Source organism: Ruminococcus sp. D54t1_190329_F1, assembly GCF_015551645.1.
Taxonomy (GTDB): Bacteria; Bacillota; Clostridia; order Lachnospirales; family Lachnospiraceae; genus Blautia_A; species Blautia_A faecis.
This window is the reverse complement of record NZ_JADNDC010000025.1, coordinates 1-57,671: the sequence shown is the minus strand read 5'-3', so window position 1 is coordinate 57,671 and position 57,671 is coordinate 1. Positions and strand designations below refer to the sequence as shown.

The 57,671-nt window shown below is 41.2% G+C and carries 64 protein-coding genes and 3 pseudogenes (1 of these 67 running past the window's edge); 5 read left to right on the top strand and 62 right to left on the bottom strand.

Annotation, left to right across the window (positions count from 1 at the left end; genetic code table 11):
- The 47 genes and pseudogenes from I2D69_RS12705 to I2D69_RS12480 form a co-directional block, all read right to left on the bottom strand.
- Positions 1-84, bottom strand: partial view of a hypothetical protein gene (locus tag I2D69_RS12705; protein ID WP_195379985.1) — the start only. The gene continues 378 nt to the left of window position 1, outside the view; the window shows 84 of its 462 coding nt (coding positions 1-84); the start codon lies at positions 82-84; the stop codon falls past the left edge of the window.
- A 63-nt stretch (positions 85-147) separates the two neighbouring features.
- Positions 148-1,053, bottom strand: coding sequence for a phosphoadenosine phosphosulfate reductase family protein (locus I2D69_RS12700; protein WP_330421669.1), 906 nt, complete (start codon positions 1,051-1,053; stop codon positions 148-150).
- Positions 1,054-1,112: 59 nt separating this feature from the next.
- The gene (locus I2D69_RS20190; RefSeq protein ID WP_117467690.1) at positions 1,113-2,453 is read right to left on the bottom strand and encodes an LPD25 domain-containing protein; all 1,341 of its coding nucleotides are present in this window, start codon (positions 2,451-2,453) and stop codon (positions 1,113-1,115) included.
- Positions 2,454-2,536: 83 nt separating this feature from the next.
- On the bottom strand, positions 2,537-2,902 hold the full coding sequence (locus I2D69_RS12690) for a type II toxin-antitoxin system RnlB family antitoxin (protein WP_021650936.1): 366 nt from the start codon (positions 2,900-2,902) through the stop codon (positions 2,537-2,539).
- Positions 2,903-2,927: 25 nt separating this feature from the next.
- On the bottom strand, positions 2,928-4,367 hold the full coding sequence (locus I2D69_RS12685; RefSeq protein ID WP_021650937.1) for a viroplasmin family protein: 1,440 nt from the start codon (positions 4,365-4,367) through the stop codon (positions 2,928-2,930).
- A gap of 168 nt (positions 4,368-4,535) precedes the next feature.
- Positions 4,536-5,057, bottom strand: coding sequence for a JAB domain-containing protein (locus tag I2D69_RS12680; protein ID WP_055173282.1), 522 nt, complete (start codon positions 5,055-5,057; stop codon positions 4,536-4,538).
- Positions 5,041-5,163: a hypothetical protein gene (locus I2D69_RS20500; protein WP_255610470.1), complete on the bottom strand. Its 123-nt coding sequence runs from the start codon at positions 5,161-5,163 to the stop codon at positions 5,041-5,043. Before I2D69_RS20500 ends, I2D69_RS12680 begins: the two co-directional genes overlap by 17 nt.
- A 173-nt stretch (positions 5,164-5,336) precedes the next feature.
- Positions 5,337-7,703: a VirB4-like conjugal transfer ATPase, CD1110 family gene (locus I2D69_RS12675; RefSeq protein WP_055173279.1), complete on the bottom strand. Its 2,367-nt coding sequence runs from the start codon at positions 7,701-7,703 to the stop codon at positions 5,337-5,339.
- A gap of 130 nt (positions 7,704-7,833) precedes the next feature.
- On the bottom strand, positions 7,834-8,334 hold the full coding sequence (locus tag I2D69_RS12670) for a PrgI family protein (RefSeq protein WP_055056111.1): 501 nt from the start codon (positions 8,332-8,334) through the stop codon (positions 7,834-7,836).
- A 23-nt stretch (positions 8,335-8,357) separates the two neighbouring features.
- Entirely contained in the window at positions 8,358-9,170 is an 813-nt protein-coding gene (locus tag I2D69_RS12665; RefSeq protein ID WP_195379984.1) for a DUF4313 domain-containing protein, read from the bottom strand.
- Between the two features lie 17 nt (positions 9,171-9,187).
- On the bottom strand, positions 9,188-10,132 hold the full coding sequence (locus I2D69_RS12660; RefSeq protein ID WP_233435077.1) for a site-specific DNA-methyltransferase: 945 nt from the start codon (positions 10,130-10,132) through the stop codon (positions 9,188-9,190).
- Between the two features lie 12 nt (positions 10,133-10,144).
- Complete coding sequence (locus I2D69_RS12655; protein WP_025577460.1) at positions 10,145-10,981, bottom strand: hypothetical protein; 837 nt, start codon at positions 10,979-10,981, stop codon at positions 10,145-10,147.
- A 47-nt stretch (positions 10,982-11,028) separates the two neighbouring features.
- Entirely contained in the window at positions 11,029-11,367 is a 339-nt protein-coding gene (locus tag I2D69_RS12650; protein ID WP_021651237.1) for a hypothetical protein, read from the bottom strand.
- 111 nt (positions 11,368-11,478) lie between these two features.
- Positions 11,479-13,509, bottom strand: coding sequence for a VirD4-like conjugal transfer protein, CD1115 family (locus I2D69_RS12645; protein WP_242999530.1), 2,031 nt, complete (start codon positions 13,507-13,509; stop codon positions 11,479-11,481).
- Positions 13,510-13,602: 93 nt separating this feature from the next.
- A complete protein-coding gene (locus tag I2D69_RS12640; RefSeq protein ID WP_117689844.1) occupies positions 13,603-14,766 on the bottom strand; it encodes a PcfB family protein in 1,164 nt (387 codons plus the stop codon).
- Positions 14,767-14,776: 10 nt separating this feature from the next.
- Complete coding sequence (locus tag I2D69_RS12635; protein ID WP_117854510.1) at positions 14,777-15,196, bottom strand: hypothetical protein; 420 nt, start codon at positions 15,194-15,196, stop codon at positions 14,777-14,779.
- Positions 15,197-16,150 (bottom strand): hypothetical protein, encoded by a 954-nt coding sequence (locus I2D69_RS12630; RefSeq protein WP_116441969.1) that lies wholly within the window; start codon positions 16,148-16,150, stop codon positions 15,197-15,199.
- A complete protein-coding gene (locus I2D69_RS12625) occupies positions 16,151-17,566 on the bottom strand; it encodes a relaxase/mobilization nuclease domain-containing protein (protein ID WP_195379983.1) in 1,416 nt (471 codons plus the stop codon).
- A gap of 3 nt (positions 17,567-17,569) precedes the next feature.
- Positions 17,570-17,893: a plasmid mobilization relaxosome protein MobC gene (gene mobC / locus I2D69_RS12620; protein WP_072448023.1), complete on the bottom strand. Its 324-nt coding sequence runs from the start codon at positions 17,891-17,893 to the stop codon at positions 17,570-17,572.
- A gap of 511 nt (positions 17,894-18,404) precedes the next feature.
- Positions 18,405-19,928 (bottom strand): DNA (cytosine-5-)-methyltransferase, encoded by a 1,524-nt coding sequence (dcm, locus tag I2D69_RS12615; protein ID WP_117688064.1) that lies wholly within the window; start codon positions 19,926-19,928, stop codon positions 18,405-18,407.
- Positions 19,929-20,177: 249 nt separating this feature from the next.
- Entirely contained in the window at positions 20,178-20,402 is a 225-nt protein-coding gene (locus tag I2D69_RS12610) for a hypothetical protein (RefSeq protein WP_025577443.1), read from the bottom strand.
- A 12-nt stretch (positions 20,403-20,414) separates the two neighbouring features.
- Positions 20,415-21,476 (bottom strand): DUF3991 domain-containing protein, encoded by a 1,062-nt coding sequence (locus I2D69_RS12605; protein ID WP_195379982.1) that lies wholly within the window; start codon positions 21,474-21,476, stop codon positions 20,415-20,417.
- On the bottom strand, positions 21,457-22,581 hold the full coding sequence (locus I2D69_RS12600; RefSeq protein WP_117854498.1) for a hypothetical protein: 1,125 nt from the start codon (positions 22,579-22,581) through the stop codon (positions 21,457-21,459). Before I2D69_RS12600 ends, I2D69_RS12605 begins: the two co-directional genes overlap by 20 nt.
- Complete coding sequence (locus I2D69_RS12595; protein ID WP_116441961.1) at positions 22,578-22,886, bottom strand: hypothetical protein; 309 nt, start codon at positions 22,884-22,886, stop codon at positions 22,578-22,580. The genes I2D69_RS12600 and I2D69_RS12595 overlap by 4 nt, the downstream gene beginning before the upstream one ends.
- Positions 22,887-22,962: 76 nt before the next feature.
- The gene (locus I2D69_RS12590; RefSeq protein ID WP_195379981.1) at positions 22,963-28,401 is read right to left on the bottom strand and encodes a SpaA isopeptide-forming pilin-related protein; all 5,439 of its coding nucleotides are present in this window, start codon (positions 28,399-28,401) and stop codon (positions 22,963-22,965) included.
- A 130-nt stretch (positions 28,402-28,531) separates the two neighbouring features.
- Positions 28,532-28,684: a hypothetical protein gene (locus tag I2D69_RS12585; RefSeq protein ID WP_155512673.1), complete on the bottom strand. Its 153-nt coding sequence runs from the start codon at positions 28,682-28,684 to the stop codon at positions 28,532-28,534.
- A 13-nt stretch (positions 28,685-28,697) separates the two neighbouring features.
- Positions 28,698-29,114 carry a hypothetical protein gene (locus I2D69_RS12580; RefSeq protein WP_117688060.1) on the bottom strand — a complete coding sequence of 139 codons (417 nt, stop codon included), beginning with the start codon at positions 29,112-29,114 and terminating at the stop codon, positions 28,698-28,700.
- A 16-nt stretch (positions 29,115-29,130) separates the two neighbouring features.
- Positions 29,131-30,057 (bottom strand): ParM/StbA family protein, encoded by a 927-nt coding sequence (locus I2D69_RS12575; protein ID WP_117688059.1) that lies wholly within the window; start codon positions 30,055-30,057, stop codon positions 29,131-29,133.
- Between the two features lie 33 nt (positions 30,058-30,090).
- On the bottom strand, positions 30,091-30,633 hold the full coding sequence (locus I2D69_RS12570; RefSeq protein ID WP_117689839.1) for a hypothetical protein: 543 nt from the start codon (positions 30,631-30,633) through the stop codon (positions 30,091-30,093).
- Positions 30,630-30,806 (bottom strand): annotated as a pseudogene (locus I2D69_RS12565) (helix-turn-helix transcriptional regulator); the annotation flags it as partial. The pseudogene I2D69_RS12565 and the gene I2D69_RS12570, both read right to left, overlap by 4 nt.
- A gap of 33 nt (positions 30,807-30,839) precedes the next feature.
- Positions 30,840-31,955, bottom strand: a complete 1,116-nt coding sequence (locus tag I2D69_RS12560) for a DUF6017 domain-containing protein (RefSeq protein ID WP_055056112.1) — start codon at positions 31,953-31,955, stop codon at positions 30,840-30,842.
- Between the two features lie 4 nt (positions 31,956-31,959).
- Entirely contained in the window at positions 31,960-32,097 is a 138-nt protein-coding gene (locus tag I2D69_RS12555) for a hypothetical protein (RefSeq protein ID WP_155512674.1), read from the bottom strand.
- Between the two features lie 326 nt (positions 32,098-32,423).
- Positions 32,424-32,558 (bottom strand): annotated as a pseudogene (locus I2D69_RS12550) (ABC transporter ATP-binding protein); the annotation flags it as partial.
- Positions 32,559-32,701: 143 nt separating this feature from the next.
- Entirely contained in the window at positions 32,702-33,736 is a 1,035-nt protein-coding gene (locus I2D69_RS12545; protein WP_173719088.1) for a HAMP domain-containing sensor histidine kinase, read from the bottom strand.
- Positions 33,733-34,416, bottom strand: a complete 684-nt coding sequence (locus tag I2D69_RS12540; protein ID WP_173719089.1) for a response regulator transcription factor — start codon at positions 34,414-34,416, stop codon at positions 33,733-33,735. Before I2D69_RS12540 ends, I2D69_RS12545 begins: the two co-directional genes overlap by 4 nt.
- A gap of 60 nt (positions 34,417-34,476) precedes the next feature.
- Positions 34,477-34,653, bottom strand: a complete 177-nt coding sequence (locus I2D69_RS12535) for a helix-turn-helix domain-containing protein (RefSeq protein WP_117854488.1) — start codon at positions 34,651-34,653, stop codon at positions 34,477-34,479.
- A gap of 156 nt (positions 34,654-34,809) precedes the next feature.
- Entirely contained in the window at positions 34,810-35,190 is a 381-nt protein-coding gene (locus tag I2D69_RS12530; RefSeq protein ID WP_117854485.1) for a DUF4825 domain-containing protein, read from the bottom strand.
- A gap of 20 nt (positions 35,191-35,210) precedes the next feature.
- Positions 35,211-35,402 (bottom strand): DUF6019 family protein, encoded by a 192-nt coding sequence (locus tag I2D69_RS12525; protein ID WP_173719090.1) that lies wholly within the window; start codon positions 35,400-35,402, stop codon positions 35,211-35,213.
- Positions 35,403-35,465: 63 nt separating this feature from the next.
- A complete protein-coding gene (locus tag I2D69_RS12520) occupies positions 35,466-35,852 on the bottom strand; it encodes a hypothetical protein (RefSeq protein WP_227199062.1) in 387 nt (128 codons plus the stop codon).
- A gap of 44 nt (positions 35,853-35,896) precedes the next feature.
- Positions 35,897-36,229, bottom strand: a complete 333-nt coding sequence (locus tag I2D69_RS12515; RefSeq protein ID WP_117854480.1) for a DUF3784 domain-containing protein — start codon at positions 36,227-36,229, stop codon at positions 35,897-35,899.
- 76 nt (positions 36,230-36,305) lie between these two features.
- Positions 36,306-36,740, bottom strand: coding sequence for a transposon-encoded TnpW family protein (locus I2D69_RS20185; RefSeq protein ID WP_227199063.1), 435 nt, complete (start codon positions 36,738-36,740; stop codon positions 36,306-36,308).
- Between the two features lie 154 nt (positions 36,741-36,894).
- Complete coding sequence (locus tag I2D69_RS12505; protein ID WP_195379980.1) at positions 36,895-37,650, bottom strand: hypothetical protein; 756 nt, start codon at positions 37,648-37,650, stop codon at positions 36,895-36,897.
- 151 nt (positions 37,651-37,801) lie between these two features.
- A complete protein-coding gene (locus I2D69_RS12500) occupies positions 37,802-38,365 on the bottom strand; it encodes an RNA polymerase sigma factor (RefSeq protein ID WP_195379979.1) in 564 nt (187 codons plus the stop codon).
- Between the two features lie 37 nt (positions 38,366-38,402).
- The gene (locus I2D69_RS12495; protein WP_173719092.1) at positions 38,403-39,353 is read right to left on the bottom strand and encodes a helix-turn-helix domain-containing protein; all 951 of its coding nucleotides are present in this window, start codon (positions 39,351-39,353) and stop codon (positions 38,403-38,405) included.
- Between the two features lie 385 nt (positions 39,354-39,738).
- Positions 39,739-40,491: a peroxide stress protein YaaA gene (yaaA, locus tag I2D69_RS12490; RefSeq protein ID WP_173719093.1), complete on the bottom strand. Its 753-nt coding sequence runs from the start codon at positions 40,489-40,491 to the stop codon at positions 39,739-39,741.
- Positions 40,491-40,946, bottom strand: a complete 456-nt coding sequence (bcp, locus tag I2D69_RS12485; protein ID WP_148462672.1) for a thioredoxin-dependent thiol peroxidase — start codon at positions 40,944-40,946, stop codon at positions 40,491-40,493. Before bcp ends, yaaA begins: the two co-directional genes overlap by 1 nt.
- A gap of 3 nt (positions 40,947-40,949) precedes the next feature.
- Entirely contained in the window at positions 40,950-41,159 is a 210-nt protein-coding gene (locus I2D69_RS12480; RefSeq protein ID WP_148462673.1) for a DUF6219 family protein, read from the bottom strand.
- A 175-nt stretch (positions 41,160-41,334) separates the two neighbouring features.
- Here I2D69_RS12480 and I2D69_RS12475 point away from each other — a divergent pair, with 175 nt between their 5' ends.
- The 5 genes from I2D69_RS12475 (at position 41,335) to I2D69_RS12455 (ending at position 46,161) form a co-directional block, all read left to right on the top strand.
- Positions 41,335-41,496, top strand: a complete 162-nt coding sequence (locus tag I2D69_RS12475) for a hypothetical protein (RefSeq protein WP_173719094.1) — start codon at positions 41,335-41,337, stop codon at positions 41,494-41,496.
- Positions 41,497-41,606: 110 nt separating this feature from the next.
- On the top strand, positions 41,607-42,374 hold the full coding sequence (locus tag I2D69_RS12470) for an ABC transporter ATP-binding protein (protein ID WP_173719095.1): 768 nt from the start codon (positions 41,607-41,609) through the stop codon (positions 42,372-42,374).
- Positions 42,364-44,436 (top strand): ABC transporter permease, encoded by a 2,073-nt coding sequence (locus I2D69_RS12465; RefSeq protein WP_195379978.1) that lies wholly within the window; start codon positions 42,364-42,366, stop codon positions 44,434-44,436. The genes I2D69_RS12470 and I2D69_RS12465 overlap by 11 nt, the downstream gene beginning before the upstream one ends.
- A 19-nt stretch (positions 44,437-44,455) precedes the next feature.
- On the top strand, positions 44,456-45,133 hold the full coding sequence (locus I2D69_RS12460) for a response regulator transcription factor (RefSeq protein ID WP_023922618.1): 678 nt from the start codon (positions 44,456-44,458) through the stop codon (positions 45,131-45,133).
- Positions 45,130-46,161, top strand: a complete 1,032-nt coding sequence (locus I2D69_RS12455) for a sensor histidine kinase (RefSeq protein WP_173719097.1) — start codon at positions 45,130-45,132, stop codon at positions 46,159-46,161. The genes I2D69_RS12460 and I2D69_RS12455 overlap by 4 nt, the downstream gene beginning before the upstream one ends.
- 119 nt (positions 46,162-46,280) lie before the next feature.
- Here I2D69_RS12455 and I2D69_RS12450 read toward each other — a convergent pair whose 3' ends face one another.
- The 15 genes and pseudogenes from I2D69_RS12450 to I2D69_RS21120 form a co-directional block, all read right to left on the bottom strand.
- Positions 46,281-46,721 (bottom strand): hypothetical protein, encoded by a 441-nt coding sequence (locus I2D69_RS12450; protein WP_226815833.1) that lies wholly within the window; start codon positions 46,719-46,721, stop codon positions 46,281-46,283.
- 265 nt (positions 46,722-46,986) lie between these two features.
- A complete protein-coding gene (locus I2D69_RS12445) occupies positions 46,987-47,301 on the bottom strand; it encodes a helix-turn-helix transcriptional regulator (RefSeq protein WP_173719098.1) in 315 nt (104 codons plus the stop codon).
- A gap of 192 nt (positions 47,302-47,493) precedes the next feature.
- Positions 47,494-47,715 carry a hypothetical protein gene (locus I2D69_RS12440; RefSeq protein ID WP_148462679.1) on the bottom strand — a complete coding sequence of 74 codons (222 nt, stop codon included), beginning with the start codon at positions 47,713-47,715 and terminating at the stop codon, positions 47,494-47,496.
- A gap of 33 nt (positions 47,716-47,748) precedes the next feature.
- Entirely contained in the window at positions 47,749-48,543 is a 795-nt protein-coding gene (locus tag I2D69_RS12435; RefSeq protein WP_226815834.1) for a sigma-70 family RNA polymerase sigma factor, read from the bottom strand.
- A gap of 32 nt (positions 48,544-48,575) precedes the next feature.
- On the bottom strand, positions 48,576-48,977 hold the full coding sequence (locus I2D69_RS12430) for a mannose-1-phosphate guanylyltransferase (protein WP_173719099.1): 402 nt from the start codon (positions 48,975-48,977) through the stop codon (positions 48,576-48,578).
- A 46-nt stretch (positions 48,978-49,023) separates the two neighbouring features.
- Positions 49,024-49,263 carry a hypothetical protein gene (locus I2D69_RS12425; protein WP_117854469.1) on the bottom strand — a complete coding sequence of 80 codons (240 nt, stop codon included), beginning with the start codon at positions 49,261-49,263 and terminating at the stop codon, positions 49,024-49,026.
- 146 nt (positions 49,264-49,409) lie between these two features.
- Positions 49,410-50,258, bottom strand: coding sequence for a DegV family protein (locus I2D69_RS12420; RefSeq protein ID WP_173719100.1), 849 nt, complete (start codon positions 50,256-50,258; stop codon positions 49,410-49,412).
- A 569-nt stretch (positions 50,259-50,827) separates the two neighbouring features.
- Complete coding sequence (locus I2D69_RS12415; protein ID WP_243243815.1) at positions 50,828-51,370, bottom strand: hypothetical protein; 543 nt, start codon at positions 51,368-51,370, stop codon at positions 50,828-50,830.
- Positions 51,371-51,525: 155 nt separating this feature from the next.
- Complete coding sequence (locus tag I2D69_RS12410; RefSeq protein WP_195379977.1) at positions 51,526-52,851, bottom strand: hypothetical protein; 1,326 nt, start codon at positions 52,849-52,851, stop codon at positions 51,526-51,528.
- Positions 52,852-52,853: 2 nt separating this feature from the next.
- The gene (locus I2D69_RS12405; RefSeq protein ID WP_117854462.1) at positions 52,854-53,525 is read right to left on the bottom strand and encodes an ATP-binding cassette domain-containing protein; all 672 of its coding nucleotides are present in this window, start codon (positions 53,523-53,525) and stop codon (positions 52,854-52,856) included.
- Positions 53,503-54,231 (bottom strand): ABC transporter permease, encoded by a 729-nt coding sequence (locus tag I2D69_RS12400; RefSeq protein ID WP_243243814.1) that lies wholly within the window; start codon positions 54,229-54,231, stop codon positions 53,503-53,505. Before I2D69_RS12400 ends, I2D69_RS12405 begins: the two co-directional genes overlap by 23 nt.
- Before the next feature lie 18 nt (positions 54,232-54,249).
- Entirely contained in the window at positions 54,250-55,140 is an 891-nt protein-coding gene (locus tag I2D69_RS12395) for a hypothetical protein (protein WP_173735712.1), read from the bottom strand.
- 1 nt (position 55,141) lies between these two features.
- Positions 55,142-56,656, bottom strand: a complete 1,515-nt coding sequence (locus I2D69_RS12390; protein ID WP_195379976.1) for a DUF6034 family protein — start codon at positions 56,654-56,656, stop codon at positions 55,142-55,144.
- Positions 56,657-56,755: 99 nt separating this feature from the next.
- Complete coding sequence (locus I2D69_RS12385; protein WP_279311200.1) at positions 56,756-57,463, bottom strand: HAMP domain-containing sensor histidine kinase; 708 nt, start codon at positions 57,461-57,463, stop codon at positions 56,756-56,758.
- A pseudogene (locus tag I2D69_RS21120) lies at positions 57,458-57,550 on the bottom strand (hypothetical protein); the annotation flags it as partial. The pseudogene I2D69_RS21120 and the gene I2D69_RS12385, both read right to left, overlap by 6 nt.
- Between the last annotated feature and the right edge of the window lie 121 nt (positions 57,551-57,671).

Below are 57,671 nucleotides of genomic sequence, written 5' to 3'. Positions count from 1 at the left end.
GGAAACCTCAGCCTGCTCACCATATTTTAGTGCCTGCCCCTTAGAAGAAAACTCCAGCCAATCCGGAATACGGATTTCCAGCATCCAGGCTTCATACTGCAGTCCAAAAGATAATTGATATTTTGCGATAATTCCTCCTCCCTTCCACTACAAATAGTCATAATAAATCTCATTGGTATCTTCATGAAAGGACAATTCATACTGTCCGGGGATACCAGGATCCTCCATCCACCAACGGAAAAAAGCATCTACATCTGACCATAAGCGGGAATTGCACTGCCTTCCTGCAGCTTTCCTTAACTCCAGCATTTTAGCAAAAGCCCGCCGGTAAGCCCTCTCATAGGTCGGGAAGATGCGGAACTCCCGGTATCTTTGTTTTCCTGCCATAGGACAGCCTACACAGCCAACCCAGTGAAATCCCATTTCGTAAAGAGGGTTCATGGGTATTTTCTCTGCCTGGATATACTCCCAGACCTGCTGGTCACTCCAGTCAACAATGGGATTGCATACGTGTTTGCCCCTTGACAGGCATGATTCAAAGAGTCGCCTGGTATCATCATTATCATTATTTAAAATAATGGCACGTTTTTTTCCATTTGGGACAAAGTTTTCATAAATCCCCCTGTTTTTCCTCCGCTTTCGGCTTTCTGCCCACCGGACACCTGTGGTGATAAAACGCCCAGCCCCACCATTTTCTTTTAGAACCTCACAACAATACCGGATAGTCCTGGTAGGAGGGATCATTTTCATGGGGATCAGGCTCCACATAGTTATCCGCTGCCCTTTATAGTAAGGTTTATTGATACTACAAGTTATACCGGCCTGTTCTGCCTTCTGAAACTGTTCCCTCACATAATAAATAGTCTGTGGGGCATCTGCAGTAGTCAGGTTGTGCATCAGTTCAAATGGCACGCCGGAACGCCGTACCAGTTCCCTGCATACGGCGCTGTCTTTTCCTCCACTGTCCGTCACTACCAAAGGAAGCCCATAATGTTGCAGGGACATCTGGCTGGCAGTGCGGATACGTTCTATTGCTGTTTTTTCTAAATCCAATTTTTTTCAGGAGGGAAGATATCTTTTACATGGCCAAAACTCCGCCTCCTTTCCTAATTTTATCTGCCGCCCCTTTTTGGCGGCTCATATCCATTTGCTGCATACGCTTCTACGGTCATACCGTATGACTCTGCTTCCTGTCGTATCTCTTCCATAACCTGTTCTTTGTATGATTTATCCGGACAGGCAGTTGCAAAATCCCGGATATCCGGCATACAAGGCAGCTCCTTCCCTGTATTTAATGCAATCCTGCTTTCCCGGATATAGGCAAGCATGGCTTCCTGATATGCTTTTCGTGATGCGTCCCCCTGCGTCAGTAAAGGGACTTTCTTTTCTATTTCCTGTTCTTCCAGAACCGCTGTTTCCAGTTTTTCCAGGTTGCAGAAATACTGAAGGGTAGGAAGCATCTCCTCCAGTACCCATCTCATTTGCTGTTGTTCATGTTCCCATTCTTCTGTTGTCCTGGCGGTCTGTTTCATAAGCTGCTGCCCTTCTTCTGTATGGAGATAATAATCTGCAAATGCTTTTACATGATCCAGCAGATTTCCTTCCCCGTCACCAAAATCCTGGCGCCCGGTATAAGACATGACTTCCCCCTCTGAGAGAAAACAGATTTCAAAATGTGTTTTGTAATAACCTGCCATATCTTTCTCTTCCACTGCCTGCCGATCCAGCTTTCCGAACAATTCTACCGCTTGATTTAATGGCATGGCTTCTTCCAATGGAATGTCCGGGTGTTCACTGATCCGCACATACACAAAGGGTTTCAAGTCCACCGGCGGAATAAGTTTTACCTGTTCCAGTGTTGTCTTTAGCTTGTCTGCCTGTTCTTTCAACTCTGATTTCTGCTCAAATATCTTGCTTCCCAGCCACCTGCTGTATTCCTCTTTTCCGTCTTGACATAAGGCTTTCCATATAATAGCTTCCTTATGTTCTGCTTCTTTCGGATAAAAGGTATGGTAAAAATCAGGGTCAAGATTTTTTTCCAGTTTAATCATTTCATCTGCAAAAACAGTAGCCTCCAAGGTTTTCTCTGTTAAAAGCCCTTTGGTATCAATGACTTTTGTTTCCGGAAGATAAGCACTCAGTTCCCTGGCAGCTATAAAAACCTCTGGGTATTGGTTTTGATCATAGATATCTCTCAAAAGATCCACATCCAACTCCCCGTTATAAACCAGGGAAAATTCCAATGGAATACCATCTTCTTCCTCCACATGAAGCCCAATTCCTTTTCCTGCATTCAACCTTTCAGAAGGAATACTCTGATAGATCTTTACTGCCTCTTCTGCACTGTGGATATCCTCCCTGTATTCTCCATAGCGGTTAAATTCCATACATTCTGCCACATAATACGTTGTCAAACGTCCGGTGGCATTCTCGCCCATCTCACCTTTTTCCACGTAGCAATACCTCCTTTTTATGCACAAAAAAAGCACTACCGTTTTTAGCGATAATGCTCTTTGTGTTACTTCTTATTTTCTTTTTAAATGATACAGCCATGCTCAATCAGCTTCTGCTGTCTGGTCGTTAAAATAGAATATTCAAGGCTTTCCCTGTCTTGATGCAAGTAAAAACAAACAGGTTCCCTTAATTTGCTCTTTTTCGGAACAAGCTCAAAGGCAAATTGCCCACTGTCAAACCGGGCACCATCAAAGTATCCCTGAATAAACCGTTCTTCCGTATTCCCACTATGTAGCAATTCATCAATCATTACTACACCGATATAGTGTTTTTCCCTTAGCGAAGCCTCAATCTCTGCAAGGTAATCAAAAGGAGGCTCGCTAGTCTTCATAACCACAAGAATATTTTCTTTTTCTTCACTTATCACAATCATATCAAAGTTATTCATCTAACTTACTCCTTTCTCCTAATTTCTAAATCACTTCATAATATTCATCAATAATCGCCAATGCTCTTTTAATCAAATCATGAGCACCTTTTATATCCAGCATCTTTGTAGTATCAATTGGTGCTGTAGGGTCATCCCAATGTTCTATTGGATGGCGATTGCTGTTATAAAACGTATAAATATTTCCAATATACTTTACCTGCTCAGGCTTTGCATTTCCATATCTCTCTGGTTTCAGCTTATATTTTACACCTATTTTATCAAACATATCAAAATGATTTTCTTTGATGTACTGCGCATTTGGTATAATACCACATTCTATTAATGCTATTTTTAATTGTGCTTCTACAACACGAATTGCCGGCTGAGCCAAATATGTTCCATCAAACATATCATCTGTGACCTTTAAATTATACACAGCCTGATGAAGAGATCTTTCCATTTTCTTAGACGGTAGCTTATCATAAGCATTTGGCATATAAAACTGAAATTCAGAGCGAACCTCGTCTTTATCTATGTTAAGATTATATGTGTCATTAAAAATTTTAGGAATTTCTTCTACTTCTATTAATTCAGTAATATATCCAATAATAGTAGAAAATAACACTTCTGGTCTTCCTTGCATTACTACTTTATTATGCTTTTGATAATGTGTCACAACTACTCTATCTTTACTTTTGTTACATTTTAAAGAAACTGCTTTTCCATGAGCAATCTTTTTTTCATCTATAATTAGATTGTCTTTTCCAATTTCATCAACAGCAAGTGCTATAACTGTTGACAAATCTTCATCTGAAATTCCCTCAACTGTAAACCAAAAATCGCCTCTTTTAACTTTAGGAATCCCATTACCTTCTGTTAAAGCAGCTTTGGCTAATTTATCTGCTTCTTCATTATAATGATCTCCAGAATGAGCTTTTACCTTTTGATAAGAAATTTTTAGAATATCTGATTTACTCTTCATAAAATTTGCATATTTCTGAGTAAGTGTATTCTTTGCCTTCCATTCTCCTTGAGCCCACTTTTCAATTCCTTCATAATCATAACGAAGTTCTAAGTTATGATAACCATTCTTAATTGCCCATTGTACTGCATACATAGCACCAAGCATTTCACCAGCAACATTTCTAATTGCTAAAGAGTCCGGTTCATTTCCATTTCCTGATTCTCTAATAGTTTCTCCTCTTGGTGTAAGAATAATACACCCAAAAGCATATTTTCCTATTTTCTCATCAAAACTACCATCTACATATACAACTAACTGGTTTGTTGTGTTCTCTTCTATATCTACTTTTTTAATTTCTTGTATCCTATTCTCTAAATAGTTTTTCGCTTCCTCTTCTGTTTCAAAACCTTTATACTCTGCTCCCGGATATCCACTTACCGACTCTTTACACTCATTCCATGAATAAAACAAACCGGTTTGCTTACCCTTTTTTACAGCATAAACTTTTTTCTTTGCCATGTATACTCCTTCAAGATTTGGGATTATAGCATAATACAACCTGTTCGTCAAGAATTTTATGTTTACACTTTGACGATATTTGTCTATTTAGCTACTTTTATTTTCTGTTTCTTATTTTATTATACATGTTCTGTCAAAACCAGTCAATGTATTTCACTGTTGCAATAATTAATGTACCTTCTCTTTCTCACTCTTTACATAAGGAAGAGATTGCTCTGCTGCTACTTCTTCCATTTGAAAGTATTCTGGCAGTATGTTTTCTTCCCTGAAACTAAAATACCGGTTCTCAGCCACCACGATATGATCCAACACCTCAATCCCCATAAGATTGCCGGCTTCTGCCAATCGCTTTGTCACTTCTATATCATGCCTGCTTGGTTCTGGATCACCGGAAGGGTGGTTATGTGCCAAAATGATACTGCTGGCATTGGATAAAATCGCAGATTTGAATACTTCTCTTGGGTGAACCAGTACACTATTTAACGTTCCCATACCTACTACGTTGACATTAATAACCTGGTTTTTTGTCCGAAGGTTTAAAATACAGAACATTTCCCGGTCACAATCTTTTAAAAAATCCTGAAAGAGTTCTGCCACATCACAGGGATTTTTTAATTCTTTACTACTGTATAGAGGAGGTTCTTCCACCAGGCGTATACTTACCACATCTATTTTATGTGTCTTCTCCATGTTCTTCCTTTCCAAAACAAATCTCCAGCATAATTCCCTCCGGCAGATTTTTTAAAAGTCTTTCCAACTGTTCTAAATTCATTTCTATTTGATATGTTTCAGCCATTCTGCCACCTTTCCCATGATATACAAAAAGAGTGCCTGATAAAAGAACTGCACTCTTTTTGTCCTATCCTTTTTCTACTTTACCGACTTATAATTTTTGCTGTTGCCTAATTTTTTCTCGTCTGTCATACCTTTTCCTTTACAGATAAAAGAAAAAGTTCCTTTCAGATTACATTACTCCTGCTTTGTCTGCAACGCCTTTTCGTGAAGGTTGGTATTGAAAAGCGCATACAGCGGATTGGCTTCTTTTTCCATACGGTTATCAAATGGAATACAGGTATTTCCATACTTAATGATCCCCGTACCGGAAGGAGAATTATCTACATATTTTAATTGTGCTTCTGGAATTCCTGCTGCAGTGGATAATTCCTGACTGTCTACATTGGACTGCTTTAACAGGGCAATAAACTCACTGTTCCCCAGCATGGTCATGGCTGTATAGTTCTGCAGCATATCAACCAAATTTTGGGTGATTCCTGTGCATAGTCCCCCTTGCTTCCTCACTTTTTTCCAGAGGCTGAACAAAAATTTCGCACTATACTCCCGGTCAAGAACCGTATGGAACTCATCTATATAAAGCCAGGTTGCCCTTCCTTTCTTTGCGTTTTCTGCAATCCTGGCACTGATATTTTCCAGCATGACCAGAGTGGAAATGGCTCCCAGCTCTTTCCCCAGGTCCCTGGTACCATAGACAATGAACCTTGCCTGTACATTCACATTGGTATGGTTATTGAAAATATTTAAAGAGCCATTTACAAACAGCTCCAACGATAAAGCAATGTCCTTTGCCTCTTCTTCTGGCTGCTCCAACAATAACTCATAAAATTCTGACATGGTAGGGATATGCTTTTCCCTTGCCTTTGCAATGTCGATATACAGCTTTCGTACACAACGGTCTATAATGGATTTATGGCGGCTGTTTAGATTATCCCCGTAACATTGTTCACACAGCCCCAGCATAAATTCCCCTTTATCTCGGATATATCCCTGGGAATCGTTTAAATCCAGCGCCCAGACATCCATCTCCAAAGGATTGATGTAATTCTTTGTATAGGTAGACAGGTTAATGATTGCCGCCTGGTTTCCCAGGGCTTCTGCAATATCAAAATATTCCAGTGTCGGATCGATACAGATAATATCATCATCTGTTCCTAAGAACACCTGCAGCATTTCCGACTTACTGAAATAGGATTTTCCGGAGCCGGGGACACCGAATACCATTCCATTTCCATTTGCCAGTTTTTTCCGGTTTCCAATGCAAAGGTTATGAGAAACCTGGTTAATGCCATAGCAGACGCCGGACTTTTCGTTTAATTCCTGTACATTAAAGGGAAGAAGGGCTGCAATATCCCTGGTGAGCATGGTCCGCATTGTGCTGATCTGCCGGTTTCCCACTGGAAGTATGGTATTCATAGCTTCCCTCTGCTGATAATAGTGGGTTTCAATCTGGCACATGCGTCCATTGCCGATATTTTTAATGGTTTCGGTTACACTGTCTAACTCCTTCTTGTCCTCTGCCATGATCAAGAAATTAACCCCTGTATAAAACAGGTTCTGGTCATTTTCCCGCACGTCGTCCATAAGATTTACAATCTTCTCCTTCTGGACTTTCTTGATATGAGAAATGTCACTGGAAAAGTCGTTATTTTTATTACGGACTCTCTGCTGCTTTAAAATATCATTTTCAATGCCCAGATATTTCTTCTGAAGAACCTTATTTGCCAGTTCTTTTGGTACTGGTACAATGCAGATTGTAGTGATGCTATGAACCGGAAGACTGGTAATCTCATTTAAAAAGGTATCCGATAAAGAAGACGGATATTTTTTAATGAATAATGCCCTGCATTTTTTCCGTTCCGTTTCAAAATAACCTGGGTAAAACTGCATATACCCTGGTGAAATATCATTTTTAGGATCACCGCCCTTTTTTAACGCCTGTCTGAAATCAAAGGAGAATTGTTCTTCTTCCCCTATACGGTAAAAATTGAAAAGTACCCGCAGCCGCTCTTCTGCATTTAATTCTTCAATGCAGGAACCAAGTTCTCCAAAGTTCTGTTTTAAGGTAGCTTCAAAAGTGGCAAAAAATGCTTTTGCCTGTTCGTAGGATTTCCGTTCTACACATACAGTCAGCAGTTTTTCCTGCTCAATCCCCTGCCTTCCATCTACAATGCGCTTTTCAATAATCTGATTATAACTTCCACGCAGCCAGTTAAAACCATCTCCTTTTTCCTGGAAAAGTACATGCTCCCGGAAATCCTGCATATTTTTATTCCGATTAAAAATGGTAATAAGAAAATATATATCAATGGCATTTACCGTCTTACAATACTGCTTTAAAATCCGCATCTGTTCTTCTGCACCTGCGGTTACATAGTTAATATCCAAAAAACGGTATGTCCTGGAATATATCCCCTTCCCTACTTCAAAAATGCCATTTTCTGCAATTCTCCCAATCCCCATGACTTCCTGAAGATATTTCGGGGATTTTACTGCTTTATCTGCTTTTTTTAACTGGTCAAACTTATCTGAAAAAATTGACAATCTCTAATTTCCTCCTTTCAGGCAGATGGGACCACAAACACAGCAGCTTCCATCTGCCGCTACATGTCTGTGTATCCCTCTCCTGAAATGGAGAGCAGGCGCTATTTCACGCCTTGATTGAATATTCTGGTCAACGGTACATCTTATACCACACCGCTGCTGCCGCACCAAGTACAATCATCACTACCGTTACAATTCCCATACGGATTGCCTTCTTTTTCACCACGTTGACATCACCACCTTTCTTCTCTTTTTTCTGTTCCTTTTTCCTTTGCTGTACTTCCCGTTCTTCTTCCTGACGGGTTTCCATATAAATCTGTTTCAGTTCCTGCACCGATTCCGTAGAGCCATACACCAAAGGGCGGTTAAAAAAGGAAAAATAAATCATCTTCCCTGCAAACTGCCAGAATGTCAGCCCATGATAGTTATAAAACCCAGTCAGTGCCAGAGGTACAACAAAAGGGGTTGCCACATAACAGCTCAAAGTAATCCCGATTTTTTCATACAAAAGCAGGACAATCCCAGTTCCTACGCCCAATGCCAATGCCGAAAACAAAAACTGTTTTGCTGTAAGTCCTAGAACCAGGGATTCTTTATAATGCTGTAGGTCCTCACTTAATTCAATCTCCATACATAACCTCCTGTATCTGTTTTTTATCTGCTCTGTCTTCGCTCTTCCTGCATGGTTTTCTGTAATCCATGTTGATTGCAAAAGGCGGCAACCCCAGCCTGGTCAAACTTACGCAGCTCCTCCAGATGAAATTTCACCACCGCGTACTGCCCCATACCGGATTGTGCCTTCCAGGGAAGCAAAGTTCCCAGTCCATGCTCCTGAATAAATTGGATATTTTCCTTACTAAAATCACCGCTGATACAGGCAGTTCCAGGTTCCAGGCAATATCCGGGAAGGTTTACGGTCAAATCTGAAAACGGTTCCCACTCCCCATCTTCCTTACTATACAGTTCCACATAAAGGTTCTGGTTCATTGCGTAATAATCTACCCGCAATGCCAGTTCTTCGGTTTCATACGCCCATTGAAAATCTGCTGTTTTGATTTCCTTTTGAAATTCTGGATTTTTTACTTCTCCCCGTTCCTGGTATGCCTGCTCATAGGCTGCATATCCCTCCGGGTCCAATTTCTTTAAAGTTTCTTCCTGAAATTCAAACAGTGGATATTCCATACAACCAGAACAGCAAATTTCTTCTTTTAACTGTCCAAGCCCGTTTTTTTTGATAAATTCTACGATCTGCTCCAGATCATAGCCTGGGAGCAAAAAGGTCTGGTTCTTTTCCAGCGGAATTCCCATATCTGTGGTCAATTCAAAAAGTTTCCATATCTCTTCCTCTTTTTCCGTAAACACACAAGCTTTGATGTTTTTATCAGCCGGATAAGTTGCAACTTCCAGCCAGACCTCATAGATCTCCCCATTGCCAAAATCCAGGCTGAGTTTTTCTTCCTGTTCCATTTACATATCCTCCCTTCTTACCGGCTCCTGCTCTTTGCAGACAGAAGCCTTTCTTTTCCCTTTTCAAAATATTCTTCATTAATTTCAATGCAGATTGCATTCCGTTCATTTAAAAGTGCTGCTTCCCCCAGGGAAAACGAACCTGCAAACTGATCCAGTACCCACTCCTTTTCTTCTGTTACAAATCCAAGGATCTGCTGCAAAAGTTGCACTGGTTTTTCTGCCTGATGAATACGGGAGTTTTTCCCTGGCGGTTCAATGTCAAAGACCGTTGGAAGCATTCCCCTGGCGCCTGACATATAGTGGGATATTCCTGGCTCCGCCTTATCCTTTTTCGCATCTGGGCGTAAATTCCTGGCTTTTCCTTTCGTAAAAAATGCAATCTCTTCCGTATTTTTAGATTTTCTTCCCGTATTGGCAACGAAATTTCCTTTTTTCCAGGCGACTTTTGCATAATATTCAAGTCCTGCTTCTTTCGCCATTTTTTTCATCTGATAGAGGTATTCATAATTTTCCCCATTTTCTTCCGGCATGAACTCTACCAGAAAACACCCTTTTTTCAACACCCGGTATTTTTCATCAAAGTCTTCCTGCGTATATTGAAAACATTCATAGGCGGCAAAATCCCGGTTTCCCCCTTTCAGGCTTTTTTTCAGGTCATAAGCATGGTCTGTAATAATGGCATCTATACTGTTATCTTTTAAAAAGCTCAAATCCCTGCCATTTCCCTGAACCAGCATACAAGTTACCTCTTCTCCGTCCTGTTCTTTGGTAACCGTATAGACTCCTTTGGCTATCCTGGAAAAAAGCCCCTTTTCTATTCCCTCATAAATTCTTGCCCGGATACTGGGTTCTTTTACCTCTTTTACCTGTTCTACACAAGCCACTGCTTCTTTAAGGCTGAAGCATTCTGCGTCCTGAAAATATTCAAATAGTGTCATCTGTATCCCTTTTTCCTGCACAATCCTTTCCTCCTACAATCCCAGTGCCCTGGAAGTCAGGTTCTGCGCTCCTTTTACAGTGCCTACCGTCAGCGCAACCGTAAAGGTCATTTCCCCCAAATAAATCAGGGTTTTGGCCCAGTCCTCATAATCTCCGGTAAAGGTCGGAAGTCCGGAGGAAATAAACTGGTTACACAAAAGAATTGCCAGCGCCATTGTGACTGCCTCAAAAACGACACTGATAAAATATTTCATATAGGCTACAAAGGTATTGCTAAGCCCCCGGTTTCCAGCCAGGGTACTGCTGGCAATCGCCCCAAAAGGTACAATTACCATAATTTTCAAAAAGCGGAAATAAACATTGTACAGCAGGAAGAAACCACAGATAATAACGATTAAAGACAGGAAAACAGCAAGTATCAGGAACACGATACTGGTTCCAAATCCCAAATCTTTGATCACTTCTGCCTGCGCCGGGTCAATGGATAACTCCACACTCTGGTTTTGCCCCAAATGCCCCACCAGGTTTCCACAGGAAGTAAACAGGGCTTTCATAATGGTAATGTTATAAGATACCAGCCACTGTGCAATGGCAACCCGGATAAACATACGGAGGATTGCTTCAAACCGGATTTCTTCCCGGATATCTACCGACTCTGCACAAAACCCAATGACGAAAAAAAGGACTACCAGGGCAGAGCCTATCCCAACAAAAAGGGGTTCAATCCCTTCAATGATCCCCCAGGGCCCGCCTCCTTTGAACCCGGTAGGGGACTGTCCTAAAAGTTCAAATACGAGGCTGACCTGGTTATTCCAAAATCCAAACACGATTTCCAAAAGTGCAAGGATCGCCTCTCCTAAATTAAACATCACTTCACCTCTCTTCTTATCTGCTTATCTCAAAAAGAAGAATGGTTTTAGCTAATTCCCAGGAAAGTAAGAACGGAGGAAATGGCTGCCATAATAAGCCCTGCAACAATTCCTTTAATGGCACTGTTCATAGAAGAACTGTCCTGCTGTTGGTAAGCCTGTGCAAATTCCATCACGTTTTTTGCCAGGATAATCACACCCACCGCACCGATAATACTGATCACCAGTGTCTTTAAATTCATAAGCGGCTGTGTTACGTCACTTACCCCGGAAGCCATGACAGTCTGGGGGAACAGGGAAACAGTGGCAGCGCTTACTGCCAGGACTCCCAGTAGAGATTTTTTCAAGCGGTTCTGTTTCTTTCTGATAACCTCTTTGATCTTCATATCTTTTTACTCCTTTTCATGTGATTAATACCGCATTACGCAAAAAGACAGATTTTTGAAAACCTGCCCTGCGTAATGCAAAAACTACAGGTTTCCAAAAATCTGCCTTCTTTAATCCGAGGCTGTTTCTTTTGTAAATTTTTTACGGATTTCCTTCATCTTTTCAGCACTGTTTTTTGTATCTGCCATTTGAAGGATTTTATCATACGAAATTCCAGCACCAATGGCAAGCATGATTTCTCCCAACTGTTCCTCATTATAAACATGGCTTTCCAATAATTCAGAAAGTTTTTCTTCCTCTGTCTGTACCGGTTTTTCCGTTTTCTTCGGCGGCCTCACCTCCTCTACCGTTCTCTTCTTCTGGTTCTCTTTCAGCTCTTCCTCCGAAAAAATCTTCTTAGGAATAGGCTCATAAGAAAAAATTTCATCAAAAGACAGTTCCACAATCTGAACATCTTCTCCCTGTTCCTTTTTCTTCTTATAATAATCCAGGGATTCTTCACTTAAAATCTGTACCGCCTGTTTTTGGGCAGCCATTCTGTCATGGATATAAGGCGCAGCCCCGCCATCTTCTGTTTCCGAAAATCTGGAGTGTGCAAAAGTATTGTATTTCTTATCAATAATAGGATCACAACCCCTGATTAACAAAATACACTCTGAGTTATCCAGCTTTCGGGTTTCGTCCGGTGTCAAAAGCTCACGCCCCAGCACATCATAATTCCGGGAACTGCTCCCTTGCCGGCCTTTGGTTTCCCCACTGCTTTTTTTATCAATGGTTCCTTTTCCCAGGGACTCACTGATATACTTATGCGTGGACTGTTCATTCCCACCAAGATATACCAGAGAATCACAATTACCCGGTATGGTTTCCCAGGTTTTCTCAAACAAAGCCTTGATCTGGGCAAGGTTTTGGATAAAAATGGTACATGAAATATTCCTGGAACGCATGGTACTAAGGAGGCTGCAGTAGTCATCTGGCAATGGCACGTTGGCAAATTCGTCCAGCATAAAATTGACGTTAATGGGAAGTTTTCCATTGTAATGGAAGTCTGCCTGGTAATACAATTCCTGGAAAATCTGGGAATAAAGCATACCAATTAAAAAGGCATAACTCTTATCCGAATCCGGCGTTACACAAAAAAGTGCAGTCTTCCGGTTTCTGTCCCCGTCAACACCAAGCCCAATCTCCTCAATCTCCATTTCATCATGATCCAGAATCCGCAAAATTTGTGGGTTCTGTAACAATCCCAGCCTTGCATTTGCGGAAATGATGATACTCCTTACCGTATCTCCGGCACCCCGGACCACTTTATTATACTGGATTAAAGCAGGGTGATTGCTTCCCTTTTTTCTCTCCAGTCTGCGGAAACGCCGGTCTAAATCAGAAGGGGAACCGTCTGCATGGACTTCCGCCTCATTCAAAAGCTGCAGAACCATACGGAAATTCCTTTTCTCCATTTCACACTCCTGCCACACATAAAGAAAAATGGCCTGCAAGTACAAAGACTCGGCTTTCTCCCAGAATGGATCACTGGGCTGTGCGTTTTTCGGTGTGGTATTATTGATCAGGTTGGTAACCAGTTTTACAATATCTGTTTCAGAGCGGATATAGCGGAATGGATTATATCCGTTAGACTGCTCCATTTCCACCAGGTTCAGCACCCGTATCCGGTATCCATGCGCTTTCAGCATACCTCCGCAGCATCTTAAAATCTCCCCTTTGGGATCTGTAATGATCTGGGAAGCCCTGCTTAACTGAAGGAGATTGGGTTTCACCATGAACAAGGTTTTTCCAGCGCCGCTTCCTCCGATTACCAGGACATTTAGGTTTCTCCTGGTCTTTCTGGTATTCATGGACAGCCTGACATTCTGGGATAAGATCAGGTTATTGTGTTCATCTTTATCCGCAAACTGCTTTGCCACTTTTTTCGGATCTGCAAAAACAGCGGTACCAAATTCCTGTCCCGGCATATAGTTTTTCCGGCTGGTGACATACATGACCATACCAATCACATATACAAAAATCCCCAAAATGATTGCTTTTAAGGAAGTTTCGTTCCAATAATTGGCAAACGGGGCTACCATCACCTGATCCAGACGGTTTAAAAAATAATTGATATCCTTTCCGGGCTGATAACACACGTTCAAGAGATAACCTCCATAGCCGGAAGCTATGCCACCAATAAGATACATGCCCCAGGACTGTTTCTTCTTTTTCTGAATTGCTCCGGTTCTCTACCTCCTTTGCCCCTGTATGGTTCTTCTCCCTGCTTCCAGGTTCTGTTGTGCCTTCCTGTAATTCTGCTCCCTTCTTCTGCGTATCTTTTCCTGCTCCTGTCTGGCGCGTTCCCTGTGTACCGGGTCATAGCTTTCCCTATATAAATCTTCCCCCGAAGTTTTTCTAAGAAAACGGTCCTCCAGGTCTAAAATTGCATACTCCTTCTTCTTTTCCAATCCTGCAAAAATCGTCTTATGGTCATTAATCCAGCTAATTTCCGATTTATCCAGCCAGATAAATTCATTCTTACGGTACGGAATCCTGGTTTTGATATGATGCTCTGTTTCTTCATATACCAGCTTCTGGTCTATGGTAATGGCATTCACACCTGGATTGTTCCGTTTCTCCTTTTGGATACGCCGAATGACCTGCATCTTTTCTTCTGTTTCCTGGCTGCTTCCAGTGCTGCGTCTTTTGGCTTCCTCTTCCCCAAACAACTGTTTCCACTGCTGGGAATCTACCAATTCTTCAACCTGTTCCGGTGTCCTGGTCAGTGTCACCGTACCTTCCTTCCCTTTCTCCAAAATCCCCTGTTCTTCCATGTAGCAGATAATCGGCCAGATCTGAAGCCAGGTCATATTCAGACGGGAACGGACATCACTGATCTTCTCCACCTGGTTTTTCGCCAGCTCCCGCGCAACCAGTTCACACTCCTTCGACTCCGGCAGGGCAGGCTTTTTTACTTCTTCTACCAACTGCTCTACCTTATCCGGCTCTGCATTTTCATAGTATTCATCTAACGTCCCAATATTGGAATGTTCAATTTTTGCCATCATGGACTGAATACGGGGCGCTGCCTGGGAATGGAACAAAATTTCACTCATACCGTCCTTCTCATTTAAATCCGGCAAAATGGAATATAAAATCCCATACTTATTTGCCAGGGCTTTTACCCGCTCCAGGTCTTTTGTTTCAAAACGGAAAACCTGTAAATCGCCTCCCATTTTCAGGAGCTTTTGTACAGAAGTTTTCCCTGACAGTTTTTCCTGATCCAGAACTTTTTTAAATACCGCACAAATATCTTTTACAAACTGCCAGCCTGTATTTCCCATTTTCAGAATGATTTCTGCGCCTTCAAAGGAAACTTTAATAATCTGCGCCGCATCTTGTATTTCACTCATGCTCTCCCTCCTATCCCATTGCCCTGTCCTTTTTTACTGGAACAGCCGCCTTTATTTTTCCTTCTGTAAGCATGGCTTCCAGGTCATACTGGATATTTTCCTGTTTTAAGAGAGCCTCCAGCATGTGGTTTGCTTTTTCCTTTTCATAGGTCATATACTGAAGCTGAAAAATATAATTCTCAATCTGCAAAATATTTTCCGGAACCTGAAAAAACGGTTCAAGGTAATGATAAAGAATACGCTCTTTTTCTTCCTTTCCTGCATGAGGCGCCTGTAACTGCAAAATAATTTTTTCTACCTCTTCCATAGACTCCTTATGAAAAGCAATACGGTACAAATCCTGTTTCTGCTCCCTGGTAAGAAAGGGCTGTTCCTTTTCGGCAGTTTCCAAAAGGGAAAATGTTTTTACCACATGTTCAAGTTCTGCCATTTACACACCCGCCTTCCGTTTCCGCATCAAAAGGATAATTTCCCGCATTTTTTTCATTCTCTCTGGTGAAGGGCTGTTCTCCATCACCTGAAGAATTTCTGCATCTGCCAGCCCACTTTCTACGCACTGGCGGATTTCTTCCAACTGTTCTGCGGACAGGTTATATTCCAGAATTTTCTCCACAACACTTTTGGGTACTTTTTTCCCAAGCATGGCAATCCCAAGCAGCCGGTGCTTACTTTTTTGTAGCCCTTCCGCTGTTTGTATGCTTTTTTCTTCCAATACCACTTTTGTTTCCCTGGAAGCAGCTTCTGTTTTTTCCCTGTATTTTTCTGCTTCTTTTTTCAGATCCTGAATTTCCTGCTCTTTCTTTGCCAGCTTTTCTTTTAATTCCTGTATGTTTTTATCTTTATATTGCAGGTTCTCATACAGGTCTTTAATCTCCTGGTTTTTCTCTTCAACAACATGCTCCTTTACCAGAGAGGACAAGGCTGTAAAACGGTCATTGCTTTCCCGAAACTGCTGAATGGATTGTTCCATGATCCCCATAAGATTTTTCATATAAGAACGCATTTCTTCATCTTTCGGAACTTCTTTTTTTGCCTTTGACTCTTCCAGTTGTATCCGCATGGTCCGCATACGGCTGGCCGGCAGTTCATTTCCGGCATAGGTTTTCACCTCTTCCAGATCCAGCCCGTTTTTTAAGCCCTCTACGATTTCCCGTACCTGGAACTGGTTATAATTTCCTTCACATAAAAAGTCGATTTCCCCAATCCCTTCCATAAGCCCTATGATGATTGCTTTCATCACCGGGGCTTCCTGGTTACTCTTAACTACCTTCTGGATATCCGAAACAGGAAGACCAAAATCCAGCCCCATAGAAACTGCGTCCATCTGTTCTTCTTTTAAAACTTTCCGGCATTCTTCCAGATACCGTTGTCCTTCTACTGTCATTTACCCTCCTTTTCCTCTGCCCCTCGCAGACGGTTTCCTATTCTTTTCCTTCTGCTGTGCTTCCAACTTTTCTTTTTCTTCTGCTTTTTCATGCAGACGCTCTGCAATCCTTTTTTCTTTTAAGATTTTTTTCCGTTCAATCCGCAAACGCTCCTCTTTCTCAAAGAAATAAGCGTCTGTCTGTTCTGCCTCAGACAAGGAATATCCCATTTCTTTTAACTGCCCAAGAAGGTTTTGGTATGTCTGGTGGTCTTGAAAAAATTCCTGATACCCTTCCTGATAAAGTTTTGCTTCCATCTGTTTTTCCTGCAGCTTATTGAGAAGCAGAAGCATTTCCTCATAAGGAACCATTTCTTTTCGTAGCTGCTTTCTTGCCCTGCTGTTTTCCCAAAGCTGTTCCTTTGTTGCATCAGAAATGGCTTTCAACTGCGCCTTATCCTGTATGCGATAAGCTGCCAGAAAATCAAATTCCTCCTGCAATTTTTTCAATTCATGGATTGCTGCCCTGTATTTCCAGGTTTTAGAGTCTGCCATTGGTTTCCCCTGCCGGTACCTGCGAAGAAAACATTCCTTCTGGTATCTGGTCAAATGCCGCTCCCGGTATGGGATAAACACATACGTCCATTCTACCGGTATCTCCTCTCCGGTCATTTCCGGGACTGGAAGGCGTCCAAAACGCTGCCGAAGCCTTTCCTCTGTATATTCTTCCCCTAGCTGGTCAAGCCGCCTTGCCCTTCCTGCTCCGGGTTCCCGAACAGAAAGGCGCTTTCTCCCCCGCAACTCATATCCCATGCTGGAAAGATTTTCAAGAAATTCCTCATAAGAACCTGCGTCCCGTAATGCCTGGTCCACATCTCTTCTGATCCGCCTGTCCCGTTCAGAAAGAGATTTTTCTTCCTGTCCTTTTTGTTTGCGTTTTTCCTTTACTTCTTCCAGCTCCAGCACAGATAAACCATGCTCCCTGCATATCCGGTTGGTCAGAGGCTGGATACTGTTTTCCCAATCCCCGTTTTTATAATCGTATTTATATCCCGTAGTACAGCGTACTGAATTAAAAATAATGTGCCCATGAATATGGTCCGTATCATTATGGACTGCATAAACCGCTTCAAAATCCTTCCCAAGAAATTCTGCCACAAACTCTCCTACCACTTGGAAGGCTTCTTCTTCCGAAACCTCATCTTCCTCAAACGAAAGAATGAAATGGTAGCCCTGCCTTTTATCCAGCTTTCCAAAATGACGTTTAGTATCTACCATCTGGGATAATGCCTGTTCAGGAATACAGTTATGTCCACAGACATAGCGGCCATGTTCTGTTTTCTCCGGGTTCATAATATAGCGAAGACCGTTTGCCAGATGTTTTGCCGGATAACCCGTTTTTGCCTGTTTCATGTGCAGGCACTTTGTAATTGCCATAACCTACAGCCTTTCCTGCACCTGGCTTACCAGTGTTTTTATCTGCTTCAAAAACACATACAGACGGTGTTTATCTTCCCTGGAATAAAGGGCGCTGTTATTGTTATGGGTAATCTGGTTGATGTTTACACCAATCCGGTTGATTTCCTGGTTCATGCGTTCCAGTTCCTTGCGGATTTCCGGGTAATCCCTGGGGCGGTTGGTAATCAGCATACGAAGATACTGGGAATCAGAAAGCCCCATCTTTTCTGCCTGTTTTTGTAACTCTTCCAGCTCCCACCGATACAGCCGGATTTCTTTTCTACATTTCATTGTTTCTTTTTTCATGCTCCCCCTTTCCTTATCTTTATCACAGATTTCATCTACCGATTTCTACTTCAACGCTATCTGCTGTCAACTCCTAAGACCTGCTATCGGTCACTGTATAACTTCCCGGCGTCCGGACTGGCTATGCCAGTCCTCTGCAAGATACGGATTTTACCGTACAAAATCCCATCTTGTTAGGGGGCACCCCCTAATACCCCGGATAAAATAGATAGCAAAACGCAGATACTGATAGCAGACCTGCGTTCCATATAGGGAAAAACCGATAGCAGTTCTAAACATCTGCTATCGGTTTTTCTACTTCCTACTTCTATTTCTGCTAACAAACCCCCAGTTCTGTTAGCAAATCTGCCAGCCTCCTGTGTCTGATGTGACAGCAGTTCTTCCATTCTGCTATCAACGCTTTTGCACAGACTCCCTGCTGGCTGCTTCTTCTTCCGCAATTTCTCTCTTTCCAACAAGTATGGGAAGACTCTCTATGGACCATTTGCCGCTTTGGGTTTCTCTTATGAAATTATTGGTTTACCTGTTCTTCCAAACGCTCCAATGCCTTTTCAAAAGCTCCAATCCCACTGAAAAAGGAAGAAAGCCGGATATCCTCAAACAGATATGGCATGGCTTTGTATAGTTCCAGAAAAATATAGTACAGCACATCAACAACAATGGAATTTCCTGCCTGTTTGTAAAGCTGGCTGTTGCTTATGCCTGCTTCTTTTGCTTTCCAAAAATCCGCATCGGAAAAGCCCATAAGCCGGAAGCATTCTAAAGGTGTCAGCCTCCGGATACGGAACAAAGACTCTAAGCGGTGTATTCCATTTGATGTCGTAAGCGTAGGGCAGAGTTCCCCATGCTCCTGTACCCTTCCCCGTTTTTCCACAGACGGATAACTAAGATTTACAACACCATTTTCCAAACATTCCTCATAACCTTTCTGTGTCTTTTGACGTACCAGAATGATATTATCTTTTTGCACAGAAGTAAGGGTATGGCAGACTTCTTTTTCTCCCAGTTCCAAAGTCTGCACAATCCGGCCTTCCCGATCATACCTGCCCCGGATTGCTCCTGGACATTTTTCTACAATCTTTGGTTGGTCATGCCCTGCTAAAACCGCACCGCTGCTTCCTAAAGGGGAATAAATAACCCCGCTTGAACCATAGCCGGTATGAATATCTCCCACTTGAAGAATTTTGGGCTGCTGTCCGCCACCACCACAGGCAGTTACCGTAGGGCAGCACCCGTCTGGCAGATAAACCCGTCCAGTCTGTTCAAACACCCCTTTGATATTTCCGGCCCTCTTTACCCGGTTTTCCCGAAAAGCCTTCAGGCTTTTTTCGTCCGGCTCAAACAAAAGCGCTTTTCTCTCTTCCATATCTTCAATCAAGCGGCGTACTTTTTCCTGGGATAAGTAGTATTTTTCCTCTACCGTATCCTCCAGAATATCCATAAGGCACTGGAAGGACTCCAGCGGTTCCGGAAACTGGAATGTTCCATTATCCATTTCCTTCTGTATCAAAATCAGATATACCCGTTCCCTGTTCTGTGGTATTCCATAATGCTTTGCATTAAGAACACTCCAATAGGTGTGGTATCCGTATTCATGCAGTTCTTCTTCAAACAACCGGAATGTGGTATCCCGGAATTTTTTTCCTACAATATTTTTTACATTTTCGTAAATTCCCCATACTGGTTTGACACCCCGTATCATACGGAGCCACTCCACCAGAAGGGAAGAACGTGTTTTATCAATATCATGGGAACCACACATGCCGCAGGCGTCCCTTTTGGAATAATGTACCTGCAGAGGGTTATACTCATACCCGCAGCTTCGGCATTTCCAAACCGCGCCTGCCTGCTTGCCTGCCAGGGAAAAATCCTGACAGGGGCTTCCGCCACAGATCATGTTAAACGGTTCAATCTCCCTTTCGTCCACTTTTGTAATATCTCCCAGATTCAATGTTTCACTTGTACCATGAATCGCACAATAACTCTTTGCTGCATATTTATCAAACTCACAAAAATTCACCAAACTATATTTCATTCCTCATATTTCATGAGGTGTAGCTACACATTTTACCTAGGATTACTCACTTATTTCCTCCTGTCTCCTAAATTTTTTATAGTCTTCATGAGAAATCCACAGCTACAAACGAAATATCCATCTGGCATTACCTTACAATCATAGAATCACCCCTTCCCGTATCCAGAGTTTATCCTTCTGTCAAAAATTCTGTTGGTCTGCACCACCTCCTTTCCTAACACTCCAACTTTCGAATTGGTTATTTCTTTCTCACCGCTCTTCTTTCCTGATGTTTGCCAGCACCCTGGACACATACGCCTGCTTGGGTATCCCCATGCGGTATCCCTGCCGCTCATAGCTCTCTTCGATAAACGCAACCCGTACACGTCCATGCAGTTTCCTCTTTCCTATCCACTGCACTACTTTTTCCATCTCCGCTTCGCATTCGTCGATCTCCCATTTTTTGAAACATTCCTCATCATAGCTATTTTCCAAAAGAATACCCTCCTATCTTGCCTGTGCTATCTGGTATGGTACTATGTTCCTGTGTCCTACCATTTTTTCTATCTTTTGTATGTTTGTCCCTTTTGTTTCAGTAAGAAGCGGCCTTTCCTTTTCTACCAGGCTGGAAAGCTCTTGGTTTTCCTTTTTATACTGCAAAAAAGCATTATAGTCTTTTCCCATAGGTGGAAGACGTACAAAAACCTCATACTCCATAAGGGTATATTTTCTTGCCAATTTTTTTGCCGCTTGTCTTCCCGGCAGGTCATTATCCAAACAGAACTGTATCTTCCTGATATGAGAATAATCTTTTAAGAACTTTTCCAAAGGACCATCGGAAAGCATTCCAAGTACCAGGATATTGTTCTGATAATCTTCCCGCAGTTCCATATCGGACATGGCATCAATGGCCGCCTCATATACATAGAGCGTATCACTGTTTTGGTCTACCAGATTAACCCCATAAGTTTTGTCATTCCCCGTAACATCTCCTTTAAAGGGTTTTCCACATTTATCCAGGGTTCCCCTCTGGCTGGCAAAACGTGGGATACCTTCCGTATCTTTTCCCACAAAAACCAGGTTATGGTACGTTCCGCTCTCATACAAAATCCCCTTTTTTACCCAAAAATCAATCATCTGCTTTGACAGCTTCCGCTGTTTTATCAGATAGCCATATAACCGGCGGCTGGTTTCTGATTTTGAAGGAAGTACAAAAGGTTCTTTCGGTATGTCTTTTCTCTGTTTTGTTTCTTCTATTTTTTCAGCCTGTCTTTCCGGTTGAAATTTTTGCATGGTTTCAGTACGGATATATCCGGCAAACTCCAGCAGATATTTGACTGCCTCCACAAAATCCATGTTTCTGAAATATTCCAGAAAGTCAATGGTGCTGCCACCTACCCCCTGGCTAAACCGGCACCAAGAAGACCGGTTGAAGATCATCACAGAGTCCATACCCACTGCCTGATAGAACCTGCCTTTCCTTTTCAATGGAATCCCTATCTGCTCCGCCAAATCCACTAAATCCACTGCCTTTGCAATCTGAATTTCTTCAGCCGTAAATTTTCCCATACTGCACCTCTTCATATTTCATATCCAGATAATGTGCCATTTCCGGGTGCAGAGCTTCAAAAGCAGTCAGGTAGCGGAAACAGGAACTATACTCTCCCTGTCCGGTACAAAATTCCCGCAGGCTCTTTTTTGAATACTGGGCGGGCTGATTGCACCAACGACTTAGGTTGATATACATTCCCTTATAAATTTCCGGTGCCCGTTCCCATGCGGCATAGCGCATCAAATAAGTCAGACACTTATACCGCATCAAAATCTCAATCCGTATGAAAACGTCCCGAATATCCTTTGCCCAAAAATCTGCTTTCCAGGTCCCTTCCCAGTCATAGCCGCACAGTACATACAGCTTAATTTTCTGATAAGGAACTGGGATCACTTCCCGCAAAAGTTCCAATTTTCTTACAATAAGTTCCTGATCTTTGATATGGTCAAAGGCAAAAATCATACCGTTATCCAATTTTCCAGATGCCAGAAGTTCCATCTGCCTTTTCTGCATAATCCTCAGATCCAGCCCCTGCCGGAATTGAAACCGCCTGCCTGTTTCCAGGACACTGGAAAAGATTTTTTCCCACCCTGCACAGGCAAAAAAGTTATCGTCCAAAAAGCATAACTTCTTTCTGGACGGGTCATAAAATTCTTCCAATGGGCTTGCTGGTGCTGCACCGGTGCTGTTTTTGTTTACACAGAAACTGCACTTCCGAAAACACCCCCTGGTGAGGAAACCAATGGAATACTCCGTATAAAATTGGAACTCTTTCTTCTTTTTCTCTCCTTCGCTATGTTCTTTTACCATCTGGTCATACAAATGATAGTCCGGTGTATGGTGTTCAATCGCTTCTGGAAGTACCGGTGCTTTATCGTAAAAAAATCCAGTCCCTCCATAAACGGTTGTTTCCCTCGTCAAAATATGTTCCGGCACAAAGGTATCCGTAAACACTTTTGATACATAGAGCCAGTCATATTCCCCTGCCTGGCTATAATCCAAAAGAAGCTCTGTTTCAAATCCCTGCTCCTTCCAATAAGCGGAAAGTTTCATACATGCCAAGTTAGGAAACCGGTGTCTTTTCCGGTATAAAAGATCTGCATCTATAATCCCTATCCTCAACGCCTGCTCCTTTCCATACGGGTAGTTCCGGTTTTCTTCTCCCCTTTGACTGCCTCTTTTCTTTCTTCCTTTTCCTTGCATTCTGCCGGGCAATATGATTTTCCATTTGCTTCCATGATTTCTGCAAATTCACAAATATGGAACACCCTTGCCCCTACCTGTGTGTGGTATTCATCAATATAGGTACAAACCCGTTCTTCCCTTTTTCCATCTGGATATACAATCTCTATGGAGTCCCCGTCTGCTATGCTGAACAGGGTATGATAATGGCTGTCAATAAACCGTATTCTTTTTTTCTCTTCCATGCTTCTCACCTCATATTGCCAAAGAAAGGACAGCCGCAGCCGCCCTTTCCCAAGTTTAAAAACTGATTTTTATTTTCTATGCCTTTTTATGTCTTTTTCTGTAATAAAGTAGGCCTGCTACCATACCTGCACTTACACCAAGAGCCAGCAAAGGCAGGAACCAGTTTGTATCATCACCCGTTTTTGGTCCTGGTTTTACGGTACCTGGTGTTTCTGGTATTTTTTTATTCTGGATCTCTTTTACCACTTCAATGACTGGTGTTTTATCATTCTGATAGGTAAATACGATTTCCCACTCTTCTTCCGTCTTCTCATATCCCTTTAAGGTGGCAGTTTCTTTCAGCACATAGGTGATCGGTTCTTTGAAAACACCATTTTCATAAGTTCCAATTGGAAGTAGTTCTGAAACTGCTTTTCCATCTTTTCCAGTCTTCAAACGTCCTACTTCTTTTCCGGTTTCCTTTTCCAGCAGAACAAATTCTACTCCCTCTAAAGCTGCTTTACTGTCTGTATCCGTTTTTACGATAACCAGTTGTCCCATAGCACGCTCATCTTCCATCTTCACTTTCTGAATTTCTCCCGTTTCTTCTACTGTAAACTCCACGTCATTGGCCACAATATATCCGTCAACTGCCGCCTCTTCGTGCAGGGTATAAGTGCCTACCGGAAGATACTCAATCAGGTGTTCTTCTCCTGTGGTCCAGGACTCTACCACTTCCCCGTCCTGATCCAGGATCTGCAGCTTCGCCCCTTCAATCTCCTTACCATCTGTAATATCTGTTTTAGAGATAGAAACCTTTGTATGGTCGTCCTCCATTTTCACTTTTTGTACGTCCCCTGTTTCTTCCACAACAAATTTCACATCTTCTGCCCGGACATATCCCTGTTCCGTAGGCGCCTGCTCTTCATGCAGTATATATTCCCCTGGTGCCAGTGCGTAGACTACATGAGCTTCTTTTTTTGACACCCACTCTTCTACCACTTTTCCTTCCTGATCCAGGATCTGCATTTTGGCCCCTTCAATTTCCTGTCCACCGGTTAAATCTACTTTCGTAAACTCCGTAATAGTAGGCTGATTAGAAATTTCTTCTGAAAAAGCGAGCAGTTCAAGGGTCTGGTCTGTATAAGACGCATCAAAGGAACACACCTCATCATTTGGCAGGTATCCCGGCTTATGCTCTACTTCCTGAATATAGTATTTTCCATGAGGAAGATCTGCCTGAAATACCAGCTTGCCCTCTTCATCTGTTGTTCCCAGTTCAATCAAGGCATCTTTTTCTACAACTACTTCCCCGGCAGCATTTTTGATATCCTCCTGCGCATACAGCCCGAATACCACTCCTTCCAGCGGTTTTCCGGTTTCTGCGTCTTTCTTCAGAAGACTCAGGGAAACTTTCTGTCGCTGATTGGTAAGTTCCATTGTTACATAATCCACTGCTACTTCCTGTCCCTTATATGCAATTTCAAATTCTTTTGCTTCCGGGTCAAGCACACAGTTCTGACCTGCCTTTTCTTCCACTACATAGTATTTTCCGATAGGAAGATTATTCAGGACTGCCTTTCCTTCTTTATCTGTTACCATACGGGCTACCAGGGCATCTTTTTCATATTTTACAATGCGGTTTCCTGCTTCGTCTTTCTGTCCGTCCGGGGTATAAATGGTTTTCTTTGCATGAATGGCAAATTCTGCACCTTCCATATTCCCTTCTTCATAGTCAAATTTATAACCTTTCTCTTTTTCCATGACTTCTTCCCCGGTGAAGAAACTGCTTACCTGATTTACGAAACCTGCTACACCGTTTTTCATCTTCGTCAGGATCTTTTCTTCTACTTTAGAAGCACCAGAAAGTTTTTCTCCCTTTTTATGGATTGTAAGGCTTCCTACTGCTTCATCATTATACTGTTCAATGACAACAATAAATTTACCGGTTTCCTCTTCTACCTGGTGTACAGTATCAGAATTTACGGTAATAGTGATCGGCGCTTTCTTTGCCTCCTGGTATGTGCCTCCGTCTGCAACTTCATTCAGTGGAACTTCCTTTCCGTCTTTTAAGAGGGCATTTTCAAATCCTACCTGTACATAATTTTCCGGCGCTTCCACTTCTTCAATCCGGTAAGTGCCACATTTTAACTGCTCCGGTGTAATCAGGTATCCCTCTTCGTTGGTCCTGAACACAGATACCACTTCTTTTTTCGGATATCTTACGATCATTTCCACATATTTTTCTGCTTCCACATCATAAATCTTATAAGCTGCACTGTTATCCAGCACCGGCTTCTGCGTCTGGGCATCTTTTTTCACAATCTTGAAGTAATACTGCAAAGGACGGTCATCAAACACACGCCATACCTGGGGTTCCCGGCTGTCTTCTGAAATCTGTACGATAAATGGACGAATCCCTTTTAAATTTTCCGGAACTGTAGACTCAAACACCACATAGGTTCCATAAGGAAGTTCTGGACTCTTTAAATATCCTTTCTTATCTGTAAACAGCTCTGGTACCGTAATCTTTTTACCATTCTCCCAATAAGAAGCGGTTTCGTCTTTGCTGTAATCATAGGTGATAAAATCTTCCGGGGTATAATAAGAACCATTTCCCGGCTTCAAACTTCCATCTTTTACACCAGACAGCTCACTGATGAGGAATACCTTAAATCCAGCTCCTTCTACCAGTTCTGTTTCTGTCTGCTCCCCGTCTTCTGAGATCTTGATAAGCTGAAAGGCCTGTTTCTTTACAGTTTCCTTTACAGTTACTTCCCGGTGTACAATCTGTACCTCCTGTCCTTCATACGAAACCTCTACGGGATACTCTGTTTCATCTAACAGATACCCTTCTGCCGGCTCTATTTCTTTCACGAAATAATTTCCAAGATACAGGTTTTTGAAATCTACAGTTCCTTCACTGGAAATCGTACCCTGCGCTACAAGTTCCCCTTTTTTATGGACAATCCCATCTTTCTTATTGGGGTGTTCAATATCTTCTGCAGCATATAATCCGTATTTTGCCCCTACTAAGGTTGCGTCACCCTGGGAAATAAATCCCTGGGAATCCTGATCAATCTTACTTACATGAACTTCTCCCCGTACTTCCTCATTTTTAAAATCATGAGAAAAAGTATATGTGTAGGTGCTGTCGTCTTTATATTCATAGAAGAAACGATACACCTCATCTGTCATATAATACTTATCCGGTGCCTGGATTTCTTTTACGCTGTAATGGAAATTCAAAGGAATATCCGCATGGAACACAGCCATTCCTTCCCTGTCGGAAACAGCACGTTCCACCAGGCTTCCCTTTTCTACAAGAACCTTTCCGTCTGCCGCTGTCAGGTCTTCTTCTGCATACAATCCAAACGTCGCACCCTCCAGGGTAACGTCATCATGTTTCGATTTTTTCACTACATTTACGGAAATCTCCGGTCTTGCATTGGTAAAAGTGGTTTCCCCCTGGGATAACTCTACATTCTGTCCTGCATAGGACAAGGTTACAAACTGGGTACGTTCCTGTTCTGTTTTTCCAATCACCAGATTTTCCGGTGCTTTCTGTTCTACAACCTTATATTTTCCAAGATACAATTCTTTGGAAACAGCACTTCCATCTTCCCCGGTTGTCAGACTTTCTACCAGATCCCCTGCTTTATGCACCTTCGTCACTTTATCCTGGCTGTAAATATCCTCTGCCGCATAAATGTTATATTCTGCCCCTGCAAAGTCCGCATTTCCATATACAAAAGTCAGGTTCCCCTCTTCTCCGGTTACTCCAGTCAGAACCTTACCTTTTTTACGGATTGTGATTTTTCCTTTCTGTTCCTCATTCGTCACTGCAACAGAAGTTGTTTTTCCTGTTTCCAGCTTCACATTAAAAGACTCTGTATTCAGCTTATATCCTTCTGGAACAGAAATTTCTTTTAAATATACCGTATCCTGGGTTTTCGGAAGCTCCACCTCAGAAGTACCGTTGCTGTCTGTGGCCGGCATCTGCACAAGAAGATTTTTACATGCACTGTCTGAATAAATACCAAAAACAGCGCCGGACAGATTTACTTTACTGTTCTTATCTTTTTTTGTTACCTTTACCCTTGCCAGGTCCAGCCACTTCACCGTAATTTCCACAGAAGCACTTTCTTCTTCAAAAAATGCCCCATACCCAATGTCCTGGGAACCAGAACCCGTAGACAATACTAAGGTCTTCCACTGGGTTCCCATTTGTCCTTTCAGCTTACCGCTGTTCCATGTACCCGTTACAGTTTTGGGAGCGCTGAAATAGAATGTGGTATTCCCATTGATCTTTACGGTTCCTGTCTGTTTTGTACTTCCACTGTGATAAGTCACATTCTCTGGCATTTTTAAAGTAATATAGTTTCTATGGTCACCTTTTAAAGTAAACTCCCCGGTACGCTGTTCCTTTCCACTTTCATAAGCCTTTGCTTCCTTTGGGGACAACGTGATTGCTGCTGTCGGAGGTGCTTCCAGGCTGTAAATATGCTGGATATATCCCCACACACCGCTTGCCTTAATATCTTCAAAGGTACAGCCATAAAAACCGTCCATGCCACAATAAGAATAAGCGGCAGCTAAATGCGTAAAAATATACTTTGTCTTCCAGTCAAAAGAGGGCATATACTCCCCGGTAATGTCCCCAGGACCGCCATATCCATAATAAAGGACTTTCTGCAATTCCGGGTTGCTTTCAAATTCATTTGCTACATAATCCGAGGTCGGCGGGGAAGCCTTCATAGACTCCAGACAATATGCTACATGGCCATTTACAGTGAAATAGGAAGTAGAATAGTTCCCCACGTTAGAAGGGTATGGGATTTTTTCTCCCTGTACCAGATGTACATTGCTTCCTTTTTGCTGCTCCATTGCTGCCGGAACAACCGATAAGAACATTCCCTTATCCTCTTTTGGTGTCAGATCAATCAACTCTGCCCCTGCATCTGGCATTTCCGGTTCTTCCGTCAGTACCTCCGGTATCTCCGGGTCAGGGTCCGCCTCACCGTCCTCACCGGAGTCATCTTCGGTATGCTGGCTTACTTCTCCCTGGGGTTCCTGTGTGCTGTTTTCCCTTGCTTCTACCACAATTCTTCTCATAATCTGATAGGAAGGGCTTCCGCTTAACGGATCAACACAATAAAATGCCTGGTAAGAACCTGGGGTATTGAAATCAAAAGAATTGCCGGAGTCCCCTTCTGCTTTCAGAAACGTTACCTTTACTTTTTCATCATTTTTCTGAAAACCCCTGTAATCTGTTTCCAGGTCAAAGGGCTCTCCTGCTTTTATGGTAAGGTCCTCTGCATACACCAGTTCTTCTTCTGTCAGTTGCTCCTTTACCTCTTCCAACTCCGGTAATGTTTCCGAAGCAGCCTCCTCCTGTTTTACTTCCTGTATCTGTGCATGTTCCTCAGACTGTTCAGAAGCCAGTGCGGTGATCCCTGTATTGAGTAACGTAGAACAACTAAGAAGAAGTGCCAGCGTCCCAGCCAGCAGCCTTTTCTTTTTTCCTTTCATCATAGCTTTGCTCCTTTTCATTTTTTCGTCAAAAAAAGCAGGCCACACAAGCCTGCTTTCCATTTTCTATCTTCTTTTTTCTATCATTTGTATACGGTCTGTCCCGTATCCAATGCACCTGTCAATCCCCTTTCTATTCCCTGCTCCCTGCATGGAACACTGCCAAAACAAGCTGCAGAACCAGCAGAAACAAACATATTACCAGTTTCCCTGTCAGATACAGCAGTTTCCCCACTGCAATGAAAATCCCTTTTACAACTTCCCATACACTTCTTCCTACTGCCATATCTTTTTCCTCCTTATTCTTCAAATGCCCCATAAAATTCCGCAAACCGTAAATCTTTTTCCATACAGGCTTCTTCCTTTTCCCTGTCCTCTGCTATCGCTCCACCGTCAGAAAGTTCTCCCTGAACTGCCTTTTCCAGCACACCTAGCTTCTCAAAGGCTTCTTCCTGTGCCATTGAAACCGCTTCTTTTACGATTTTACAAAATTGTTCTTTCTGGTTCTCCAGAAGGGTATTTAATAGTTTCATCTGCTGTACTTCTTCTTCCTGCTGTAGATACTTGGCAAAATAAACGATTGCTTCTGCTATAAAGTCGTCTTTTGTCTTGAAAATATCTTTGTTATACTCCTTCAGATACCGATAAGCCTGATGATGTACCGGTCTGCTTTTATACAGCCGCAGTGAAGTTGTATATACTTTTTCCGTATCCATAAGTTTTCACTTCCTATCATGCTGTCCGCATTTTCCTCTGTTTTGCCCGGATAATACTTTTCACTGCTTCTTCACAGCCCCTTGCATTGGCATGTATATCTGTTACAAACTGTACATCTTTTCCCTCATTGGCTCCAAAATGCTCCACAATGGAAGAACCGCCGCCCATAAACACCATTTTGGTCAGATCCAGATTATAATGGTTTGCCTGTATGATACCATAAATTTCCTCTGCGTAGGACTTCAAACAGTTTTTTATGACGTCCTGATACTGCTTCGGGCAGTCATAGCTTCCTGTCCTCATAAATGCTTCTGTAATATATGCCGGTACCCCTGCCCCTGTTTTGGCAATGGCTTCCTCATTGACTTTTCCGATACAGTACAAAGCTGCCTTATCTGAAATCGAATACTTCCCGTCCGGCATTCCGTCAACAAACTCTACCAGGTCGGTAGTTCCTCCACCAATATCTACTAAAAGGCAATAACCGGGAACCGCTTCTAAAAGCGTATGGATCACCACATGCCCCTGCATAAAAACAAACACATTTTCCAACGACACATGATAATGTACCCCTTCATAACGGAAATGCAGTTCCTTTGTCTTTAACAGATATTTCTTGAAACTTTCTTTCTGCTGCTGAAATCTTCTGGGCGGCAGGGCAGCTCCCATTTTTACGGAAGCGTCTGTCAATCCCCGGAAACGCATTTCCTGCGCCAGTGCTGCAAGGGTAAGAAGATAATAATTTTCATTCTCTGTCTTATCCACACACTCCTTTTCCGGCACTTTCCCTCCCACATAATAAAACTGGTTCTGGTATTCCAAAATGTGCTCCAGGCTGTCCGGCCTTGCCTGCAAAGGCTGGATTGCTGCTGAGAATACCGTATTTGCAGTTTTCATGTTACGGTTTCCATGATCAATTCCAATAATCATTTTAGTTTCCACGTTCTTATCCTCCTGAAAGTTATAGTTTGTATTTTATCTTGTTCTCTTTGGTTCTTGACCTGTTTCTTTCTTTTCTTTGTCTATCACAGGAAGTTTTTCAAACAGTTCCCCCATCACAGCTTCCATTTCCTGAAACTTCATTTCATCTGGCATACACAGAAAAACAATCACTGCATCAGTCAGACGTTCCCCATTCTCTTTCCGGTAAAGTTCCGTATAGGAACCCCAACAACCGTCCTCACCCGCATAAAACTTTTTTGTCTTCTCATTTACTTTTATGAGGTATTCCTCGGTATCAACAAAAATTTTCCGAATGGATACTTTTTGTAGGTCGTATTTCATGCTGTCCATATAAACCGGAAGGTGTTCCTCTGGTGCAAAATAGACATACATTGTGCAATAGGTATCTCCCTCCGTCCCCATCTCCTGTAAGACAATCCCGGCTTCAAACATTTCCGGTGGAGCATAATCTACTACAAAATCCGAATCCTTACCCTGTGGAGATTTTTCAAAACGCCCTGAATCTCCAACCAGAAAATGTTTGGGGCACTGAATACGAAACCTTTCTTCCCTCATTCTGTATATTCCTCCATAATCTCACTAATATCTTTTTGAAATAACCGCTGAAGTCGGACAACTACATAGACATTGGGCTTTTGCTGTCCGTATTCAATCCTCTGATACGTCCGAAGACTGATACCCAAGACAGCCGCAAGTTCTATCTGTGTATATCCATGAGCTGTCCTGAATTTTCTTAATTTTGTTACTTTCTATCACGCTCCTTACGTCTGAGGGATAGCTTCCTGATAAGCAAACAGATTGGATATATAGCTGTTTGCTGTCAATGTGGCATTGTATAAAGCGGTAAGCAGCACTGCCCGGATATTATTGGCTTTCCTTGTACACTGCTTAATTGAGTCTATCACATACTCTACGGTAAACTTATCCAGCTTTTTATACATTCCCTGTACAATGCCAAGAGGTCGTTCTTCCTGATTTACCCTTATGGTCTTTGCATTGGACGTCAAAACATCTACTGCAAGCCCTACAATCTCATTGAGCAGTTTTCTGTCAAAAGGTCTGTCTATCCATATCGCATCATAATCAATCTGATCTTTGAACTGTTCTTCTGCTGCCTGATAGGATAAGATAGGATTATCTCTATACCCATTCCCTATTTCTGTTGTATTCTTTTGGGTACTTTCTGCTGTAGTCTTTGTAGTAATCTCTGTATTTGTCTGCCCGCTATCAGTCTGAGGTACCTCTTTGGGTATCCAGGGCTCTGTTTCCCTGTCGGGGTATGCTCCCTCTTTGAATGGTGACACCCTCTTCCTTTGGAAAGGGACAGCCCTCTCTTCTACAAAATGTATCTCTTCCTCTATGGCTGTATGGGAACTGATTTTCTCTGCTTTGGATTTCTCTCTTCTTTTTTCAAAGGAAACCGGATCTGCTCCTGTTTCTTCTGGATAAGTCAATTCTTTTAACCGGTCTACGATCAATTCCAGATACAGAACATTATTTACAACAATCCCATTCATGGAAATGGTTCTAAATACCCGTTTTACCACACCCAGCTTCTCTAAAAATACCACTGCATTTGTCGCTTCTTTTTTGGAAATCCCAAACTGTTCGCTGATCTGCTGGTAACTTCTCTGAAGAAGGTCTGACTTAAATTTCTTTCTTACCCCAATGACCTGTCCGGTTCCTTCATCTCTGATTTCTGTAGGCTTATACCAGTACACAATATCTGCCAGTATAATAATAGCTGTTAGATTTGGCTTTCCACTTTCTCTGATGATTGTCCGATACCACACCTGCGGAATGATATTTCCAGATATATTCAGTTTTGCATTTTCATCTACAATTTCATTTCCAGTGCTATAAATACCTCCATTCATACGTTTATTCCTCACTCCCCTGCTTCTTTTCTTTTTCAAATAAAGCACTTATTTCTTCATCTGCTCTTTTGCCTGCCACCAGACACGCATACAACGAAACGAGGAAAAAAATTATTCCAACAATCATAATCACCTTTATCATTGCTCTGTCCTCCCAAGAAAAAAAGGACTAAGCCAGCTAACAGAATCTTTTAACTAACCTAGTCCTTAACATATTTTTTTCAATATATTGTAACCGAATGGTTTTTCACAAACTTGACCGCCTGTGAGAATGGATATAATTTTGACAGGACCAGTAGCAATAGGTTTCTATCTTTAAGAGCCCCTGCCATTTGATTTTTACTATGAAAAATTCATTCCCGGTCTATGAATTTTCTACCTTTTATGGTATAATAGAAAAAAGACTAAATTGGCGTGAGCCCTTATTTTATAAGGAATCTGCTAACTTAGTCTTATTTTAACATAATCACCACTGCCGGAAGTACCAACGATGGCAACAAACTCTCCCTCCTCAATGGAGAGGGTTACGCCATCCAATGCTTTTGTGATGTTCGGCTCAGTGCCGTAATATTTTTTTAAATCTGTTGTCTGCAATATGCTCATATAGAACACCATCCTTTCTTTGTGATGGTTTTATCATAAAGACCGAACCTCACAGAAATGTCACGAGCTACAAAGAATTTATAAGAAATTCGGTTCCAAATGTCATAAGTCTGTGACATTTCAATTTTGAGGGAATGTCGGTACTACTTTCGGAGCAGGAAAACAGAAAAGGTTGAGCCTTGCCCAATCTCTGATGCCACCCGGATATAGCCTTCCTGCAAGGTCATGATCTCACGGGCCAGATACAGACCAATCCCAATCCCCTCCACATCATGTACCGCATCTTCCCGGTAAAACCGTTTGAAAATCGTCCCCTGATGCTGCTCCGAGATGCCGATGCCGGTGTCGGCAATGTTGATCTTTACATACATTTCCCAGCCTTCCACAGACACACGGATCTGTCCGCCTGCCGGGGTGTACTTCACTGCGTTATCCAGAATGTTGAACAGAGCTTCGCTTGTCCATTTTCTATCGTGTCGCGCATCCAGATGCTCTGGACATTCCACCTGTACATCTATTTGTTTCTTTTCAGCATTGAACAAAATCCAGCCCAGGGCTGTGGCAAGGGTATCATAAACCGGCTGCTGTTTTTGATCCAACGAAATGACTCCAGTTTCCAAGCGGGAAGTTTTAATCATGGCCTGCATGAGAAAGTCCAGCTTATCAAGCTGACTAGCCTGGGCTGTCAGAAATTCCTTTTGCTTCTGCGGAGGAACCTCGTTTTCAAGCAGCGTGTTGTTGATTATCTTCAAGTTGGCAATCGGGGTCTTGACTTGATGGGAAATATCAGAGATCAGCTCTTGCAGGTCAGCTCGTTCCTTTGCGATGTTGTTTTTATTTTCCTGCATGACTTCGTACAACCGCCCCAGTCGGTAGTTGATTTTATAAAATAGGCTTTCTTCCTCAATCGTCTGCTTCGGCTGCATAATATCCCCGGAGAGCATATCATCCATTTGACCACAAAAGGAATCGGAGAACATGACCAGTTTCCGACGGATCAGGGTCACAAAGCAGATGACGCAAAGCAACACAAAGACACTGAACAAGAACACATACCCGACAGCGGTTATATTCTCGGTCAGCAGATAAATAGCGGCAGAAACCACACCAATTGCCAGCAGCAAGAGTATTCCCAAAAGGATACAGGCTTTGTTGATGGAGAATTTTCGTATATTCATTTCAGCGTCCCTCCAATCCACATATAGCCCATGCCGTACACCGTCTTAATGTACTGGCGGCCTTCCGTTTCAATTTTGTTTCTCACCCGGCTGATGGCTGCGGTCAGGGCGTGTTCATCCACAAAGTTTCCATCGGCATCCCACAGTTTTTCAAGTAGCATCTGCCTAGTCAAAACAATCTGCGGATTTTTGGTCAGGATTTTCAACATCCGATATTCCAACGGAGTGAACACCAGCGGCTTACCGGACAGGGAAGCAGTCATCTCTGAGAAATTGATGGATAGTGCGCCATCCTCATAGCAATCTCCGCCACTCTGTTTCGCCAGCCACCCCAATACCACGGACAGCTTTTTTTGAAAGACGCTCATGGGAAAAGGCTTGGTCACATAGTCCTCAGCTCCCAGCTCATATCCTTTGAGCATATCACTCTCCATATCATTTGCGGTTAGGAAGATCACCGCTGTATCTGACCGGCGCTCTTTTACTTCACCGCAGAAATCAAAGCCATTCCCATTTGGCAGGTTTACATCCAGCACGATCAGGTCATAGTCCTGCTTAGTTAGAAAATTACTGGCTGCTGATTTTGTCAATGCAGAGTCCACGACATAGCCCGCAGCATCCAAGTTATAGCACAAGGTATTATTCAAAAGTCGGTCATCCTCGACTACTAAAATTCGCATTGTATCACACTCCTTCATTCTTAGTGTAGCATTCAAATGTCACAGAAACCTCACAAGAAACTATTTCTTGTTTCCTTTGTATCTCTTATCGAGTGGTTTTTGTGCTTCTCTTGGTATCAGCCAAACACCGGCCATTTTCACAGCGCCGGGGACACGCTCACCAGCACAATAATAATTTACCCTACGAGGTGCCACGCCCCACTTTTCGGCGGTCTCTTTCAATGTCATATAGTCCATTTCGCACCTCCAGTAATAAAATGTCAATAGTTTTTTAATCACTTTTTTCAAAAAGGCAAAAAAAATAGAACGTATAGATTATTTCCATACGCTCTATCTCACATTTCATATTAAATTTTTTGAATTCTACAAACCTGAAGTTGAAGAGCAATAGCTCTACCGTTCATACGATGCAATGATTTCTTTGCTGTCTGCAATTCTATAATCAAGTGTTTCCAAATTACCAATCAAGTCAAATGTCATATCTGCATTAACCTGCAATTCATCTTCAATCCTGGATGCAGACGGTTCATCTTTTAGAAAAACGGTTAATCCATAAGGCTCTGTTTCAGACTGTATCTCTATACTGTCATATGAGTATCCCTCCGGATACTCTTGCCCACTTACAATATTTATAACGTTCGAAGAATCTCCTACATAATCTGTCTTATACTGCGACAGGTCAGGAATTTCGTACAATTTTTCTTTTTTTCCGCACGCCGAAATCAACATTATTGATACCGTAACTAACATAATTGCAAGTACTTTTTTCTTCATAAAACATCTCCTGAAAACTTTTATTTATCTTCTGACTCAAATCCGAGTTCTTTCAGTTCTTTTTCGTTTCTGACATCTTCATCCGTTTTCTTTCCAGTGATGGCACTGTAGGCTTCTTTGATTCCATTTTTCACTGCCCATTTGATAACGAAATACAGCGCAATCAAAATAACAATTGCAGTTCCTCCGCTTATGCCTAATTCATTCCACATAATCATTAACTCCTCCGATTTCGTGACTTTCAATTTATTTTCAATTTTGCAGGCTGGAATCTATCATTGAATAAAACACATCCATACTCCAACTACTATGAGCAATATACCTGATATTCTTCCTGCAAATTTTGACTTTTGATATCCTAGAAAATATATTGTTTCGGGAGTTGTAAATGGCAATAAAACAACATCTATACCCATTACTATAATTCCAATTCCTATTATGAAGACATTATTGTTAGAAATAATGCCATAAAACATAACTAAGAATCCCAAAATAATGCCTAATATAAAATACTTAATTTTATGGTTGTCTTTATCCACCATCTTTTCATAACAATTTTCACAATTACTATTACAAAATTCAAAATTGTCATTTAGTTTTTTGCCACAATATTTGCATTTTTTCATACTATTTTCTCGGTAATCCCCCCAAAATTTATTCATATATTCTCGATTTTTTCTGTTTTTTACATACAAGCTGGAAATTGTTACTTTCTACATAGCGTGTTTCCTAAAATGATAATTACCACGACATCAACCAAAATAATTCCCAATGCAATATATACAAAAAATGCAGGTAAAATATTTTCAAACAAGCCCATAGTTAATGCAAGAATTGCTATAATAGACATTCCAATTCCCATTGTTCTGCATAACTTCTTTTCATCATATTTTTCCTTTTCTTCTTTTGAAGCTGTATTATATCCAGAAATGAACCAGCTTCCGTGTCCAGAAAGTAAAATAATAGAAAGTACGGCAAATATCACAAAGACAATCCACACTATCCAATCAGAACCTGTTGCTAAATCTGATAATTTCATTTACAGACTCCTCCTTAAATTCTGTTTTGTTACTTATAGGATATCATATTTTTTCTTCAATTACATCCACCTAATTTTAATACATTGCCATTCGGCTTACTTCTGTAACCAGCATCCGGTTAATCTTCTCCTGCATTGTTTCCTTTGAATCTTCATTAAAATGATAACGGACAACATAGACCGTCTGACCGATTTTCTTTGTAAATGTGTTCCCCTCTGTTTTTGTATTCATCAAAAGAATCTCTTCCCGGTAGACCAGAGCTGCCTGTTTCCAGGGAAGTGAATCCGGGAACCTGTTCTTATATTTGATTCCATATAAAAGACTTCCAAGGCAGCAGATAACCGTGAGGATCACACAGGTGATTCCTGTAAATGGAGTGATCTTCAGACAAGCCAGCAGCCATTGCGCATATCCGCATACCGCAACCGCCAGTACCTTGGAAAACATCCAGCCATTATCATCAAATCCTCGAAACATCCTGGATGTTACCGGCATAAATACCAGTCCCAACAGAAACAGCATCTCCCACTAGGTTAAAAATGTAAAGAAATCAGAACCCAGGAGCCAGTAAGCAGTGCCTGCCAATAAAACAACCGGGGCAATCTTTATCAAATAAATTCGTTTCGCATTCAAGCCAGTATCCTTCCTTTTCCTGTTTTTATTATTACTGAGTTAGAATATCATTTTTTTCAAGCGTTCCTGTAAATATGGAATATGCTCCCGTTATCTTGCAGCTGCCGGAAATTTTCCCTTCATATTCAACCGCTACAAGATCTCCTGTCTTGATCTCCCCACTTTCACTCCATCTTTTTACCCTTATGTCATCTGTATATACCTTATATTCTTTTCCGGCTTTGGGGTTCCTACATAAAGCTGTATTATCAACTATCATATATCCATTTCCAATTTCCGTGACAGTTCCGGATATGGTTGGCGCACTGCTGCTGGATTTTGTTTCCGTGGAATGCTTTTGTACGTAACGGATGATTTGTCCTGCTGCTTCTTTTCCAATGAAATAGCTGTATTCATAGTCTAAAATATTGGTTGCGAAATAGCCGTCTTCAGAAATGTAGATCACCCGGTTATAAACACCCAGCGTTTCCGAGGTTGCAGTGAAAGCGAGATAAATACGGTTCTCTCTTTCAAAGAAATCACTTGTATTATCAAGTTTTGCATCACTGCGGCCCGCAAGGATCTGCCAGATCTCATCATCATTATCCAGCAAAAGTTCCTCTTTTTCCTCATAATTTTCACATTTTGTCACGTAGTTTAACTCTATATTTTGAGAAAGACCATACAGTTCCAGCAACTTCCCTAAAGTATCTGGAGCAGTGCTTTCATCAGCTGCATAAACATAAAATCCGTCTTCATTCCCTGCAGCAATCATCAGTTCTTCTGATATTCCATGAATCTTCCGCACCTCAAATGTTTCCGTATATTTTTTTTCGGTATCAGGATCAAGGCCTTCTGCTATACAGGAGCCAATCTCATCCCCTAGTGCATCTGTGTGGATTGGATTCTGGCTTTTTACGGTAAACTGTTTTCCATTAAACTTAATAGCAGGATATTTTTTAAAAATATTTTAGAAGAAACACTCTCCGGACCACTTCTTTTTGTTTATTAAGAAAAATACTGATTGATTTTCCAATCTCTTCGTCATTCCTGCTCGGAGCATACCTTTCATCTGGCAGTATATCTGCAAGTTCATCCAATGCCATAACCATATCAGCGGATCGTTTTTTAGCTTTTTGTTTTCTAAATTTATCTATGGAAATACTTCTGACAATTTTGGAAATATAAGCCTTAAAGTTATCCGGCCTTGTAGGTGGAATTTTGTTCCACACTCCTAAATATGTGTCATTCACACACTCTTCCGAATCCTGGAGGTTATTTAGGATATTATAGGCAATTTTATGACAAAGTTTTCCATATTTTATATCTGTTTCCTTAATTGCCTGCTCGTTTCTTTCAAAATAGAGTTCTATGATTTTTTTATCGTCTATGATATTCCCCTCCTCAAAAATGTTCTCAATTATAAAGTCGGCTTTTTTTGATGGGCGTCTCAAAAAATTTATATTTTTTTGAATTATAGCATAGAAAAAAGAGAACAGCTTTAGCCATTCTCTTTTTGTCATCTGAATCCAAATTTTTTTTATCAAGAATACCAATTTTCTACTGCTTTTCTTGATTTCGAATCTCCTTAATCAGCTCTACTGCATTTTCTGCATCATCAGTTTTTACGAATATATCCATTCCATATATTCCAAAGCCAGGTGCCCCATGCATCGCAACATTCGCACTTGCCTCCTGTGAAAAAGCCATTATTCCATTTTGTCTTAACATTTCCATGAGTTGTTCCGTTTCTATTATATTTTGTGCATTGTAAATCTTGATATATTCCATCTTAGATAATGGTGAAATTTCTTTTATATTTTGAGTATTTGTTGGATTTTGTTTCTTTTTCCGATTGATAAATGTCAGAATTCTAAGAATAATAAATGCGACAATAGTAATACCGATCCAAAATTCAAAAGCTAATCGTGTTATCTGTGTTTCTGTAGCTCCCATTCTTAACAAGCATACGCCATAGAGGAAAGCAAAAATTCCTGAACATAATACGCTGGTAAGAAAATCCCTCCATACAGTAGTATTTTGGGGCAAACATTTATCCCATATTCCATTGTATATCATAATAGTTGCATACAGGATTCCTCCGGCTAAAACACTTACTGTCTCTCCTAAAATAAAACGAATATTTATTGTCAATAACATTTGAATAATAATTGCCATTACACCAATCACAAACATTGATGCAAAGGCAAGATTTCCAGCCTGTAGTGCTTTTCGTTTTGTCCATTCTTCATACATTGCAACTTTGTCCAAAGTTTCTCTCATCTCTTTATTCATAGCCTGGCTCCTTTCTCCATCCAGGAGCTCTCTCATTTCAACATCGTAATATTCAGCAAGCTCAACAAGTATGCTAAGATCTGGCATATTTGTTCCTGTTTCCCATCTGGAAACTGTTCTTGCAGACACTCTGAATTTCTCAGCAAGCTGCTCTTGTGTCAGATTCTTTTCCTTACGACATTGCTTTAAAAAAGCTCCGATCTTTTTTGTGTCCATGTCTCTACCTCTCTTCCACTTACAGTTTACCAATATGTAACAAAATTACCACGACATAAAATGAGAATCCACGAATTTTCAACCAGACATTGTATGTCTACGATATTCAAAGTTACTTTCAACATCAAAAGTTGCTTTATGGTCATTCAAAATTATCAATCCTTCTTTTCAGCTTTAGGTTTATGATAGGCCATTTATATAAATTATCGTATTTTTTACTCTCCGGTCCAGCATTTTTTTCTGCAAACTGGAGGTATATCAGCCTTTCTTGTGAGTAGCAAAGTATTCTTTCAAAACAATCAGTGCTTCCTCTCTCAAAATGCCTGATTACAGTTTTATTATTCTGCTATGATTTTATGTAGTTTTATTAGTATGCAATACCACACTACAGTGCAGACAACCGTTCAAAAATATATTCCTTCTCTGATGACAAGTCTTCTCTAAACCTATAGCCCAGTCTGTTAAATTCTTGTATATCAGCTGGATTTTCAATCCCTCTTTCTGCCATAAATCTGACCATTTCGCCGCGGGCCATTTTTGCATAAGTACCTTTTGTTACCAGCTTTTCTCCGGATAATTCACAAAATGTAATCGTTATATACGTATCTTTTGGTGACAGATATTTTTCTATGCATTTCGAATATTCTTTTGATGCCAGATTAATAATGATCCGGCTGTCATCAATAACGGACTGATATAGCAGATCTCCCCAATAGTCATATAAATTTCGGGTATTTCCTATTGTAACCTTTGCCTGCATTTCCAGGCGATATGGTTTCACACCGTCCAGTGGCTTTAAGTTTCCATAAAATGCGGATAAAATTCTCAGATGCTTTTGGATATACTCAAACTGTCCGTCTTCAAACACTGCTGGTGCCATATACTGGAATGCAATTCCTTCATAAGACAAAATAGCTGGAGTAAGCATGTGATAAAGATCCATATTTTCTAATCTGTCAAAGTTCTGCCTGGCAATCTTGTCATTACATTTCCAGATTGCTTTCAGTTCCTCTTTTTCCAGGCTCTTCATCCAACTCAGTATCTTCGTTGTCTTATCAAGAAAATCCGGCATTCCTACGGGTGCTATGCTGTCCGTATCCGTAACCATCTTTTTTGCCGGTGATAATATAATCTTCATCACGCCAATTCCTTCAGCATATTTTCAGGATCATCTGCTGCTTTCACTTTATCATTTGCCTTTATGATAATTCCATGCTCATCAATCAGATAGGTCGTCCTTACTACTCCCATAGAGACTTTTCCATAATTCTTCTTTTCTTTCCAAACGTCATATGCCTCAATCACTTTGCGCTCCGGATCTGCCAATAAGGTAAATGCCAGTCCGTATTTTTCTTCAAATCTCTTATGAGAAGCTACTGAATCCTTACTAACACCAAGGATAACAGCTCCTTTTTCTGTAAACTGAGGATACCGATCTGAAAAGCCACATGCCTGTTTCGTACAGCCAGCTGTATTATCTTTCGGGTAAAAATATAAAATTACTTTCTTTCCGGCATAATCACTTAATTTATGCATGTTTCCGTTCTGATCCGGCAGTTCAAAATCAGGGGCTTTTGTTCCTGTTTCCAACATTTTTTAATCCTCCGTTTCTGTAGCTTCCGCTTTCTTTCTTGTTTTTTTACTGCCAGAAATCATTTTGTGTCCTGTATAGATAGACATTATCATACAAAGCAGAGAGCTTAGTGCAAAATATTTGTGACTTGATTTTAAGCCTTTATATCCTGTATAAACAGTTCCAATCATGGTAATAAATGCTCCTAACGACCAATATTTGTGTGCTTTCATGTGATTCCTCCATTTTTCAGTGTATTCAATTGTAATTATACTCTACCGCATTCCTATGTCAATTTTATAATAGATCCTTCCTATAAAATTTTTCAGAATATCTGATATGATACCCTCAAGTAGGGCATAAAAATATAAAAACCTACTTGAGGGTATCATATCAGAACTGGCGGTTATGTTTGAGGGAAGCACCGCCAGCGGTACAGAGCAGGCTTACCGGAAAGCGATGGATAAGCTGACAGAGCTTCTGATTGCCGAGGATGCCATCCATGCAGGCCGGCATATTTTTTCATTGCCATCCGATGTTCTTACAAAACATATACTTCTCCCCCCTTGATGCGTCATTCTTGTTCTGAAAACAGGAACAGAATTCTTACAGCGACTGTAAGTGTTATATATTGTGTTTCTGTGCTATCATTTACTTAAAAATGGATAGGAGGTATTCATATGAACCCAATTTTGAATATTGAAAATCTTACCAAAGTCTATGGGACTTTGCCAAACCAGACGAGAGCCCTGAACGGAATCACTTTTCAGGTCATGCCGGGAGAGTTTCTCGGTATTATGGGAAGCAGCGGTTCCGGTAAATCCACGCTTCTCAACTGTATTGCAACTGTGATTCAGCCCACAGGCGGACGCATTCAGGTGGATGGGGATACTTTGCAATCGCTCAAGGGAAAGACTCTTGCAGAGTACCGTAGCAAAAAAGTTGGTTATCTATTTCAGAACTTTGAATTGCTGGACAACCTGACTGGCAGAGAAAACATCCTGCTTCCGACTTCCTTGCATGGGGTATCCGAAGCAGAAAGCAGCCAGAGGCTGAAGCAGTTGACTAACTATCTGGAAATCACTGATGTTCTGGATAAGTTTCCGTCCAAGATGTCCGGCGGTCAACGTCAGCGTGTTGCGGCAGCAAGGGCTCTGATCTTGCATCCTCAAATGATTCTTGCCGATGAGCCGACGGGTGCGCTGGATTCTAAGAACGCAAGAAGTCTTATGGAGAAGCTGTCCGACCTGAATCATTACGAACAAGCTACGATCCTGATGGTAACCCATGATTCCAATGCCGCCAGCTTCTGTAAGCGCATCCTGTTCATCCAGGATGGCGTGATCTTTCATGAGCTACGACGTGGAGACGAATCCCAGCAGGAGTTCTACGGGCGCATCCTAAAAGTGATGGCGCAAATGGGAGGGGGCGGCGCAAATGTTCTCTAATCTCATTCTTCGGAACAGCCGTCGCAGCCGAAAGGAAAACGGTCTGTTTTTCAGCTCCCTGGTGATTTCTATTGTTGCCTTTTACATGATTCTTTCCATCTCTACTCAGGATGTTATGATCTTTTTGCAGAAGATGGAGAGCGATGCCGTGAACAGGCTCTTGCTTCTGATTCCTGTGTTTTACGGAATGACCTTGGGTATTCTTTTCTTTTTGATCTATTTTGCCTGCAAGTATCAGTTCGAGCGCAGACGGCATGAGTTTGGTGTTTATCTAATGTTGGGGATGCGTAGAAATAAACTGTTTGGTATGCTTCTGGCGGAAGATTGCCTGACTAGTATTCTTGCCATGCTCATAGGTTTACCTGTGGCTGTGGTGCTTTCAGAAATTGTCAGTCTTGTCATCGCCAAGCTAGTAGGCATGGGAATCATCGGTCATCAGTTTTCTTTATCTTGGTCTGCGATTGAATGGACGTTGGCAGGATTTCTGGCAATTAAGCTGACGGCACTTCTGATTTTGAGTGGACGGATCAGCCGCCAGGAGATCGGTACTTTGCTATCCCAGCCAGCGAACCGTCCCAAAAAGCAAATGCCTTCTATTTTCTATGGGCTGGCTGCTGTATGTGCAAGTGTGATGTTGGCAACGGCTTATTACATGGCAATTCAAGGAATTGCATGGACAAAGGTAAGTATGATGGGACTGACTTTACTGTTAGGTTCGGCTGGTACGATGTTGCTGTTCTACGGAATGCGGGCACTGATTGCTCTGATTGTTAAAAAAGGCAAAGGAAAAAAGCAGCTTCATGTATTTACTTTCCGCCAGATTCAGGAGAATGTCATTCATCAGTCAAGCTCTATGGCTATCAGCTCTCTGCTGATTCTTGCAGCACTGTGTTGCTTTGGTGCAGGCTTAGGAATCGCAGGGACAAACAATCTATCCACCGACCATGTAATTGACTATACCTTTGAAGATTATACCGTTGAAGATTCGGCGCAGGTTCTTTTGAATATACAGAAAACCCTGAACGAAAACGGTTTGGAAAATCAGTTTTCTGAGCTTTTTGAAATGAAGGTTGGGCATATTCGCACCACAGAAGATTACGAGAATGCCTACAGCATGGATGCTGTTATGGAATCTCTTCGGAGCCTGCCCCAGTCGGAAGATCGGGATGTCCTTTTGAACACTCTTGGTTATGCCACAGATCCGTATCTAATTTGTCTGTCAGACTATAATCGTTTACTGGAATTGTCCGGCAAACCTGTCATTAAATTAAGTGAGAATGAAGCCGCTGTTTATATAGGTTCCGACTTCACTACTGTAAATCGCACCGCAATGCTGAACGGCATACTTACTGAACATCCTGAAACGGAACTGGTTGGCAGTCCGATTCATCTTACAGGAGAGGTTCAGTCTGTGAATTTGGTCGCGGACCGTTCTATTACTTTGTCCTTTGCATTGATTCTTCCAGATGAAGCCTTCCTCTATCATACCCAAGGAATGTATGATACGTATGTGAATGCGGTACTCAGTAAGCAGGCTATGGAAGGAAATAGCCTTATGACTGCATATTTAAATTTGAGCGAGAAGCTGAACGAAACTGGCCTTGAATATGAAAGCTATCTTCAGAATATGGGCCGCCAGCTTTTCTACACCGTAGCATCCATCTATATTACCCTCTATCTGGCGATTGTGTTCCTGGTGGTTGCCAACACCATTGTGGGTGTTCAGTTCCTGATGAGCCAGCAGAAAACCGGGCGTAGATACCAGACCCTGATCCGCTTGGGAGCCACTTACGAAAGCCTTTGCCAGTCCGCCAGAAAGCAGATTTCGTGGTTTATGGGACTTCCTGTATTGGTTGCAGCTGTCAGCAGTCTGTTTGGAGTCAGAGCGTTGTTTACAGGGATACTCTCGTCACGAACCCGTGGGACAGTGTCTGAAATGCTACCTGTATCTGCTGCTATGATTTTGCTACTTTGTGTGATAGAATGTGTTTATATGAGTGTGGTCAAGCGCTCCAGTGATCGGTATTTGCTGACACTGATGCAGCCACAGAGAGAAGAATAATTTGGAAGGAGGTGCTGTCGTGAAAAGAATTGCTGTTGTGGAAGATGAAGTCTATATGCGGGAAGAGCTCTGCAATATGCTCCAAAAGGACGGGTATCTTGTGGAGGCAATCACCGAGTTTGAAGATGCCGCTCGGCTCTTGGCAGCCCTCCGTCCTGACCTTGTGATCTTAGACCTGAATTTGCCGGAAATCAGTGGCTTTCAAATCTGCCAGGAGCTAAAGAATAAAACCGCTATCCCCGTCCTGGTGCTGACTTCCAGAGACCAGGTAAAGGATGAACTGCAAGCGTTCCAGTTGGGTGCAGATGAATATTTGACGAAGCCGTGCAGAAAAGACCGGCTTCTTGCCAGGGTATCCAATATTCTCAAAAGGTATGAAGGCCGTACCAACCTCATAGAGGGATTGGATTTCCTGTTGGACCAGCAGACTTACACACTTTATATTCATAACACCTCTGTGGTGCTTCCCAAAAATCAGGGAAAACTGTTGGTTGCTCTTTTGGCCAGTGGTGATGCTCTGGTCACGACGGAGCAGCTTTGCTTAGCACTATGGGGAACCACAGAATACATAGACGAAAATGCCTTGCAGGTTAACCTGACCCGGTTGAAAAAGACGATGTCCGGTCTGGAGATGAAGCAACGAATCGTTGCGGTTCGTGGGATGGGCTATCGTTTGGAAGCGGAGGTATCTCCATGAAGCAGTTTTGGCGCATAATAGAACGGTACTACCCTTGGCTGCTGTTGCTGCTGGGTGTGGATTGCTTTTGTTCTATCATTCTTTGGATTTCTGACATTCAGGCATTTCAGACCTTGATTGGGTTAGTGGTTCTGACAAGCATCCTTCTGTTTTCAGCGATCCTGTTTGTGCTAAACAAGCGGGAGACCACCCGCCGAGAGCTGTTCCGGGATTTCCTCAGTGATCCTACCATCTGCAACAGGGAACGGCTGCTCAGTGCCATCAGCCGGGAAGAAGGAGAATCTATCCAGCTTCTGGCATCCGTTTTACAGGAACACAAAACTGAGAGTAACAGTATGGCAGATGCCCTACAGGACTATGAAGAATATGTGGAGGGCTGGGCACATGAAGCGAAAACGCCCCTATCGCTGTTGACTATGCTCCTGGATAATCGGAGCGACGAAATATCTCCTCCCCTGCAAGCAAAGCTGGATTATGTCCGCAGTCAGCTTCAGGAGGATGTCACTCAAATGTTATACTATGCCCGGTTAAAGAGCAGTACAAAGGATTATCAGTTTGAGGATATCAATTTGAATGACTGCTTGGGGGAAGTTCTGGAGGACTATGCCCCACTTCTGGAAGAAAAGCAGTTTGTAATTCTCAATAAACTGCAATCTGAAACAGTCTATACAGACCGTAGAGGGCTTCAGTTTATGTTGGGACAGATCGTGAGCAATGCCATAAAATATAGCAGCGATAGTCCCATGCTAACGATCTCTATGATACATTCGGAGACCGCAGATGTCCTTTCAGTTGAGGATAACGGCATCGGTGTAAAAAAATATGATCTGCCGTATATTTTTCAGAAGGGCTTTACCGGGGATTTTACTGACAGCAGAAAGAAAGCCACCGGTATAGGGCTTTACCTGGTTAAGAAGATGGCTGACGATCTAAACCTTCGTCTGGAAGCTGCTTCCCAATGGGGAAAGGGCTTTAAGATAGTCATCTTCTTTCCAAAATTGAGATTTAATGGAAAATCATATAAATAGAAAAACGCCCGCAGATTTTCTCCTGCGGGCAGCGTGGTGTCAGCTATCCAAAGGCTTGTATTGTTATTCTTTAATCTTTCTTTAAAAAATATGATAAAAGGTTTGCCCACAGGAAATTCTTACTCAATCTCTTCTCCATCTATATATAGTTGAAATTTATCAGGATTATTGACAACGTCATAGTCCTTTCCGTATTCTATAGGCCTATATTCGGCTGTCATTACCGACTCTCCTTCTTCAATATCCTCTTTCCATAAATAAATGTACATATCAAGGCTCGTCGCATATCCATGGTCTGTTGAGAATTTTGTCGAATGAAAAGAATCATCCTTGTACATCTGCAATAGTTCTCTTGCAAACGCTTCTCTATCTTCAATATTTTCCCGGTTAGCGACCACAGTTATATTTTCATCACGATTTATGGAAAATGTTCCAACTACATCCGGTTCACCTTTCTTATGACCGGATTCAGATTTCATATAAATACTTTTTGCCGCAATTATCAAGATCACTGCTCCTGAGATCACTGCAATGATACTTCTCTTCATATTTCCATTCATTCCCTTCTAACTGTCCTACTGCATAATCTGTTACTTCTTTCAATACCGATTTGTCTCTTTTAAGTGTTACTTTCTTTCGTTCTTTCTGCACAGACAGATTAACATCTTCAAATCCTGCATTTTGCCTATATCTATTTTTAAGAATTATATATAGTTCTTTAGAACTATAATATCATGGTTTTGATTGCGAAAAAAGACATGTTTTACAAATGAATCCATAAAAAAAAGAAGAGCTTTATGCCCTTCAATTTTGCAGTTAATTCTATTAGCCTACAAAAGCTCTGACTGCATTTAAAATTCTTTTCTGTTCGTTCTTTGGTAATTTTTCTATCATTTCAGACAATTCATTGGTAACACCTGTGACAGAATGTGTCACGACATCAATCAGCAGTGCATCTGCCGATATATCAAGTGCATTGGCTATCGCTACAAAGGTATCAAATTTTGTTACTTTTAGTCCTCTCTCTATCACACTGACATGTGTTGTACTTAAATTTACCAGCGCTGCCAGTTCTTCCTGTGTAAGATTTTTTGCCTCTCTTGCAGCCTTGATTCGCTGACCAACCGCTTTTAAATCCATCGTAACACCTCCTTCAGAACGATAATTCGCTCTAAAATTAGTATACTGATGGATAATCAAAAGATACAGAATCTACAGAAGATGTGCTAGTTCTTTAGAACAAGTATTGATATTTTATATATCTTAACTTCCGGTTTTTTACGACTCTTTTTCTTGACCTCTTTATCTATTGTACTCTGATTTGTCATATGATTACCTCCGATAGCAGTCGTCTCCCCTTGTGATGATACCGTGTGCTTTTGCAGATGTGCGATACTCGTCTGTGGTGCTTAGCGGGACAAACTTTTCTTCGGTCAAATATTCAAGGGAGATTTCCCGTTTCCACCTTGCCACCAGCATACGGGCAGCGTCAAAGGACGCATGACGAATAACAATCCGGCAATAGGTATCATGCACTAAAATATCCGAATCCATATAGAAAGCACATATTGAACAACACTGCCAAAATCAGAGCTGACAGTATAAATGCCACTTTTCCTTTCCCCTTTGTATACCAGCAGATAAAAGCCAATAATGGAGAAACAGATGTAAATCCAAACCAAACCACCGCATAGCTTCTTGGAAAAAATCCTGCAATATAGTTTGAATACAAATAGTAACTTGCAACCATACCAACAAAGAATGCAAAAACATTAATGCTTTGCGTTCAGTAAAACCACATCTCTCTGCAATAGCTATGTTAGATTCAAAATAAAAATATTTTAGAAGAAACACTCTCCGGATCTCTTCTTTTTGTTTGTAAAGAAAAATACTGATCGATTTTCCAATCTCTTCATCATTCCTGCCCGGAGCATACCTTTCATCCGGCAGTACATCTGCAAGTTCATCCAATGCCATAACCATATTGGCTGATCGTTTTTGGGCTTTTAGTTTTCTAAATTTATCGATGGAAATATTTCTGACGATTGTGGAAATATAAGATTTAAAATTGCCTGGCCTTGCAGGTGGGATTCTGTTCCATACTCCTAAATAGGTGTCATTTACACACTCTTCCGAATCCTGGCGGTTATTCAGGACATTATAGGCAATTTTGTGACAGAGCTTTCCATATTCTATATCTGTTTTCTTAATTGCCTGTTGATTCCTTTCAAAGTAGAGTTCTATTATTTTTTTATCGTCTATGATGTTCACCTCCTCAAAAATGTTCTCAATTATAAAGTCGGCTTTTTTTGACGGACGTCTCAAAAAAATTATATTTTTTTGAGTCATAGCATAACAAAAAGAGAACAGCTCATTAGACATTCCCTTTTGTCAGCTGAAGTGTTCCCTTATGGTTATTCAAAATTATCAGTACTTGTAATCTTCTGGTTCAATACTCTATTTACTCTTTCAATGGGGAAGCTATCTTCCATATCAGTCACTTCAAACAAATTTAGCGGTAGCTCCCTTTCTCCAATCAGAGACAGATATTCATTAACAGCTCTGCGGTCGATCATGATTTTTCCATGTCCATCCCAATGACGATTACTCTCTTTCTTCTTCAACCCGGAAATCCAATATTCGTCGCCATTCTCAATATCTATATAATTGGAATAATTGCCATTATATTTTTGAAAGGCATGGTTATTAAAATAGATTGTTTTCTTACTCTTTGAAGTTTTCACATATCCGATCCATGCCGGACCATCATCTGAATATCCCGTTTTAAGTTCAATGTACATTAAATCATGAATCATTTTTAACATCTCCACCTAAAGGAACAGTTTTAGCCATTCTCATTTTTTAATGCTGCTTAATAAGCTCCCGGATTCCACAGATAAACGATAAAACAATTACTATAATGTAACAACTCCGGTTTACAACCGTATTCTCAGCCCAGTTGCTTACTGCGATCACAGTCCATAAAGCTCCCTGTACAACCATCAGCATTCCATTTGTTTTTGGATTACTTTTATTAGCAACCAGTAAGAAAATGTAAACGGCTAAAATAATGAGTGATATAATGATTGTTAATGTTGGCATAGGCTTGTTCTCCTTTGCTGTCCTGTTTTTTATTATTTCTGAGTCAGAATACCATTTTCTTCCAGTGCTTCTGTAAATACGAAATATATTCGTGTTACTGCGGGTTTATAGTAATGAAGCATATAGCAGATATCGCAATGCATTCTTTATTTTGCAATATACAAAACACCTAGCGTACCAGGTCCGCAATGACTTGATACAACACCGCCAGCCCTGGTTTCCAGTATCTCATCAAAAATGTCAAGTTCTTTCAGATAAGCCCTCACTTTTTCTACAGTTTCCTGTTCACAGCCAGAATGTGTTATAAATACGCGTTCAGGTCTCGCTTTTTTTAAATCTTTTTCCATATCTTTTACATAGTTCATGACAACAGAAGCAATTTTTCCACGGTATTTCTTAGATGCATTCATTGCACCATCCTCCACTACAATCCTGGGATGCAGTTTTAAAACACCTCCGGCCATAACCGCTACTGCATTGCAGCGTCCGCCACGGTATAAATAAGTAAGGGTATCTACCACAAAGCTTGCTCTCACATTTGGTTTTAACTTCTCTATCTCAGAAACAATCTGGGAAGCTGTCCGGTTATTCTTTGCCATAATTGCAGCTTCTACTACAAGAAGGCCGATACCGGTAGAAAGGTTTGCAGAATCGATTACTTTTATTCGGTCAGAAGCCCCCAGTTCTTCAGCAGCAAGGCGCATCACATTTCCAGAAGTGGACATACCTGCTGAAATAGAAAAGCAGACAATTTCCCTTCCAGCCTCTGCATAGGGGCGAAAAAGCTCCATGGCATCTGCCAGGGCAGGTGCAGAAGTTTTAGGTGTTGTCTTGTTTGCATCAGACCAGGCATAGATCTGATCCGGAGTAATGTTTTTTCCATCTTCATATTCTTTATCACCCAGAAGAATATGAAGCGGAAGAATGTCAATCTCATATTTTCGCAATAATTCCTGTGAAAGGTCGCAGGTACTGTCTGAAATAATTTTTACCATATATTCACACCCTTTTCCCGAACAAAGTCTGGGATATCTTCGGCTAAGGCAGGATAAAAGTTTCACTCTTACGCATAAATCCCGCCAGCTATTTCACTACTAATCAATATATTGTACCAAAAAACAATCGCAATTTCTACTCATTTACTATAAATTACATTCTTTCCCAAAACGGAAACCTGCCCAGACCTTTTTATTGGTGTTGATCTTGCTATAATTCATAAATGAAGTATAGCATGAAAAAGTGGTTTTTTGTATTGGATTTCCATCATATAAAAAACTGCTAAATTGTATCTAAAAGATCACAATCTAACAGTTTTCCATTATATGGTACAATTTACAAAAATACCAATTTATTATGATTAATACGTTGGAAGAAGGCCTCCATTGCCTGTCATGCAGACAATGGAACAAGCCTTAGGGGAATAAAATACTTTTATTTACAAGAATAAAGTATATACTTTTCTTTTAAATAAGTACATGGATAAAATTACATAAAACATGCACAAAATACAATAGTTAGTCAAATGAATACCATAGATTGATACAATTAATTTTCCAAAAATACCTTATTCAAATATTTTTTTTGCCTTCTCCAGATTCATTTTTCCATTCACTTTCAAATAAATTTTTGTAATTTTAAGCGGCTCACCTATCTCACTGCAAAGCTCCTGCGCCTGTGATAAAGGAATATAGATATCTTCATTTTCCGTTACGGCAGTTACTTTACATGGAAGATAAACAGTTTGCTGTTCATTTTCTTCGTGTCCAGTTAAGGATACCGGATAATCTGCCGCGCCAGAAAGCTCTTTTGTATTTTCAGAAAGTGCATAAGAAATGGTTAGATTTTCTCCCATTTGCAGGAATTTTTCCTGTTGTTTTTTTGAAATGGAATGATTATTTGAGTCTTTCATGTTTTGCAATGCTTTACTTCCAAGCAACAACACCGGTGTATTTCCTAAATCATTCTGCTCTGGATTTTCTCCAAACGCATTCAGATTTATTCCTAAAAAGGTGGCTGTTTCCGTATAATCTTCAATCTTGATGGTTACTGGTATTTCCACAACGGGCCATATCTCTTTTATCCCTTCTATTTTTTTTGCCTTTTTCAAAAAATCATCATCATAAGTAAGGTCTCCAAGGGAAACCAGTGCTGAGTATTGTTTTTTCCCGTCTTGCATTCCTGAAAAAAGCTTTATAGAGAAAAATAATGCCAATATCAGAAGAAAACCTACAAAACAGGTAAAACTGTCTATTCTATTCTTTTTCAATGGGCATCCACCTTTCTGGTTTCTTCCAGAAGTATGTTTTTCTTATGAAGCTTGCCCAAGAGAAGTAGAATCACAGAAACAAGCAGTACTGCAATAACTGCAATAACGGAATACCACCAGCTGTTTGTTTCTTCCTGGTCATCCTCTATTTTTAAAGACTGGATTTTAGCTTCTTTGATCTCAGACTCAAACTCTGTACTTTCCTCATAGGAATTGCCGGCTGCATCCTCATAAGTAAGAATCAGTTTTCCGGTAATCCTGCCAGGAAAAGAACCGTCATCTTTTTCTGATTTTCCTTTTACATACACACGGAGACTTCCCTGTACTGCGGTTCCAGCTTCTAATGTTCCTAAAAAAGCGGACTCTTTTGGGTTCAATCCATCTGCTTCCAGCCGGACACTTGCATTATATATCTTATCCCTTCCAAGATTCATTGCTTTCACCGGAATTTCTACCGTATCCATGGTATATAAAACGGAAGGAATATCAGAAGCTTCCAGTTTTGCACGCGCCGGCTGAGTGATCTGAAAGGACAGCGTTTCTGTACCTGTCGCTCCCGTCGCTTTTGAATCTTCGTAATCCAGAGAAAAAGAAACTGTTGCCTGACCTGGAGTACAGTCCTCTGCTATAGTGACCTTTTGCTTCAGGGTAATTGCTTCTCCTGGAGTCAGTCTCTGAACATAAAAAGAGTTTCTCTCAAATTCAATTCCCTTTGTATCCGCAGAAATAGAAATCTTTAGACCAAATACATTCTGGCTACGGCTTTTATTCCGGAATGTCAGTGACATTTCTGTGACAGAGCCTGCTTTTAGATTTTGTCCGGAAAGATTGTTATCCTCTAAAAGAACCTGCGGTTTATGTAGTATTTTCTCACCAGACGAGCTGGCAGAAGAACCGCCTCCACTATACTCTCCAGCAGAATAATCCCCACTATCTATAACAGGATCTGTAATCTGTGTTCCATTATCTGTATCAGTATTTCCATTTTCTATTATGACATGGATTGTCTTCTTTTCGTCCTCAGCAGAAGCGTCTCCTGATATAAATCCATCCAGGTCAGAATTTTGATTTTCCGAATCCGTTTTTTCAGGAGTCTGTTCCTCAGTTTCCCGAATCTTCTCATCTGTAGGATTGTTTTTTTCCTCTTCAAAAGGCAATGTACTGTCTGCATCACTATAAGAAGCTGACTGATCTGCTTCCAGAACAGACTCTCCCACAAAAGCAGCTTCCATATTCCCTGCATCTTCTGCAAAAACAGATGTCGGCAGAAGCATCATGAAACTTAATATTGCGAATGTGGTTTTCACAAATTTTTTTCCCATTTTCAGGCTGTCCTTTCTCTTAAAACTCCGCCATCCATCTCATATACGTGATCACATAAAATCCGGATATCCTCATCATTATGGCTTGCCAATAAAATGGTTTTTCCAGCTGCCTTTAAATCAAGCAAAAGTTCCCTGATCTCTGCCACGCCGTGTTTATCCAGACCGTTAAATGGTTCATCCAGAATCAGGAAGCGAGGATCTTCCATAATGGCCTGTGCAATTCCAAGGCGTTGCCGCATTCCAAGAGAGTACTTTCCAACCGGCTTTTTCATATCCGGATCCAGTCCTACTTTTTTTAGGATCAGGCGGATATCTGCCTTTGAAATCATTCTTTTCATATCTGCCAGTATTTCCAGGTTCTTTACACCTGTATACTGGGTAAGAAAGCCAGGCGTCTCAATGATGACACCAAGGCTTTCTGGAAAATCTACATCACGACCGATTTCTTTTCCGAAAACACGGATGGTGCCTGTGGTAACAGGAAGGAATCCGCAGATACATTTCATAAGTACTGTTTTGCCAGAGCCATTATTTCCTACAACGCCGTAAACCTGTCCCACCTTTAAGGTAAGATTTACTTCTTTTAATACCAGATCTTCCCCGAACCTTTTGGTTACGTGTTCTATTTTCACACAGGTATTTTGAAATTCAGATTTCTTCCACTTTTCCATTTAAAACACCTCCAAAAATTCCCATTAACACCAATAAAAATAATAGCAGAAATAACCACAGTCCCGCTTTATCCGTTCCCCAGTTTCCATCTGCCAGAATCCATTCCACTGGGTAAAACCAGATCTGGTCTTTGAAATAGCGTTCATGAAGTATAATTCCAAAATAATAGCTGACAAAAGGAATCCCATATGCCATATAAGCTGAATTCCATAAGGTACCACAGATTCCACCAAAAGTGCTTAGAATACTTCCGGTCAGTCCCATCCTAAGAGCTTTCATAAGCAGCTCCAGAAACTGTTCCTTTGGGAAACTGCCTTTTGCTTCCATAGGATAAAATATAACAAAATTAACAAGAAGTATGGTGCTTATAGCAAATATCCAGACTAAAAATCCAGATGTCATAACAGAAAAGACTTTTCCTTCCACATATAGCCTGCGGTTTGTCCTGGGAAATGCAGCTTTTAAAAATCCACTTTTATACTCCTGTAAAAAAGAATCACTCCACGGCAGTACCGCAGCTACAGGGATGGCAAAAGATACCATCTGACTTTTCAATGAACCATCCAGCAGGCTGATAAAAGTTCCACATGTTAATGCTTTTTTCAAACTTGGATAAGTCTGACCTGCTGCGATAGAAAAGCAGGCAATCAGCCATGCCGCCAGGAAACTCCTGCCAAGAAGCATACGTTTTGTTTCTACCCGCATAGATATTTCCCCTTCTGATTATGTTTTTTCTCCCAGAAATTCAAAGGGATATTTTTTCATCCTGCGAAGTGCCAGAACCATAAGAACAAATAAAATACCTGCGAAGAACATACAGGACTGCCAGATGGTCGGAAGTAATGGATCATAGCCAAAGTTATGTTTTCCATATACAGCCTGGTTCAAAGGACTGATCCAGCAGATCAGTACATTCACCTGATACATTTCATATTTTTCCTTATGCAAAATTGCGGCTACCACACTGGGTTCCAGTAAAAATCCAAATACACTATAAAGTAGTCCAAACACCATGCCTTTTGTTTTTCCTTTATAAAGATTTCCAACAAGGATCACAAAACCAAGTGTCAGGGAATAGCAGAATAACAGGAGAAAAACCTGCAGCATACAGCCATACGGAGAGATACTCTCCATGACTCTTACTGTAGAGGGGACCTGCAAGTTTTTCCCCAGTTCAGAATATCCGAGCATGGCAGCAGTCTCGCTCCACAGGTTGCCCGGATAACTGTCCTTCATACACAGTACAGATGTAAATAGCAGCATCAATACTGTATAAAGAGCAGTCACAAGAATAATATAAATAAACTGTCCCAAAAGCCATTTTTTCTTTGTTGTTCGAATTAACTGATATGGAGTAACTGGTGTCATCTTTGGCAGGTCTGAGAACAGCAGAAGCAACAGAAGAGAACTGAGCAGTACTGCTGTTCCATCCCCAAAGGTCCAAAGAAATGGCTCTACGGCCTGTACCGGTGTATCATAGTTTTCCATAACAACCATGATTCTTCCAGTGAGAAGAAAGCTAAGTACAAATTCCAGAAGGAAGGTAAAAATGACTTTTGGATTTCGAAAATAACCAAAGAAATTGTAATGTACAATTCCAAGTACCTGCTTCATATCAGTAGCCCAGATCCCTGTCTATAATACTGCCATCCACGGCGTTAATGGTAAGGAAGCTCCAGCTTGGATAGTCTGTGATGTCCGAGTAACTATTCCCATCATAGTCACCTTCCACTTTTCTGCTTCCAAAGAAATCCCAAACGGGAACCAGAAGACCTGTATGCGGATCTGTGGATGGTTCATAAATTCTGGCATAGCCCAGAACAATCCGGTCAATGTCATAAACTCTTGATTTTTCATATTCCATATTATCTGCATTGGTCACTACCATCATTTTTTCATATGCTTTCATAATCTCAGAAAATGGGAGAAGGTTTAAATTTTCTGTTTTTGTCTCTCCTATGGTATAAGGGTTTGAATAAGACATGCTTTCAATTCCATCTTTATCGACAAAGAAATAAAGACTTTCATAAGACCAGGTTTCCATAGTGCTGTCCATATCTTCCCAAGCACCGCCATCTGCCATTGTCTGAGTAATCGGAACACCGTTTATAGTACGTGTGTAATAAATCGCATATCCGCTTCCAAGATTACTTAAACGATTATCCTCTTCAAGACTATTGCACAATGCATAACTCCAGTCTGAAAACTGCAGATCTGTAATCCCCATTTTATCTACTTTTTCCTGTACAATTTTTTTGGCTTCATCTAATGAAATCCCAATGGACTCCTCAGTAGGTTTTTCTCCTTCACTGGAAGAAGTATACTCATACCAGGTCGTGTCCACAGGCAGCTTTTCCCCGCCAGATTTTGCCGTTTTTCGGATTTTGACAGATAAGGTATCGGATCCATAGGAAGATGTCTTGTAAAAATATTCCGTTCCATCCGGCATCTGTGCAACACCGGAGAAATCATTTTCAGCAGTACCATTTTCTGTCTCCTGGGAGCCTGCAACAGGTCTTCCTTCTACCAGCGTCTTCGTTTCCGGAGCAGCTTCATATTCCTGCTCATACATCTCAATTTCTCCATAAATGTCATAAATATAATTTCCATCTTCATCTGTTCCATAGTTATAGGGATCCAGATTTCCGTTTGCTACATCTTCTTTTAGTTCATCCAACGTTTTTTTGATTTCATCCTTTGTCTGGGTATAATAGCTATCCGATGTATACAGCTTTGCCTCTGAGAAAAAGGCATCTGTAATACGGTCAAGAAGATCCTGTGTAACTTCTGCAGGCGTAACAGAAATTGCGGATATCTTTTCTACATCCGGTATTTCTACGGTGGCATCCGTGTTCACTACAAGTTTTGCACTGTCATCTGTAGTCTGACTTTTATAAGTTTCCGGAGCATTGAGCAGGTCTCGAATAGTTGTTCTTACCGCTGTGTTCTTATCCTTTGTATTTTCAGAAGAATCCTCCTTCACCATATCTACGCCTTCAGCTTCTGTATAAGCATCTTCTGCCTTGCTTCCTTTTGGTTTTACAAGGGAAGATTCCGGGGTCTGGGCACATCCTGTGAGCATTCCTATACAAAGTGTTAATCCTACAATTTTATTTATGTTTTTTCTCATGTTGAATAAATTCTCCTTCCTGTTTATGTCCACAAGTATAGCATCTTTCATTACACCAAATCTTCCGCAAGTTGTAACTGTTCTGTAAATTCCAATTATTTACCATAAAACAGATACGATCGTTCCTTTTCCCAGATGACTTGTAATTTCCAGCTGAAATCCATGTATATCTGCAATTTTCTGGCATAGCGCAAGACCAAGCCCAACACTTCCCTTTGCTCTGGAACGTGATTTATCGACCATATAAAAAGCTTCTGTTACTCTTTTCAGATCCTCCTCTGGAATTCCCTTCCCATAATCCTGAACAGATAAGTGATTTTGGGTTGCCTCCAGTACGATTTTTGAATTCTCATCGGAAGCCTTGACTGCATTATCAATAAAATTTGTCACTGCACTCACCATAAGGTCCGGATCAAATGTTTTTCTAAGCTCCTCTGGATTACAATGTATTTCAAGACAAATTTTTTTCTCCTGAAGCCTGTAAGTAACAAGCTTTTTTACATCTTCCAGAAATTGATTCATCTGAACTTCCACTGGAACAAATTCTGCTTCACCTGTTTCATATAATCCGGTAAGTTCCAGCATTTTCACTGAAAGCCTGGAAAGCCTTCGGCATTCATTTCTAATATAATCAAGCGCTATCTCCTGCCTCTTGGGAGAAAGGCGTACCGTTAGAAGTGTATCTGCATATCCTATGATTGCAGTCATCGGTGTCTTTAATTCATGGGCCAAACTTCCAAGCAGCTGTCTCTGTGCCTGGTTTACGGAAGAAAGCTTTTCAATCTGCTCCCTTACTTTACCTGTCATAAGATTAAAGCTTTTCCCAACCTGTGCCAGTTCCGTCTTTCCCTCTGATGGCACTTTTATCTCATAATTTCCATTTGCCACAGAAACAGCCGCTTCTTTTTGATATGCCCCTTGTCAAGTAGACAGGTGAGATATCTAAAGGTAAGCGACAAAAATACCTACATTTCATTTTGGAGTGTAGGTATTTTTATGCACACCATTTCTCTTT

What these genes read in the sequence shown, in the direction of transcription:
- mobC (WP_072448023.1), bottom strand. Translation starts at nt 17,893, where the DNA reads ATGAAAAAAGAAACAATGAAATGTAGAAAAGAAATCCGGCTGTATCGG.
- I2D69_RS12665 (WP_195379984.1), bottom strand. Translation starts at nt 9,170, where the DNA reads ATGGAACAGGAAGAAAAACTCAGCCTGGATTTTGGCAATGGGGAGATC.
- I2D69_RS12425 (WP_117854469.1), bottom strand. Translation starts at nt 49,263, where the DNA reads ATGCCAACATTAACAATCATTATATCACTCATTATTTTAGCCGTTTAC.
- I2D69_RS12440 (WP_148462679.1), bottom strand. Translation starts at nt 47,715, where the DNA reads ATGGATTCGGATATTTTAGTGCATGATACCTATTGCCGGATTGTTATT.
- I2D69_RS12560 (WP_055056112.1), bottom strand. Translation starts at nt 31,955, where the DNA reads ATGAATGGAGGTATTTATAGCACTGGAAATGAAATTGTAGATGAAAAT.
- I2D69_RS12410 (WP_195379977.1), bottom strand. Translation starts at nt 52,851, where the DNA reads ATGGGAAAAAAATTTGTGAAAACCACATTCGCAATATTAAGTTTCATG.
- I2D69_RS12525 (WP_173719090.1), bottom strand. Translation starts at nt 35,402, where the DNA reads ATGTGGAATGAATTAGGCATAAGCGGAGGAACTGCAATTGTTATTTTG.
- I2D69_RS12540 (WP_173719089.1), bottom strand. Translation starts at nt 34,416, where the DNA reads ATGCGAATTTTAGTAGTCGAGGATGACCGACTTTTGAATAATACCTTG.
- I2D69_RS12435 (WP_226815834.1), bottom strand. Translation starts at nt 48,543, where the DNA reads ATGTCTAATGAGCTGTTCTCTTTTTGTTATGCTATGACTCAAAAAAAT.
- I2D69_RS12455 (WP_173719097.1), top strand. Translation starts at nt 45,130, where the DNA reads ATGAAGCAGTTTTGGCGCATAATAGAACGGTACTACCCTTGGCTGCTG.
- I2D69_RS12450 (WP_226815833.1), bottom strand. Translation starts at nt 46,721, where the DNA reads ATGAATGGAAATATGAAGAGAAGTATCATTGCAGTGATCTCAGGAGCA.
- I2D69_RS12590 (WP_195379981.1), bottom strand. Translation starts at nt 28,401, where the DNA reads ATGATGAAAGGAAAAAAGAAAAGGCTGCTGGCTGGGACGCTGGCACTT.
- I2D69_RS12470 (WP_173719095.1), top strand. Translation starts at nt 41,607, where the DNA reads ATGAACCCAATTTTGAATATTGAAAATCTTACCAAAGTCTATGGGACT.
- I2D69_RS12690 (WP_021650936.1), bottom strand. Translation starts at nt 2,902, where the DNA reads ATGAATAACTTTGATATGATTGTGATAAGTGAAGAAAAAGAAAATATT.
- I2D69_RS12500 (WP_195379979.1), bottom strand. Translation starts at nt 38,365, where the DNA reads ATGACAAAAAGAGAATGGCTAAAGCTGTTCTCTTTTTTCTATGCTATA.
- I2D69_RS12630 (WP_116441969.1), bottom strand. Translation starts at nt 16,150, where the DNA reads ATGACAGTAGAAGGACAACGGTATCTGGAAGAATGCCGGAAAGTTTTA.
- I2D69_RS12530 (WP_117854485.1), bottom strand. Translation starts at nt 35,190, where the DNA reads ATGAAGAAAAAAGTACTTGCAATTATGTTAGTTACGGTATCAATAATG.
- I2D69_RS12405 (WP_117854462.1), bottom strand. Translation starts at nt 53,525, where the DNA reads ATGGAAAAGTGGAAGAAATCTGAATTTCAAAATACCTGTGTGAAAATA.
- I2D69_RS12605 (WP_195379982.1), bottom strand. Translation starts at nt 21,476, where the DNA reads ATGGGAAAATTTACGGCTGAAGAAATTCAGATTGCAAAGGCAGTGGAT.
- I2D69_RS12650 (WP_021651237.1), bottom strand. Translation starts at nt 11,367, where the DNA reads ATGAAGATCAAAGAGGTTATCAGAAAGAAACAGAACCGCTTGAAAAAA.
- I2D69_RS12430 (WP_173719099.1), bottom strand. Translation starts at nt 48,977, where the DNA reads ATGATTCATGATTTAATGTACATTGAACTTAAAACGGGATATTCAGAT.
- I2D69_RS12515 (WP_117854480.1), bottom strand. Translation starts at nt 36,229, where the DNA reads ATGAAATTATCAGATTTAGCAACAGGTTCTGATTGGATAGTGTGGATT.
- I2D69_RS12400 (WP_243243814.1), bottom strand. Translation starts at nt 54,231, where the DNA reads ATGCGGGTAGAAACAAAACGTATGCTTCTTGGCAGGAGTTTCCTGGCG.
- I2D69_RS12545 (WP_173719088.1), bottom strand. Translation starts at nt 33,736, where the DNA reads ATGAATATACGAAAATTCTCCATCAACAAAGCCTGTATCCTTTTGGGA.
- I2D69_RS12465 (WP_195379978.1), top strand. Translation starts at nt 42,364, where the DNA reads ATGTTCTCTAATCTCATTCTTCGGAACAGCCGTCGCAGCCGAAAGGAA.
- I2D69_RS12395 (WP_173735712.1), bottom strand. Translation starts at nt 55,140, where the DNA reads ATGAAGCAGGTACTTGGAATTGTACATTACAATTTCTTTGGTTATTTT.
- I2D69_RS12585 (WP_155512673.1), bottom strand. Translation starts at nt 28,684, where the DNA reads ATGGCAGTAGGAAGAAGTGTATGGGAAGTTGTAAAAGGGATTTTCATT.
- I2D69_RS12580 (WP_117688060.1), bottom strand. Translation starts at nt 29,114, where the DNA reads ATGGATACGGAAAAAGTATATACAACTTCACTGCGGCTGTATAAAAGC.
- I2D69_RS12625 (WP_195379983.1), bottom strand. Translation starts at nt 17,566, where the DNA reads ATGGCAATTACAAAGTGCCTGCACATGAAACAGGCAAAAACGGGTTAT.
- I2D69_RS12420 (WP_173719100.1), bottom strand. Translation starts at nt 50,258, where the DNA reads ATGGTAAAAATTATTTCAGACAGTACCTGCGACCTTTCACAGGAATTA.
- yaaA (WP_173719093.1), bottom strand. Translation starts at nt 40,491, where the DNA reads ATGAAGATTATATTATCACCGGCAAAAAAGATGGTTACGGATACGGAC.
- I2D69_RS12570 (WP_117689839.1), bottom strand. Translation starts at nt 30,633, where the DNA reads ATGAGGGAAGAAAGGTTTCGTATTCAGTGCCCCAAACATTTTCTGGTT.
- I2D69_RS12480 (WP_148462673.1), bottom strand. Translation starts at nt 41,159, where the DNA reads ATGAAAGCACACAAATATTGGTCGTTAGGAGCATTTATTACCATGATT.
- I2D69_RS12670 (WP_055056111.1), bottom strand. Translation starts at nt 8,334, where the DNA reads ATGGAGATTGAATTAAGTGAGGACCTACAGCATTATAAAGAATCCCTG.
- dcm (WP_117688064.1), bottom strand. Translation starts at nt 19,928, where the DNA reads ATGAAATATAGTTTGGTGAATTTTTGTGAGTTTGATAAATATGCAGCA.
- I2D69_RS12555 (WP_155512674.1), bottom strand. Translation starts at nt 32,097, where the DNA reads ATGATAAAGGTGATTATGATTGTTGGAATAATTTTTTTCCTCGTTTCG.
- I2D69_RS12595 (WP_116441961.1), bottom strand. Translation starts at nt 22,886, where the DNA reads ATGGAAGAGAAAAAAAGAATACGGTTTATTGACAGCCATTATCATACC.
- I2D69_RS12535 (WP_117854488.1), bottom strand. Translation starts at nt 34,653, where the DNA reads ATGGACTATATGACATTGAAAGAGACCGCCGAAAAGTGGGGCGTGGCA.
- I2D69_RS12385 (WP_279311200.1), bottom strand. Translation starts at nt 57,463, where the DNA reads ATGACAGGTAAAGTAAGGGAGCAGATTGAAAAGCTTTCTTCCGTAAAC.
- I2D69_RS12655 (WP_025577460.1), bottom strand. Translation starts at nt 10,981, where the DNA reads ATGTTTAATTTAGGAGAGGCGATCCTTGCACTTTTGGAAATCGTGTTT.
- I2D69_RS20500 (WP_255610470.1), bottom strand. Translation starts at nt 5,163, where the DNA reads ATGGCTGAAACATATCAAATAGAAATGAATTTAGAACAGTTGGAAAGA.
- I2D69_RS12495 (WP_173719092.1), bottom strand. Translation starts at nt 39,353, where the DNA reads ATGGACACAAAAAAGATCGGAGCTTTTTTAAAGCAATGTCGTAAGGAA.
- I2D69_RS12390 (WP_195379976.1), bottom strand. Translation starts at nt 56,656, where the DNA reads ATGAGAAAAAACATAAATAAAATTGTAGGATTAACACTTTGTATAGGA.
- I2D69_RS12445 (WP_173719098.1), bottom strand. Translation starts at nt 47,301, where the DNA reads ATGGATTTAAAAGCGGTTGGTCAGCGAATCAAGGCTGCAAGAGAGGCA.
- I2D69_RS12680 (WP_055173282.1), bottom strand. Translation starts at nt 5,057, where the DNA reads ATGGAGAAGACACATAAAATAGATGTGGTAAGTATACGCCTGGTGGAA.
- I2D69_RS12520 (WP_227199062.1), bottom strand. Translation starts at nt 35,852, where the DNA reads ATGAATAAATTTTGGGGGGATTACCGAGAAAATAGTATGAAAAAATGC.
- I2D69_RS12635 (WP_117854510.1), bottom strand. Translation starts at nt 15,196, where the DNA reads ATGGCAGAACTTGAACATGTGGTAAAAACATTTTCCCTTTTGGAAACT.
- I2D69_RS12475 (WP_173719094.1), top strand. Translation starts at nt 41,335, where the DNA reads ATGTTTGAGGGAAGCACCGCCAGCGGTACAGAGCAGGCTTACCGGAAA.
- I2D69_RS12685 (WP_021650937.1), bottom strand. Translation starts at nt 4,367, where the DNA reads ATGGCAAAGAAAAAAGTTTATGCTGTAAAAAAGGGTAAGCAAACCGGT.
- I2D69_RS12640 (WP_117689844.1), bottom strand. Translation starts at nt 14,766, where the DNA reads ATGAGTGAAATACAAGATGCGGCGCAGATTATTAAAGTTTCCTTTGAA.
- bcp (WP_148462672.1), bottom strand. Translation starts at nt 40,946, where the DNA reads ATGTTGGAAACAGGAACAAAAGCCCCTGATTTTGAACTGCCGGATCAG.